This is a genomic window from Niallia sp. XMNu-256, assembly GCF_036670015.1.
GTDB lineage: Bacteria > Bacillota > Bacilli > Bacillales > Cytobacillaceae > Bacillus_BD.
The window spans coordinates 1,366,045-1,422,780 of record NZ_CP137636.1; the positions used below are offsets into that span (position 1 = coordinate 1,366,045).

Annotated in this window: 65 protein-coding genes and 1 pseudogene (1 of these 66 only partly in view); 49 read left to right on the forward strand and 17 right to left on the reverse strand. The window is 36.9% G+C overall.

The annotated features are described in order from the left end of the window. Nucleotides 1-419: 419 nt before the first annotated feature. Nucleotides 420-1,385, reverse strand: coding sequence for a cation diffusion facilitator family transporter (locus R4Z10_RS07010; protein WP_338472484.1), 966 nt, complete (start codon nt 1,383-1,385; stop codon nt 420-422). A 212-nt stretch (nt 1,386-1,597) separates the two neighbouring features. Between R4Z10_RS07010 and ric the strand changes: the two genes are divergently transcribed. The 3 genes from ric to R4Z10_RS07025 all read left to right on the forward strand — a co-directional run bounded on the left by ric (nt 1,598) and on the right by R4Z10_RS07025 (nt 3,920). Beyond that, complete coding sequence (gene ric / locus R4Z10_RS07015; protein WP_338472485.1) at nt 1,598-2,290, forward strand: iron-sulfur cluster repair di-iron protein; 693 nt, start codon at nt 1,598-1,600, stop codon at nt 2,288-2,290. Nucleotides 2,291-2,483: 193 nt separating this feature from the next. Beyond that, complete coding sequence (locus R4Z10_RS07020; protein ID WP_338472486.1) at nt 2,484-3,188, forward strand: YetF domain-containing protein; 705 nt, start codon at nt 2,484-2,486, stop codon at nt 3,186-3,188. Between the two features lie 327 nt (nt 3,189-3,515). Beyond that, on the forward strand, nt 3,516-3,920 hold the full coding sequence (locus R4Z10_RS07025; RefSeq protein ID WP_338472487.1) for a RidA family protein: 405 nt from the start codon (nt 3,516-3,518) through the stop codon (nt 3,918-3,920). A 152-nt stretch (nt 3,921-4,072) separates the two neighbouring features. On the opposite strand, the gene R4Z10_RS07030 is transcribed toward R4Z10_RS07025, so the two are convergent. The 3 genes and pseudogenes from R4Z10_RS07030 to R4Z10_RS07040 form a co-directional block, all read right to left on the reverse strand. After that, nucleotides 4,073-4,345 (reverse strand): hypothetical protein, encoded by a 273-nt coding sequence (locus R4Z10_RS07030; protein ID WP_338472488.1) that lies wholly within the window; start codon nt 4,343-4,345, stop codon nt 4,073-4,075. Then, a pseudogene (locus R4Z10_RS07035) lies at nt 4,321-4,620 on the reverse strand (hypothetical protein); the annotation flags it as partial. The gene R4Z10_RS07030 and the pseudogene R4Z10_RS07035, both read right to left, overlap by 25 nt. A gap of 73 nt (nt 4,621-4,693) precedes the next feature. After that, nucleotides 4,694-4,993 (reverse strand): hypothetical protein, encoded by a 300-nt coding sequence (locus R4Z10_RS07040; protein ID WP_338472489.1) that lies wholly within the window; start codon nt 4,991-4,993, stop codon nt 4,694-4,696. A 906-nt stretch (nt 4,994-5,899) separates the two neighbouring features. Here R4Z10_RS07040 and R4Z10_RS07045 point away from each other — a divergent pair. The 3 genes from R4Z10_RS07045 to R4Z10_RS07055 all read left to right on the forward strand — a co-directional run bounded on the left by R4Z10_RS07045 (nt 5,900) and on the right by R4Z10_RS07055 (nt 7,340). Further along, a complete protein-coding gene (locus R4Z10_RS07045; protein ID WP_338472490.1) occupies nt 5,900-6,676 on the forward strand; it encodes a TraR/DksA C4-type zinc finger protein in 777 nt (258 codons plus the stop codon). A gap of 266 nt (nt 6,677-6,942) precedes the next feature. After that, nucleotides 6,943-7,191: a hypothetical protein gene (locus R4Z10_RS07050; RefSeq protein WP_338472491.1), complete on the forward strand. Its 249-nt coding sequence runs from the start codon at nt 6,943-6,945 to the stop codon at nt 7,189-7,191. A gap of 11 nt (nt 7,192-7,202) precedes the next feature. Next, nucleotides 7,203-7,340: a hypothetical protein gene (locus R4Z10_RS07055; protein ID WP_338472492.1), complete on the forward strand. Its 138-nt coding sequence runs from the start codon at nt 7,203-7,205 to the stop codon at nt 7,338-7,340. Between the two features lie 199 nt (nt 7,341-7,539). On the opposite strand, the gene R4Z10_RS07060 is transcribed toward R4Z10_RS07055, so the two are convergent. The 4 genes from R4Z10_RS07060 to R4Z10_RS07075 all read right to left on the reverse strand — a co-directional run bounded on the left by R4Z10_RS07060 (nt 7,540) and on the right by R4Z10_RS07075 (nt 9,779). Further along, nucleotides 7,540-7,734 (reverse strand): YwbE family protein, encoded by a 195-nt coding sequence (locus tag R4Z10_RS07060; RefSeq protein WP_338472493.1) that lies wholly within the window; start codon nt 7,732-7,734, stop codon nt 7,540-7,542. 161 nt (nt 7,735-7,895) lie between these two features. Continuing rightward, a complete protein-coding gene (locus tag R4Z10_RS07065; RefSeq protein ID WP_338472494.1) occupies nt 7,896-8,060 on the reverse strand; it encodes a hypothetical protein in 165 nt (54 codons plus the stop codon). Nucleotides 8,061-8,430: 370 nt separating this feature from the next. Beyond that, nucleotides 8,431-8,754 carry a hypothetical protein gene (locus tag R4Z10_RS07070; RefSeq protein WP_338472495.1) on the reverse strand — a complete coding sequence of 108 codons (324 nt, stop codon included), beginning with the start codon at nt 8,752-8,754 and terminating at the stop codon, nt 8,431-8,433. Nucleotides 8,755-8,930: 176 nt separating this feature from the next. Then, nucleotides 8,931-9,779 carry a mechanosensitive ion channel domain-containing protein gene (locus R4Z10_RS07075; RefSeq protein ID WP_338472496.1) on the reverse strand — a complete coding sequence of 283 codons (849 nt, stop codon included), beginning with the start codon at nt 9,777-9,779 and terminating at the stop codon, nt 8,931-8,933. Nucleotides 9,780-10,602: 823 nt separating this feature from the next. On the opposite strand from R4Z10_RS07075, the gene R4Z10_RS07080 reads away from it, so the two are divergent. From R4Z10_RS07080 to R4Z10_RS07125, 10 genes are all read left to right on the forward strand, one after another. Continuing rightward, a complete protein-coding gene (locus R4Z10_RS07080) occupies nt 10,603-11,799 on the forward strand; it encodes an exonuclease SbcCD subunit D (protein ID WP_338472497.1) in 1,197 nt (398 codons plus the stop codon). 21 nt (nt 11,800-11,820) lie between these two features. After that, nucleotides 11,821-14,913, forward strand: a complete 3,093-nt coding sequence (locus R4Z10_RS07085; RefSeq protein ID WP_338472498.1) for an SMC family ATPase — start codon at nt 11,821-11,823, stop codon at nt 14,911-14,913. A 273-nt stretch (nt 14,914-15,186) separates the two neighbouring features. After that, nucleotides 15,187-15,531, forward strand: a complete 345-nt coding sequence (locus tag R4Z10_RS07090) for a metalloregulator ArsR/SmtB family transcription factor (RefSeq protein ID WP_338472499.1) — start codon at nt 15,187-15,189, stop codon at nt 15,529-15,531. A gap of 14 nt (nt 15,532-15,545) precedes the next feature. After that, nucleotides 15,546-16,841 (forward strand): arsenic transporter, encoded by a 1,296-nt coding sequence (locus tag R4Z10_RS07095; RefSeq protein ID WP_338472500.1) that lies wholly within the window; start codon nt 15,546-15,548, stop codon nt 16,839-16,841. Nucleotides 16,842-16,856: 15 nt separating this feature from the next. Continuing rightward, nucleotides 16,857-17,276, forward strand: a complete 420-nt coding sequence (arsC, locus tag R4Z10_RS07100; RefSeq protein WP_338472501.1) for an arsenate reductase (thioredoxin) — start codon at nt 16,857-16,859, stop codon at nt 17,274-17,276. Between the two features lie 94 nt (nt 17,277-17,370). After that, nucleotides 17,371-17,736, forward strand: a complete 366-nt coding sequence (gene arsD, locus R4Z10_RS07105; RefSeq protein ID WP_338472502.1) for an arsenite efflux transporter metallochaperone ArsD — start codon at nt 17,371-17,373, stop codon at nt 17,734-17,736. Nucleotides 17,737-17,756: 20 nt separating this feature from the next. Next, the gene (gene arsA, locus R4Z10_RS07110) at nt 17,757-19,523 is read left to right on the forward strand and encodes an arsenical pump-driving ATPase (RefSeq protein WP_338472503.1); all 1,767 of its coding nucleotides are present in this window, start codon (nt 17,757-17,759) and stop codon (nt 19,521-19,523) included. A gap of 16 nt (nt 19,524-19,539) precedes the next feature. Continuing rightward, nucleotides 19,540-19,815, forward strand: coding sequence for an adhesin (locus R4Z10_RS07115; protein WP_338472504.1), 276 nt, complete (start codon nt 19,540-19,542; stop codon nt 19,813-19,815). A gap of 583 nt (nt 19,816-20,398) precedes the next feature. Next, nucleotides 20,399-21,058, forward strand: a complete 660-nt coding sequence (locus R4Z10_RS07120; protein ID WP_338472505.1) for a hypothetical protein — start codon at nt 20,399-20,401, stop codon at nt 21,056-21,058. Between the two features lie 59 nt (nt 21,059-21,117). Next, nucleotides 21,118-22,056 (forward strand): alpha/beta hydrolase, encoded by a 939-nt coding sequence (locus R4Z10_RS07125; protein WP_338472506.1) that lies wholly within the window; start codon nt 21,118-21,120, stop codon nt 22,054-22,056. Between the two features lie 104 nt (nt 22,057-22,160). Here the strand turns inward: R4Z10_RS07125 and R4Z10_RS07130 are convergent, their stop codons facing one another. After that, nucleotides 22,161-22,901, reverse strand: coding sequence for an SDR family oxidoreductase (locus R4Z10_RS07130; protein WP_338472507.1), 741 nt, complete (start codon nt 22,899-22,901; stop codon nt 22,161-22,163). A gap of 366 nt (nt 22,902-23,267) precedes the next feature. Here R4Z10_RS07130 and R4Z10_RS07135 point away from each other — a divergent pair, with 366 nt between their 5' ends. Beyond that, nucleotides 23,268-23,552: a hypothetical protein gene (locus R4Z10_RS07135; RefSeq protein ID WP_338472508.1), complete on the forward strand. Its 285-nt coding sequence runs from the start codon at nt 23,268-23,270 to the stop codon at nt 23,550-23,552. Nucleotides 23,553-23,700: 148 nt separating this feature from the next. Beyond that, the gene (locus R4Z10_RS07140; protein WP_338472509.1) at nt 23,701-24,123 is read left to right on the forward strand and encodes a hypothetical protein; all 423 of its coding nucleotides are present in this window, start codon (nt 23,701-23,703) and stop codon (nt 24,121-24,123) included. 82 nt (nt 24,124-24,205) lie between these two features. On the opposite strand, the gene R4Z10_RS07145 is transcribed toward R4Z10_RS07140, so the two are convergent. Continuing rightward, nucleotides 24,206-24,385 carry a hypothetical protein gene (locus R4Z10_RS07145; RefSeq protein WP_338472510.1) on the reverse strand — a complete coding sequence of 60 codons (180 nt, stop codon included), beginning with the start codon at nt 24,383-24,385 and terminating at the stop codon, nt 24,206-24,208. Between the two features lie 111 nt (nt 24,386-24,496). On the opposite strand from R4Z10_RS07145, the gene R4Z10_RS07150 reads away from it, so the two are divergent. From R4Z10_RS07150 to R4Z10_RS07160, 3 genes are all read left to right on the forward strand, one after another. Further along, a complete protein-coding gene (locus R4Z10_RS07150) occupies nt 24,497-24,901 on the forward strand; it encodes a hypothetical protein (protein WP_338472511.1) in 405 nt (134 codons plus the stop codon). A 110-nt stretch (nt 24,902-25,011) separates the two neighbouring features. Beyond that, complete coding sequence (locus R4Z10_RS07155) at nt 25,012-25,353, forward strand: hypothetical protein (RefSeq protein ID WP_338472512.1); 342 nt, start codon at nt 25,012-25,014, stop codon at nt 25,351-25,353. A gap of 139 nt (nt 25,354-25,492) precedes the next feature. Further along, nucleotides 25,493-25,747: a hypothetical protein gene (locus R4Z10_RS07160; protein WP_338472513.1), complete on the forward strand. Its 255-nt coding sequence runs from the start codon at nt 25,493-25,495 to the stop codon at nt 25,745-25,747. A 97-nt stretch (nt 25,748-25,844) separates the two neighbouring features. Here R4Z10_RS07160 and R4Z10_RS07165 read toward each other — a convergent pair whose 3' ends face one another. The 3 genes from R4Z10_RS07165 to R4Z10_RS07175 form a co-directional block, all read right to left on the reverse strand. Continuing rightward, nucleotides 25,845-25,982, reverse strand: a complete 138-nt coding sequence (locus R4Z10_RS07165; RefSeq protein WP_338472514.1) for a YvrJ family protein — start codon at nt 25,980-25,982, stop codon at nt 25,845-25,847. 65 nt (nt 25,983-26,047) lie between these two features. Next, nucleotides 26,048-26,266 (reverse strand): DUF2922 domain-containing protein, encoded by a 219-nt coding sequence (locus R4Z10_RS07170; protein WP_338472515.1) that lies wholly within the window; start codon nt 26,264-26,266, stop codon nt 26,048-26,050. Between the two features lie 54 nt (nt 26,267-26,320). Beyond that, complete coding sequence (locus R4Z10_RS07175; RefSeq protein WP_338472516.1) at nt 26,321-26,536, reverse strand: DUF1659 domain-containing protein; 216 nt, start codon at nt 26,534-26,536, stop codon at nt 26,321-26,323. Between the two features lie 140 nt (nt 26,537-26,676). Here R4Z10_RS07175 and R4Z10_RS07180 point away from each other — a divergent pair, with 140 nt between their 5' ends. The 10 genes from R4Z10_RS07180 to R4Z10_RS07225 all read left to right on the forward strand — a co-directional run bounded on the left by R4Z10_RS07180 (nt 26,677) and on the right by R4Z10_RS07225 (nt 35,239). Then, nucleotides 26,677-26,940: a helix-turn-helix transcriptional regulator gene (locus R4Z10_RS07180; RefSeq protein WP_338472517.1), complete on the forward strand. Its 264-nt coding sequence runs from the start codon at nt 26,677-26,679 to the stop codon at nt 26,938-26,940. A 367-nt stretch (nt 26,941-27,307) separates the two neighbouring features. Further along, on the forward strand, nt 27,308-27,685 hold the full coding sequence (locus R4Z10_RS07185) for a hypothetical protein (RefSeq protein WP_338472518.1): 378 nt from the start codon (nt 27,308-27,310) through the stop codon (nt 27,683-27,685). 443 nt (nt 27,686-28,128) lie between these two features. Next, the gene (locus R4Z10_RS07190) at nt 28,129-28,878 is read left to right on the forward strand and encodes an ATP-binding cassette domain-containing protein (RefSeq protein WP_338472519.1); all 750 of its coding nucleotides are present in this window, start codon (nt 28,129-28,131) and stop codon (nt 28,876-28,878) included. Further along, nucleotides 28,871-29,533: a methionine ABC transporter permease gene (locus R4Z10_RS07195; RefSeq protein WP_338472520.1), complete on the forward strand. Its 663-nt coding sequence runs from the start codon at nt 28,871-28,873 to the stop codon at nt 29,531-29,533. Before R4Z10_RS07190 ends, R4Z10_RS07195 begins: the two co-directional genes overlap by 8 nt. Before the next feature lie 21 nt (nt 29,534-29,554). Next, nucleotides 29,555-30,388: a MetQ/NlpA family ABC transporter substrate-binding protein gene (locus tag R4Z10_RS07200; RefSeq protein ID WP_338472521.1), complete on the forward strand. Its 834-nt coding sequence runs from the start codon at nt 29,555-29,557 to the stop codon at nt 30,386-30,388. A 249-nt stretch (nt 30,389-30,637) separates the two neighbouring features. After that, nucleotides 30,638-31,375, forward strand: a complete 738-nt coding sequence (locus R4Z10_RS07205; protein ID WP_338472522.1) for an AraC family transcriptional regulator — start codon at nt 30,638-30,640, stop codon at nt 31,373-31,375. Nucleotides 31,376-31,703: 328 nt separating this feature from the next. Then, on the forward strand, nt 31,704-32,045 hold the full coding sequence (locus R4Z10_RS07210) for an MFS transporter (protein ID WP_338472523.1): 342 nt from the start codon (nt 31,704-31,706) through the stop codon (nt 32,043-32,045). Next, nucleotides 31,964-33,067 (forward strand): MFS transporter, encoded by a 1,104-nt coding sequence (locus R4Z10_RS07215; RefSeq protein ID WP_338472524.1) that lies wholly within the window; start codon nt 31,964-31,966, stop codon nt 33,065-33,067. Before R4Z10_RS07210 ends, R4Z10_RS07215 begins: the two co-directional genes overlap by 82 nt. Before the next feature lie 76 nt (nt 33,068-33,143). After that, nucleotides 33,144-33,995: a creatininase family protein gene (locus R4Z10_RS07220; protein ID WP_338472525.1), complete on the forward strand. Its 852-nt coding sequence runs from the start codon at nt 33,144-33,146 to the stop codon at nt 33,993-33,995. 191 nt (nt 33,996-34,186) lie between these two features. Further along, on the forward strand, nt 34,187-35,239 hold the full coding sequence (locus tag R4Z10_RS07225) for a sugar kinase (protein ID WP_338472526.1): 1,053 nt from the start codon (nt 34,187-34,189) through the stop codon (nt 35,237-35,239). A gap of 376 nt (nt 35,240-35,615) precedes the next feature. On the opposite strand, the gene R4Z10_RS07230 is transcribed toward R4Z10_RS07225, so the two are convergent. After that, nucleotides 35,616-35,783: a hypothetical protein gene (locus R4Z10_RS07230; RefSeq protein ID WP_338472527.1), complete on the reverse strand. Its 168-nt coding sequence runs from the start codon at nt 35,781-35,783 to the stop codon at nt 35,616-35,618. A gap of 155 nt (nt 35,784-35,938) precedes the next feature. Then, the gene (locus R4Z10_RS07235; RefSeq protein ID WP_338472528.1) at nt 35,939-36,112 is read right to left on the reverse strand and encodes a hypothetical protein; all 174 of its coding nucleotides are present in this window, start codon (nt 36,110-36,112) and stop codon (nt 35,939-35,941) included. A 384-nt stretch (nt 36,113-36,496) separates the two neighbouring features. On the opposite strand from R4Z10_RS07235, the gene R4Z10_RS07240 reads away from it, so the two are divergent. Together R4Z10_RS07240 and rarD are read left to right on the forward strand one after the other, a co-directional pair. Continuing rightward, nucleotides 36,497-37,147, forward strand: a complete 651-nt coding sequence (locus tag R4Z10_RS07240) for a YdeI/OmpD-associated family protein (RefSeq protein WP_338472529.1) — start codon at nt 36,497-36,499, stop codon at nt 37,145-37,147. Nucleotides 37,148-37,498: 351 nt separating this feature from the next. After that, on the forward strand, nt 37,499-38,428 hold the full coding sequence (rarD, locus tag R4Z10_RS07245) for an EamA family transporter RarD (protein ID WP_338472530.1): 930 nt from the start codon (nt 37,499-37,501) through the stop codon (nt 38,426-38,428). 290 nt (nt 38,429-38,718) lie between these two features. Here rarD and R4Z10_RS07250 read toward each other — a convergent pair whose 3' ends face one another. Further along, nucleotides 38,719-39,495 (reverse strand): DeoR/GlpR family DNA-binding transcription regulator, encoded by a 777-nt coding sequence (locus R4Z10_RS07250; protein ID WP_338472531.1) that lies wholly within the window; start codon nt 39,493-39,495, stop codon nt 38,719-38,721. Between the two features lie 191 nt (nt 39,496-39,686). On the opposite strand from R4Z10_RS07250, the gene R4Z10_RS07255 reads away from it, so the two are divergent. The 8 genes from R4Z10_RS07255 (at nt 39,687) to R4Z10_RS07290 (ending at nt 47,104) form a co-directional block, all read left to right on the forward strand. Then, nucleotides 39,687-40,862, forward strand: coding sequence for a phosphonoacetaldehyde reductase (locus R4Z10_RS07255; protein WP_338472532.1), 1,176 nt, complete (start codon nt 39,687-39,689; stop codon nt 40,860-40,862). Between the two features lie 12 nt (nt 40,863-40,874). Further along, complete coding sequence (locus tag R4Z10_RS07260) at nt 40,875-41,909, forward strand: PhnD/SsuA/transferrin family substrate-binding protein (protein WP_338472533.1); 1,035 nt, start codon at nt 40,875-40,877, stop codon at nt 41,907-41,909. A 100-nt stretch (nt 41,910-42,009) separates the two neighbouring features. Further along, entirely contained in the window at nt 42,010-42,774 is a 765-nt protein-coding gene (gene phnC, locus R4Z10_RS07265; protein ID WP_338472534.1) for a phosphonate ABC transporter ATP-binding protein, read from the forward strand. A 12-nt stretch (nt 42,775-42,786) separates the two neighbouring features. Further along, nucleotides 42,787-43,572: a phosphonate ABC transporter, permease protein PhnE gene (gene phnE / locus R4Z10_RS07270; RefSeq protein WP_338472535.1), complete on the forward strand. Its 786-nt coding sequence runs from the start codon at nt 42,787-42,789 to the stop codon at nt 43,570-43,572. Continuing rightward, nucleotides 43,572-44,420, forward strand: coding sequence for an ABC transporter permease subunit (locus R4Z10_RS07275; RefSeq protein ID WP_338472536.1), 849 nt, complete (start codon nt 43,572-43,574; stop codon nt 44,418-44,420). Before phnE ends, R4Z10_RS07275 begins: the two co-directional genes overlap by 1 nt. Nucleotides 44,421-44,441: 21 nt before the next feature. Continuing rightward, entirely contained in the window at nt 44,442-45,536 is a 1,095-nt protein-coding gene (phnW, locus tag R4Z10_RS07280) for a 2-aminoethylphosphonate--pyruvate transaminase (RefSeq protein ID WP_338472537.1), read from the forward strand. Continuing rightward, nucleotides 45,533-46,384, forward strand: coding sequence for a phosphonoacetaldehyde hydrolase (gene phnX, locus R4Z10_RS07285; protein WP_338472538.1), 852 nt, complete (start codon nt 45,533-45,535; stop codon nt 46,382-46,384). Before phnW ends, phnX begins: the two co-directional genes overlap by 4 nt. Before the next feature lie 513 nt (nt 46,385-46,897). Beyond that, entirely contained in the window at nt 46,898-47,104 is a 207-nt protein-coding gene (locus tag R4Z10_RS07290; RefSeq protein WP_338472539.1) for a hypothetical protein, read from the forward strand. Between the two features lie 163 nt (nt 47,105-47,267). Here the strand turns inward: R4Z10_RS07290 and R4Z10_RS07295 are convergent, their stop codons facing one another. Beyond that, nucleotides 47,268-47,720, reverse strand: a complete 453-nt coding sequence (locus R4Z10_RS07295) for an OsmC family protein (protein ID WP_338472540.1) — start codon at nt 47,718-47,720, stop codon at nt 47,268-47,270. 385 nt (nt 47,721-48,105) lie between these two features. Between R4Z10_RS07295 and R4Z10_RS07300 the strand changes: the two genes are divergently transcribed. The 8 genes from R4Z10_RS07300 to R4Z10_RS07335 all read left to right on the forward strand — a co-directional run. After that, complete coding sequence (locus R4Z10_RS07300; protein ID WP_338472541.1) at nt 48,106-49,449, forward strand: cyclic 2,3-diphosphoglycerate synthase; 1,344 nt, start codon at nt 48,106-48,108, stop codon at nt 49,447-49,449. A 761-nt stretch (nt 49,450-50,210) separates the two neighbouring features. Beyond that, nucleotides 50,211-50,855 (forward strand): hypothetical protein, encoded by a 645-nt coding sequence (locus tag R4Z10_RS07305; RefSeq protein WP_338472542.1) that lies wholly within the window; start codon nt 50,211-50,213, stop codon nt 50,853-50,855. 357 nt (nt 50,856-51,212) lie between these two features. After that, entirely contained in the window at nt 51,213-52,352 is a 1,140-nt protein-coding gene (locus R4Z10_RS07310; RefSeq protein ID WP_338472543.1) for a zinc-dependent alcohol dehydrogenase, read from the forward strand. Nucleotides 52,353-52,544: 192 nt separating this feature from the next. Then, a complete protein-coding gene (locus tag R4Z10_RS07315; RefSeq protein ID WP_338472544.1) occupies nt 52,545-53,108 on the forward strand; it encodes a YtxH domain-containing protein in 564 nt (187 codons plus the stop codon). A 189-nt stretch (nt 53,109-53,297) separates the two neighbouring features. Next, entirely contained in the window at nt 53,298-54,515 is a 1,218-nt protein-coding gene (locus tag R4Z10_RS07320; protein WP_338472545.1) for a glycosyltransferase, read from the forward strand. Next, the gene (locus R4Z10_RS07325) at nt 54,490-55,206 is read left to right on the forward strand and encodes an HAD-IIB family hydrolase (RefSeq protein ID WP_338472546.1); all 717 of its coding nucleotides are present in this window, start codon (nt 54,490-54,492) and stop codon (nt 55,204-55,206) included. Before R4Z10_RS07320 ends, R4Z10_RS07325 begins: the two co-directional genes overlap by 26 nt. A 163-nt stretch (nt 55,207-55,369) precedes the next feature. After that, nucleotides 55,370-55,900 carry a DUF2179 domain-containing protein gene (locus tag R4Z10_RS07330; RefSeq protein WP_338472547.1) on the forward strand — a complete coding sequence of 177 codons (531 nt, stop codon included), beginning with the start codon at nt 55,370-55,372 and terminating at the stop codon, nt 55,898-55,900. A gap of 296 nt (nt 55,901-56,196) precedes the next feature. Continuing rightward, nucleotides 56,197-56,736 carry the 5' portion of an NADPH:quinone reductase gene (locus R4Z10_RS07335; RefSeq protein ID WP_338472548.1) on the forward strand. Its footprint extends 438 nt past the window's final position, so 540 of the gene's 978 nt are visible here — the first part of the coding sequence; its start codon is at nt 56,197-56,199; its stop codon lies off the right edge, out of view.

Below are 56,736 nucleotides of genomic sequence, written 5' to 3' on the forward strand. Positions count from 1 at the left end.
AAATTTCACTAACGAGGTTGAATGTCAAAAAAACGAAGATATATGTTTTACAAAAAAGGATAGAGGCTAATTTAGGGGATTTGTACGCGCCCTATTTTTTAGTCAGTGCTGCCTTTTTAGATAACTTTTTATTTAACAGGCTTAACGGGCAGTAAGACCTCGCCTCAAGATTCTAAGTATAGTAAAAGAAGATAGGTGGGGGATGAGCGTCCGTAATGCTTCAATTGATTAAACTACAAACTACCATCAGTGGGGGATGAAAGAAACCCCACAGATGGTAGTTTCACTTTATGATGGCTATCATTGTATGGGCAATCGTAGCAATGAGAGATGACTTATTTCCTTTTTTTATAATAAACTATCTTTTTGTGTCATAGTTTCTTCCATAGATCAAATTAAATGGTTACAATGTTATTTCATTATGAACGGCGGTTTTCAACCCATGTTGGAACGCCATCATCCTCATCGAATTCAATGATGATATGAGTAATCCCTTTTAATTCGAGTAGTTTGCCTCTAATGCGATCTTTTATATCATCTGCTTCGGCGACAGTAAGAGAAGGGTCGATTTCAAGTTTCATTTCAATATGAAAGTCTTCGCCTTCTTTCACGGCAAAGAGAGTTTGTATGTCTTTAATCTCTGGATTTTGGTAGATATATCGGGCAATCTCTGCTTCAAAGTCATCGTCTGCTTCACCTAGCACCCCTCTGGCATTATCCAAAAATACTCTTCCTACTACATAAAACATCATGATTCCAATAATAATCGAAGCAATTCCTTCTGCAGCATGCCAACCAGCAAAATAGGAAATCAATATTCCGATAATTGCAATGATGCCACCTAAGGTAGCGACTAAGTCCTCCATAAAAACAAGTTTTGTCGCTGGTTTTGCCCGATGTAAGCCACTGAAACTTTTTCTCACAATGGCAAAACCTTTAGCCTCGACATGAGTTTCATGGAGAACTTCCTTCATCGCTTTAAACAGAACATATGCCTCCAAAAGGACTGCAGCGGTCAAAACGGACAGATTGATGAAAAGTCCCGTTGATTCTGTTGGATGAATAATATGAAGATAGCCTTCTTTTATCGTCTCATAACTCATAATCCCGACAATAATGACCGCTCCTAGTAAAACTAAATTAACGAGGCGCCCGAATCCGTTGGGAAAACGGTCTGTCGGTGCTTTTTTACTAAGAGCACTTCCTATGAAAACAAAAAATTGATTCGCTGCATCTCCCAAGGAGTGCATAGTTTCAGCAAACATAGCGACATTTCCGGTGAAAAAATAAGCACTCCCTTTTATGATGGCAATAATGGTATTGACAAGCGCTGAGATAAGAGATGATTTATTCCCTTTTTTTAATAAACTACCCTTTTGTTTCATCGTTTCCTCCATAGGTCATATTGAATGATTTCAATTCTTGTTTTCGTAGTATTTACCTTTTTAACTCATTTATGAAACATCCTACAAATAGTCCAGATGACATGTCGAATAAATGATTAGTTTTTTCTTATATGTGATTTACGTCACCATGGACACTAGAAGATTCATATATGATGAAAGCATAGTTAAGAACTTTAGAGGAGGAATACGAAATGACTGTTCCATTTACAACTGATAGTTTAGTGAGAGATATCGTTAATGAAGCACCAAAAACGAGTGATATATTTAAAAAATATAGAATTGATTTTTGCTGTGGAGGCAATACCCCATTATCAACGGCTGTTAATGGCAAACGTGTTGAATTAAATGAATTGATGGAAGAATTAACGACTGTTTATGAAAGTTCAGAGCAAAGCGATGATATGGCTATCTGGACGAACAGTTCTTCCGAAGATATTATTCAACATATTATTGAACGATACCATCGTCCATTAGATGAAGAGCTGCATTCATTGAGTCCCTATGTAACAAAAGTTGCCAGAGTACACGGGGAGAATCATTCGGAACTATTGAATGTCTTCCAATTATTTAATGAACTTAAAAAAGAATTATTAGAGCATACCGAAAAAGAAGAAGCTACAAGCCTTCCGCTGCTTCTGTCATTAGAGGATCCGCAAACGGAGAATAGAGAAGAGATCATTGCAACCATTCGTGAGCTTGAAAAAGAACATGATCATGCGGGAGATATTTTAAAGCAACTTCGTGAAATCACGAACGATTTTACCCCACCAGCAGATGCTTGCGGCACCTATCGTCTTGTTTATAAGCGATTAGAAATGTTAGAAGGGGATACATTTATGCACGTCCATTTGGAAAATAATATATTATTCCCTCGTTATATTTAAATTTAAGCAAAAGTAAATAAGTGCTTGTGATTGTCCAAGGTAAGTTCCCGGTTGAAGTAAAGTGTTACTTGATTGGGGGCTTACCTTTTTTATCATAGCGAATGTTTTGTTAAGAGTGGTAATCAGGCTATTCCTTATTGGGCATATTATCCGTGTCTCTATCATTAATTTATCTGCAAAGGGAGAAGGTAAAATGGAATTTTTTCATGGTCAAGAAACACTTACGGCCATCCAATGGGGTTTAAGGGCAGTAGTGGGCTATTTTTTTATGCTAATTATGGCAAAATTAATGGGACAGCGATCTATTTCGCAGCTAAATTTGCTCGATTTTACGATTGCCGTTGTCATTGGCAACATTGTCGCGCATCCTTTGTCAGACGAAGGTTTAGGCTTAAAAGGATCGATGATTACGATGGGGGTACTCGTTATTTTGTATGTATCAAGTGTTTTCATCGTATTAAAATCAAAATCTTTAAGGAAATTCGTTTTGCCTAATCCACTCCCGCTAGTTAAAAATGGGCAATTTATTTATAAAAATTTATCGAAAGCAAGAATTTCAGTGGATTACATATTGTCAGAGGCTAGAAAAGAAAAGATTGATGATCTAAAAAAACTTTCGTTAGCCTTATGGGAACCGGATGGAACCATTTCGTTTTTTGTCAGCCCTAATTATCAAGCGGTTACCCGAGGTGATTTAAATATGGTGACAGAACCGTTTGATTTTCCAAAAATTGTTGTAAGAGAGGGGGATATAGAAAAGTCCATCCTGCAGCAAGTAGGAAAAGAGGAAAGCTGGCTTCGATCTACCTTAAAAACGTATCATAATGTGGTACTGGAAGACGTATTATTAGCCACAATCGATAAGAGCGATCAGTTAAAAATCTTCTTATATAGATGAAGAAGATTGAACCTTCAATTAAATAGGGGTCCCTCTAAGAAATCGGGGGACAGATATATTTTTTTCTGCTGTCCCTGCTGATAACAGGACAAAATACTTTTCATCACACCCTCAACATACTCTGTATAGAACATCCTCCTATTCAATCCCGTTCCTTACATCGATCCTTATTTTCTGTAAGATAGAGAAGAAGTCATGAGCAGATATCTCGAAGGGCCTTAAGTTTTGATTTGCTACATGAAAATTATATATGATATAAGTGATCGCATACTAGCTTGATAATGGACGAGGGCCATTTAAATGAATTTTTTTGAGGAGGTTTTTTTAATGGAAAGTAAATTCAGAGAAATTATTAATCCTAGTAAGATTCATGATCCGATTGGGTTTTCCCATGTTGTTATTCCTAAAGGGAAAAAGATTGCTTTTCTATCAGGTCAATTAGCATGGGATAAAGACTTCCAAGTTGTCGGGGTCAACGATCTTGCTAAACAGACAAATATGGTCTACCAAAATATTCAACATACGCTGAACGAAATCGGGGCTACCTGGGATCATGTTGTCAAAACCACTATATTTACAACCCGTCCCCATGATTATGGAATCATTGGAGCGGTGACAGCAGAGTTTTTTGGTGATGTTCCTCCTCCAGCGCAAACCTTGATTGGAGTAACAGGCCTGGCTTCACCTGAGTTTTTAATAGAAATTGAAGCAACCGTGGTTATGGATGAATAATGAACAAAAGGAGCATCTGTTTTATGATTAAACAGATGCTCCAAAAAAAATCCGAACTTATCCTTCTATAAGGATGATGGAAGGGAAGGGACAAGTGTTGGACCATTCTAAATGCTAAAAATACGAGATTTCCACTTAATGACCCTTCTTAGTTACTTTACTTTTGCTACACCTAAAGCGAAGTGTTTAAACAAAATGTTCTCAACCACTTCTCCTTGAGACTCCTCACAATCGACAATAACAATAATTTCAGAATGGCAACCTTTTAACCGCCTACGTTTCTTTTTTCCAACTTTTTCAGTCAAAAGGCGAATGACAAGTCCAATGATAAATCCTACAGCTGCACCGATTAACCCCCAATAGATTGGCCCTAATGCCAGCTTAAATCCAATACTCGCTAAACGGGAATATAAATTAATAACCATCTAGTATCCAAAATGTCTTTGGCTTTTTCAATTTCTCCTTGAAATGAATAAATCATGGCTAAATTAACATTTGATTGTAAGTTAATGACGACTTCCCAAATAAACAATACAAAGCCTCGTATATATTTGGATAGGGGGAGGTGTCCAAAACCAGGGAAAGCAGCACTCCACCAAGCAATAATATAGGGATTTCGAAGATGAATTTGGGTGGTCCCAAGGGTGCTAACGTGAGCTCGATACCTTCTTGCTGTATTGTCATTACTATAATTGTTCATTATGTTTCACCTGATAGAAAATCCGTTTTTCGTATCTTTCCTTAATAACCATCTTTTATACTTATTCGGGGCGTCACTGTGACGAGGTCAGGTCATCTAAAGTTACGCCATTTTGCTCTAATAAGTTAGCGAGAATAACGGAGTTTTCTTGATCGGCCTCCCACTGAACGACATCATCATACTCAAACAGGGAGAGATGATCAGGGAATTGTTCTTTCATAAATTGAACGAAGGCCTCTGCACTCCCATTTCTCCCTCGACGAAACTCCATCATGATGGCTCGAAACCTATGTGGAGGCAAGTCGCTTTGAATATGGTATGACTGAGAAAAGCCCATCTGTTCACTACTGTATAAATTATAAATGTAAGGCAATGATTGAACCCTCTTTCCTTTATTGTTCTTCTTATAATTACCATAATGTTATGACGTAAACATGGAATTTATTAAAATCAAAAAACGGTGAAGAGGGGTGTCTTTGAAAGCTCTGAATGTGAGTACAGGCTAAATAAGCCAGTGTGACCAGCATCTATGGCCTTAAGCTTTCCTCAGTGGGGTTGAAGAACTCCTACTGATGGAAGTCTGGCTTTATTGGCTATCATAAACACCCTAAAGGATAGAGGATGGGCGGAGAAAGCTAATGAACCTCATGTCATTTGAGCAGAGGAGAATTTATTGTTTTAAGAGATTTCATTTTGTTTTCCAAAACAGCTAAACGAATTAGTTTTAACTTGATCTCCTTGCTAAGTAAAATCCATTCAGATTTATAAATTCTCATTTTAATCGTCCCCCAATCGATTATTGATTCAAAAATATGCATGTATACACTATTTTCCAAGGTAACTTAATTTAATCTTCTGTAGTTTGTCTTCCCCGTTTATTTTAATTATTAACATAGATTTCATTTCCATTTTATTTAATTTTTCTACATATTTTCCCAAGAGTAATGGAGAAAAAGCTGGAGGATTTAGCTTTCGTTGTCAGAAAATGAATGAATGTTGCATAGAGTTTTTTAGAAAAGGGATTTGATTTATAAAAGACGATATCCAAATTAATTCATTTATTCTTCTAATAAGACAGATCAACCTCATCTTCGTATCAGGTTTTTATATTCCGCAGAAAGGGTATTTACGTAAAAGATTGATTGCCATTCTAACTACTCCACCTTCGTTTCTAAAAAAAGTGAAGATGAAGACCTTGCGAAAACCGAGTTTCCATCCGTTATTTAGCAGGTAGTGGAGAGGATAGATTTGGAAAGATATTAAAAGGATGTGAATAATTATGTTGTCTACAAATCAGCTTGATACATTAAAAAAGAGACTGAAGGAAGATAAACAGGCAATTAAAGGCCAATTAAATCTGAACAGTAAATACAATGATAACGATGAAAGCCTAAGAGAAACAGTCGATGAATTATCGGCATATGACAATCATCCTGCTGACCTTGGAACAGAATTATTTGATCGGGAACGAGAAATTACATTAGATGAACACCAGGATAAAGAGCTTACAAAAATAAATCAGGCATTGGATGCCATTGAAAAGGGAACCTATGGAAAGTGTCAGGTTTGTGAAGAAGAAATTCCTTTTGAACGGCTAGAGGTTCTACCTTCAACTTTGCATTGTGTAAATCACGCTCCACAAACATCAGATGCAGATCTTGGTCCAATTGAGGAAGGTCCTTTAATGGGAACGCAGTCTAATTCCTTTAGGCAGGATTCTCAACATGGGGTTATCGACCCTCATGATAGTTTTGAGGAAGTCGCCAGGTTTGGTACCTCTGAAACTCCATCAGATCTCGTTGGGGATTATGGCAGCTATAATGAACTCTATAATGTAGGCAAAAACGAAGAATCTTATACGGAGGATTATGAAAGTTATTCTGCTACAGACATCACTGGACAGGAAAAGGTCGTTCTGCCGTCCAGAAAAATGGAAGAATACGAGGAATTGCTAGATAACGAAGGGATTGAATCGAAACTTGGAGATATCCCATATAAAAGGAGAGACAGCTATTTAGAAGATAAAGTAGAGGATAAGAATACAAATACTGAATAATTTGGTTAGGGTTCGGATTTTTGTTGCAAAACGGAATTTTTATTAAACATGTAAAATTCATATCAAAAAGCACTGCTATCTGCGGTGCTTTTTGTTTTTAAAAGCTTTTTTTTACGATAAAAAGGATTTTCAAACGGGGAAGAAATATATTCAACCACTAGCAAAATTTTAATATAAAAAACGTTTTGTTGGTTTATTTACAAGAATAATAGGGTATATCAAGACTACAATTCGATTATTTCTATATTTAGAAAAGGAGGATATGAATGGGCTTACATGAATATTGTGGAAGGACGGAATACTCAATTATTCGATTTACCTTTAAGGTTACAGCTGATATTAAAGAAAAAATGATGCAGAATAAGCTGCTCCATAAAGATGATATTGTCCAATACTTACACCGACAAATGGATCGCTATTTCAAAAAGTTTAATATGAAACCGGCTTTGTTGCAAACATACAAAAATGAGGTTTTAAACAGTGTGATGTTTAAACTGAAAGTATCAAGGATTTAAAGAGGAAACGGATGAAAAAGAATGAATGTTTAAATCCGGTAGTAGCTGCAGCAAACATGGAACTAAATGAAAAAAGCCGCCAACAGTTACGATCGCTCTTACAGGTTAATAGTCTAACAAAAGGATATCAATCATTTCTATACGGTTAAATAACACCCGCACACTTATGACTTCAGTCGTGAGTTCGGGTGTTATTTTTCTGAAAAATAAGTTTTATCTATATACGAACACATGTACTATATATTAAAGTATACCTAACGAATAAAGGAGGGATCCTTGTATAGAATCCCGTAACTTTAGTAGCTTGTACTTCATAGGTTCCTAATTGTTAGAAGAGCTTCAAACTAGTTATTTTTCGATTTCTTTTACTCTACCTACGATTCCGTTTTCTAACATGACCTTAATTCCATGATGATGATTAGGCGATTTGGTTAATATTTTTGCTACTGTTCCTTCTGTTAATTTTCCTGTTCGCTGGTCTTGTTTTTGGACGACCTTTACTTTCATACCTAGTTTAATATTCTCTCTAATCGTTCCTGACATTGTATGCGCATCCCTTCAAACTCATTTTGTTTTCTTTGGTAACTGCTTAACATATTCACGATTCTAGCGAATTCCTCTCATGTTTGCAAAGATGAGGAAAAATATTGAGGCTAATTGGGAATAGGTTATAAAGAAGAATAAGAGAGAGTATTGCTAAATAATTAATCATGCTTATTAAAAGGGATTTCATGTTGTTTTTCTGTCCCAATCTTTTCAGTTAAAGGACGGTTTTTCGATGCAGATTTTGCTAGCGAGAAGTCGTCTTTATATAGATTTGGTATTTTGGATAAACTAACAGAACAAATTGAATAGGAGTGATCATCCATGTTGTTAACGGGGAATATTATTTCGGGAGAGTTTGATGAACATATGAACGAATTTTCCTTACAAAAGTAAAATCTTTCACCGCACAATCAACGATAAGTGACAGTCAGTTCAAGAGTCTTTATGATTATTTAATAAAACATCGGGATGACATAGATGGTCAAGTTAACACTTTATATGATCAATTGCTCGTACGGTTGAGTCAAGAGGAAGTTAGCCTCTTACTAAATGACCTTGAAAAAATTCAATTCATGTATTGCCAATAAAGGCAATAAAAATAAGATTTCATATAAAACAACAAATGGATAGAGGAAGTTAGACGCTAAAGGGGAACTTTATAAATTGCAAGAATAAGTTAAGTAGTAAGCACCATTAAGTGCTTACTTTACTAAACTCGTTTAGATATATGAATCTATGCTGTAACTCTTGATTCCAATTTAGAAAACCGATAACAAATTGCTCATCTTCTGTAATTGTCGCATATCTAAAATGTTCATCCTTGTTAATAAGGAATACTGTTTCTTTTCTTGCCTCCATCTTTGCAAAGACGTCTTCTGTGTAATCAAGTGGCAGAACATCATCCAATCCTTCTGTTGGTTGTCCAATCCATTGAAATAGGAAGTCTTTGATTAGATATTGCTCATACATGGATAATTTTTTCTTGAATTTTAGTTTATTTACGGTTACTGTTTTCACTTATTCCACTCCTCAAATTGTGAATATAGTTTATCCTTTAAAATAACGGACTGCAACCGTATTGTTGTTACATAATATTTACATTTTGATTTCATGCAAAAAATTGATAATTTTTTGCCTCTACCTTTCTAAAGATTGGTATATTTTCGAGTTAATAAAGGGATTCGTTGTTCTGCTTACAATGAAAATTGTGGATTACCCGTTTTCTTGAATTCTAATTCTCCGCTCTCAGCCATCATCAAGTTGTTCTTATAGGCAGCCACCGCCAATTCATATCGCACTTTTTTACTTGCTTCCGTGAAGTCCGCTTCCTTCACAAGACCTGTTAATGAATACCGGTGACCCTTAAAGTCCACATTCAGTTCGGTGATTTGGTTGAATTTGAAGCTTTCTACGGGAACGCCTTTCCCATCCTTTAACAGGTATTCCCCATATTTCTCGTTACATGTTTGTGCCACTTCCTCCATTACCTTAAAGGCATCGTCCGGATTTTGCCTATAGTTGAGAACGAGGCTTTCGTTTACCCGGCGCATTCCCCGGTTTCCGTTCTGAAATTCCGTGATGCTACTATAGGAAATCGTATAAAGGTAGCCGTCATATTGACGAATCTTTAGGTGGCGCATGCTGATTTCTTCTATTTTTCCTTGACGGTTTCCATTGATTATGACTTCATCCCCGTGATGGATTTGGCGCTCAAACAAGTAGGTCAGGCCCATAATATAATCCCTAATGATGTGCTGGAAGATTAATGCTAAGGCACCTGCTAACACAACAGAACCAGTAATAAACTTTTCTAGTTCGAAAAAATGGCTAAGCATATAGATCAAAAAGGATGCAAGTCCCAATACCTTTGTCACCTGGTTGGTGAAATGCATCAATGTCTCTTCCCGATTTTCATCCAAGAAGCTCGTTTTATCAAAGAAAATCTTGATGGACTTACGGATCAAATAAACCGTAAGTAAAATCAGTAGTGCTACGGTTAAAATTTTTAAAGGCAACTCCTGAAACATTTCCGAGAAAAACATCTACTATCAACTCCCACTTTTTTCAGATACAATCGGAACGATAAATAAGGAAAAAATCTTCCTTTTACCAACAATCTTAAGGTTCTCTTAAAACAAGAGGCTCTCTCCGTGTTTCTTGAGGTATGCAATTATATTTCAAATCATGTGTTTTTCGCTGCTGAATGAATATTAAAAGATATAAAGAGAAAGGTCAATGAGGAAATTTAGTCACAGCTTCTTGTTGAAAGGCGCCATACTCATACGATTTTTGAATAGGTAATGACTCTAGAAATACAAAACATGCTACTTTATCAGGCTTAACGGGCAGTAAGACCTCCACCTCAAATTTCTATAATTAAAGAAGACAGGTGAGGGATCTAACGGCCCGTAAAGCTCGATTTGTGAAATAAGATTTATCTTTGGGCTTTAGCCCTTAGATAAATCAATCTGGCTCTGCGTGACTAACCATCAGTTGGAGATGAAAGAAAACGCCCACAGTTGGAAGCTTCACTTTATATATATGTCTTGACTGTTTTGGCTTACTTCTATGTTAAAAGGATTTCCCAATTATAAAATGAAATCCGTAGTTTTATCTTTAAAATAAAGCAAGCATCAAACATCACTTCATTTGGAAAGTTTTCACTTAAATGAACGACAAGCTAGTTCAATGATAGATGGTATAATAGAAGAAATGGATTTTTAAAAATAGTAGACATAGAGAAATTGAAACAAAGATAGATCAAAAGGTTAAGATGAGATAATGGAAAAATAAAATGATTTGGCGATAAAAAAATAGATCGATTCACTAAAATAATAAGCGATGAAAAGGAAGTGGAGAAAAGGCATGAAGTTTTTTCATACGGCTGATTGGCATTTAGGTAAATTGGTTCAAGGGATTTATATGACAGAAGATCAACGCTATATTCTTCAGGAATTTATAAAAGCGGTCGAAGAAGAAAAGCCTGATGCTGTTATTATTGCGGGCGATTTATATGATCGCGGAGTCCCGCCAACAGAAGCGGTCAATTTACTAGATGAAGTGCTAGAAACGATCATTCTCAAACTGAAGACACCGGTTTTAGCGATAGCAGGGAACCATGACAGTCCGAGTCGTCTAGATTTTGGCAGCAAGATCATGAAAGCGAATGGGTATCATATCATTGGAAATCTATCAAAAAATCAAAAGCCAGTCGTATTGGAAGATGAGTTTGGAGAAGTTCACTTTCATTTAATCCCGTTTGCTGATCCAAGTGTAGTTCGTCATATATTGGAAGATGAGGAAATTCGAACACATAATGATGCGATGAGAAAAGTGATTGAAAAGATAGAATCTGAAATGGATCCGAATGCTCGACATGTCTTTGTTGGACATGCTTTTGTCACTCCTTATGGAGAAGAACAGGAAAATACAAGTGATTCTGAACGTCCCATCGCGATTGGTGGTTCGGAATATGTGGAAGCCAATGTTTTTAATAAATTCCATTATACGGCACTTGGACACTTGCACCAAGCTCATTTCGTACTAAATGAAACGATCCGGTATGCAGGCTCGCCACTTAAATACTCCATTTCAGAGGAAAAACATAAAAAAGGCTATTATGTCGTGAATTTAGATAAACATGGAACGGCAACGATTGAAAAGAAATTGTTAACTCCTATTCGTGACATGAGAAGAGTGGAGGCAACGATGGATGACCTTTTAAAACATCCGATTAATGAAGATTATGTCTTCGTTCGACTGTTAGATGAAACACCGATTTTGTCTCCGATGGAAAAGGTCCGTACCGTATATCCAAATGCGATGCATGTTGAGAGAAATATCGTGTTACCAACTGAAAACAAAGAAGTCTCCGGAGAAAAAGTAGCTCGGCAAAAAATGGATGATCTATCATTGTTCAGAGCCTTCTATCAAGAAGTCAAAAATACTCCTGTAACCGAAGAAACGGAAATGATCTTTAAAGAAGTGCTTCAGGAATTATTGGTTGATGAACATGAGGAATTAAAAAAGTCAGTTAAAGAAGTAGCAGCAACAAAACAATAGGGCAAAGAAAGGAATGAAAGTATGAGACCGATAAAATTGACGATGACCGCTTTTGGACCATATAAAGATGTTGAAGTCATTGATTTTAGAGAGCTAGAAGATAATACGTTATTTGTGATTTCTGGAAATACTGGTGCCGGAAAAACAACCATTTTTGATGCCATTTGCTTTGCCCTATATGGAACGGCTAGTGGGGAAGACCGCAGTGAGACGAAGGGTTTACGAAGTGACTTTGCGGATGATGATAGACATACTTCAGTCGAGTTAGTGTTTGAACTTCGTAAACACCATTATCGTATTAAGAGGCAGCTTTCTCATGTAAAAAAGGGAAATAAAACGGCAACTGGGGAGCAATATGAGTTTTATGAAATCAAGGATGATTACGAAGTTCCATGTGTAGACAGACAGATTGTGTCAGAAATTAATAAAAAAGTAGAAGAGTTAGTGGGATTAACGAAAGATCAGTTTATTCAGATCGTGATGCTTCCACAAGGGGAGTTCCGCAAACTATTAACCTCACAGACGGAAAATAAAGAAGAGATTCTGCGTAAAATCTTTAAAACGGAGCGCTATACGCTAATTAGTCAGCAATTAAAACAAAAGAAACAACATGCTGAGGACGCCTGTAAAGCAGAAAAAAATGCGCGGGATCGTTATATTGCTGATATTGAAGCAACTCTTCCAACGCGAGAGGATTCTAAGTTATTTAAGACTCTGCTTCAAGAAAACTATAATCCTTATCAAGTTTTAACTGGACTAGAAGAAGAGGCACTTTTTTACGAAAAAGCGATTGAGGATCATAAGAAAAAAGAAGAATCGGCTGGGACAGCTTATAATCAGAAACTTGAAGAATTTCACAAGGCTGAAAGTGTCAATGCAGAATTTAAAAAGCTAGAGGAAAAAGAGAATCTATTAACTGTACTTGCAAACGAGAAAGCATTTTTTAAAGAGAAAGAAATAAAGCTTGAAAATGCGGAACGGGCAAGTAAAATTGAATCATTTGAAATACAGGTGAATGATTGGCGGAAGGATGTCAAAGAGAAGGAAGCGAAGGTAGAAAACGCTAAAACGGCGTATGGTCAATCAGTAACACAACTACAAAATGCAGAAGCCCATTATCAAAAGGAAGAGAGTCGTGGCGTTGAACGGGAAAAGGTTGGGAAACAGCTCGACAAATACCACGAGCTTTTACCACTAGTTCAAGAGTTGGATCAGAAAGAAACCGAACTAAAAAACGAAAGTGTTCAATTGAAAAAACGAGCAAAAGAACTTGAAGGAATTCAAAAAAATAAACAAATACAGAAAGATGCGCTTTTGAAGCTTAACCTAGATATTAAAGAGATTGATAAAAAAGTGGACGAATTGCCATCTAAACAACAGAAACTAATAGAGTTACGGGATCAAGTAAAGGTTTTACAAGATTACTTGAAAACGAATGAAATGCTCGTTCAAATGGAGCAGGATGCCAAAGAGAAAAAAGCGGAATATCTAAAAGTGAAGGAACAGTATGAGGCATTGGAGTCTGCATGGATAAATAGCCAGGCGACTATTCTTGCTGCACACTTGCATGATGGAAAACCGTGTCCGGTTTGTGGGAGCGAGGAACATCCGAATAAAGCTCAAAGTCATGAAACGGTTCCAACGAAAGAAGACCTGGAAACCGCAAAACGTACTTTTAACGAAAAAGAAGATGACTACCGGAAAGTGGCTGCAAAATATGAAACGAATAAAGAACAGCTGGAAATGAAATTAGCAGAAGTGGTTGAACTAGGTGTATCCCAGGAGGAAGCTCCCAATGCCTACCAGCTAATTGTTTCACAAGGGAAACGTTTAAAGAGTGAAGTAGATTCGTTAAATATAGAAAAAGAAAAACTTGCCGAGTTGAAAGGGGATCTTGAAAACAAACAATCCGAACTTGAGCAAGTTGAAAAGCAATATGAGGAAAAAATGAATGACTATCAAAAGCGGAATACAGCTTTTGAAGCAAATAAGGCTGTTTATCTAGCCCAGATTGACCGGATCCCAGAGGAATTAAGAAAGTTAACGATAATCCAAGAAGAGATAAGAGCATTACAAGCGACTAAAGATGCATTGGAAAGGGCTTGGAAAGCAGCTCAAGAACAGTTACAGACTGCCAAAAATGAAGAAACAAAGACAAAAGCAAACTTGGAAAATGCGAAGTCACAGCTTAGTGAAAATAGGACGAAAAAGGACAAAGCTGAGCTACAATTTGTAGATGCTTTGCTACAAGCTCAATTTTCAGATGAGGACAGTTACCGCCAAGCAAAAATGACGGAAGACCTCCAGAGTCAATTAAAGGCGGAAATTGAAGGTTATCATCAACAGGTTGCAACGTTAACCCAACAGATTAAAGAGCTTATAGAAAGTTTGCAGGATAAAAATAAGGTAGATTTGGAAGCATTACAAGCTGAACTTGTTGGTTTGAAAAATGATTATGAAAAAGCTCAAGAAGGATTGAGACAATGCCAACAATGTTTACAGACAATAGCAACATTATTAGAGAAAATAAACGATGCCAATGATCGTGTTACCCAATTGGAAAATCGTCTAAATGTAGTAACCGATTTACATGATGTGATTCGAGGTCAGAACCAGTGTAAAATTTCCTTTGAACGGTATTTACAAATTGAATTTCTCGAGCAAATTATCGTAGCAGCTAATGAAAGACTGAAACGATTATCAAACGGTCAATTTTTACTGCAACGTAGTGAACGTCAAGAGACGAGAGGGAAACAAAGCGGCCTTGGCCTAGATGTGTATGATTCCTACACAGGGCAAACACGTGACGTAAAAACATTATCTGGCGGAGAGAAGTTCAATGCTTCTTTATCCCTTGCGCTAGGAATGGCAGATGTCATTCAAAGTTTCCAAGGGGGAGTATCCATTGAAACGATGTTTATTGATGAAGGATTTGGTTCCTTAGATGAGGAGTCCTTAGCAAAGGCGATCGATACGTTAATCGATTTACAAAAATCTGGGCGGATGATTGGGATTATTTCCCATGTTCAAGAATTAAAGAACGCCATTCCTGCTATTTTAGAAGTGAACAAGATGAAGGAAGGATTTAGTAAATCAAAATTTTTTATTAAATAACGTTATGCCTTCATTTTTACAAAAAAACGAAGTGTAATATAACTTCGTTTTTTTGTTTGCCTTAATTAGTAAGGGTCCGCTTCGTCACAGTGACGCCCCGAATGAATAACTTTATAGAAAAAATTAATGGAATGTTTTTTTTGACATTATTTTTCACTAAACATTCATAAACCAATGCTTGTAATCAGTATATAAGTATAATAATATATAAGCGAATGATTATATAAGCGAGATACGATGTCTAATACTTAGTTGAATCTAGGAGGTGTTTTGGTGCAATTATCGACAATTGAATTGGAAAATGCGGCAACAATCTTAAAATTATTAGGTGAAAAAACAAGATTAACCATGATAAAAATGTTGGACACCAATGATTATTGTGTTTGTGATTTTGTTGGACTCTTTAAAATGAGTCAACCTTCTATTAGTCAACATCTTCGAAAGTTGAAAGATGCTGGATTAGTCCAAGAAACAAAAAAAGGACAATGGGTCATCTATTCATTGAATAGGGATAACGACTACTATCCTTTAGTCCATAGCTTGTTGCAATATATTCCTAACCAAGACTTTAAAGTAAAAGAACTAGAAGAACAGGGATTACGCATCTCGTGTGATTAATGGAGGTTAGTACAGTGACAACCGCAATACTCGCATCAGTTATATTTTTAGCAACACTTATTTTAGTAATCTGGCAGCCGAGGGGATTGAACATTGGTTGGTCCGCAATTGGCGGAGCGGTTCTTGCCCTTATCGTAGGAGTTGTCGGATTTAGTGATGTCATAGAGGTAATCGACATTACGTGGAACGCAACCTTATCGTTTGTTGCGATTATTCTTATTTCCTTAATATTAGATGAGATAGGATTATTCGAGTGGGCTGCCCTCCATATGGCTCGGGCTGCTAAAGGCAATGGGATTAAAATGTTTGTTTATGTAAGTATTTTAGGAGCCATTGTGGCAGCTCTATTTGCCAATGATGGGGCAGCTCTTATTTTGACACCAATTGTACTTGCAATGGTTCGGAACTTAAATTTTAAAGACAAAATGATCTTTCCTTTTATTATGGCAAGTGGATTTATTGCAGATACTACTTCATTACCATTCATAGTAAGTAATTTAGTTAACATTGTATCTGCTGATTTCTTTGGGATTGGATTTGTAGAATATGCTTCGAGAATGATCATCCCAAACCTATTTTCATTGATAGCAACCATTACCGTATTGTTACTATATTTCAATAAGAATATCCCGAAAACATACGATTTATCTAAATTAAAGAAGCCATCAGAAGCCATCAGGGATCTGAAAATGTTTCGTCTTTCATGGTTTGTTCTTGGAATCCTCTTAATCGGTTATTTTACTAGTGAATTCATGAACCTTCCTGTATCAATTGTTGCAGGAACGGTGGCGATCTTCTTTTTAATCATGGCCAAAAAAAGTCATGCTGTTAACACAAAAACAGTGATTAAAGGGGCACCATGGAATATTGTATTTTTCTCAATCGGAATGTATGTAGTGGTATACGGATTAGGAAATGCATGGTTGACACATTCGTTAGCTAGTGTCATCCAAGCAGCTGCCGAACAAGGGTTATTCATTGCAACCATATCAATGGGTTTTATTGCAGCATTTTTATCATCCTTGATGAACAATATGCCTACTGTAATGATAGATGCTTTAGCGATTGCAGAAACGAGTACATCCGGCACGATCCGAGAAGCGCTCATATATGCCAATGTCATTGGATCTGACTTGGGTCCAAAAATTACCCCAATCGGTTCATTGGCTACGTTAGTGTGGCTCCATGTTTTATCTCAAAAAGGGGTTAAAATCTCATGGGGAACCTATTTCAAAACAGGGATTGTTTTAACCATCCCAATTCTATTTATTACATTGCTAGGTCTATACCTAACCTTATTACTATACTAAAAGGAGAAATATCCCATGTCTAAAAAAACAATTTATTTTTTATGTACAGGCAACTCTTGCAGAAGCCAAATGGCAGAAGGTTGGGCAAAGAAATATCTAGGAAATGAATGGGAAGTAAAAAGTGCCGGCATTGAGGCACATGGATTAAATCCGAATGCGGTAAAGGCTATGGAGGAAGCTGGGGTTGATATATCCCATCAAACATCCGATATCATTGATCCTGAGATCTTTAACAATGCCACTTTAGTTGTTACTTTATGCGGGGATGCTGCCGACAAATGTCCGATGACACCACCTCACGTGAAACGTGAACACTGGGGATTCGATGATCCAGCAAAAGCCGAAGGAACAGAAGAAGAAAAGTGGGCATTCTTCCAACGTGTTCGTGATGAAATTGGTGATAGAATTAAACGTTTTGCCGAAACAGGAGAATAAATCAAATTTAATAGCCAAGAGGGTTTCTTCTTGGTTTTCTTTATCCGAAATAAATAAGTGAAAACTTATTTAATAATAAATAGGAGGTTTTAACATGACCAAAGTAGAGATTTTCGATCCTGCAATGTGTTGTTCAACAGGAGTATGTGGACCAAGTGTGGATCCGGAGTTAGTAAGAGTAGCAACTGCTATTTATTCCTTAGAAAAAAAAGGCTTTAATGTTAAACGATATCAACTAACAAGTGAACCTGATAAATTTGCTGAAAGCGATGAAATCACTCGTGTTTTCCAAGAAAAAGGACCTGATGCATTACCCGTTGTTTTATTAAATGAAAAAACAGTAAAAGTAGGAAGCTATCCAACGAATGAAGAATTTGCAGAATGGTTTGGTGTAAAAGTAGAGGAATTAAATGAAAAACCAAAAGCCCGAGTTTCATTCAATTTAAATGAGCTTAAATAATTTGGAAAGAAGGAAAAAGCATGTATCCATCATTCGATCCAACTCATATTAGTACACAATTCTTATTTTTAACAGGTAAAGGCGGGGTAGGAAAAACATCGACAGCTTGTGCAGCAGCGATGGCATTAGCAGATCGTGGGAAAAAAGTTTTGCTGATTAGTACAGACCCTGCCTCCAATCTACAAGATGTATTTGGAATGGAGTTAACAAGTGCGCCAAAAGGGGTTCCGACCGTTGAGAATTTATTTGTAAGTAACATTGACCCTGAAGCTTCCGCAAAAGCCTACCGTGAAAGTGTTGTTGGTCCATACCGGGGGAAGTTTCCAGAAGCAGTAGTAGCCACAATGGAAGAACAATTATCAGGTGCTTGTACAGTCGAAATAGCCGCATTCGATGAATTTACAGGGTTTCTCACAAATCGTGAAATCGTTAATCAATACGACCATATTATTTTTGATACAGCCCCAACTGGGCATACGTTAAGACTGTTACAACTTCCAACGGCTTGGAATGGATTTTTAGAAGAGAGTACGCACGGTGCATCCTGTTTAGGACCTTTATCTGGGCTGGCAGATAAAAAAGAGCTTTATTCTAGTGCGGTATCTGCCCTTTCGGATCCAACTAAAACGACACTCCTATTAGTAACTAGACCAGATACTTCGGCTCTTTTGGAGGCAAATCGTGCTGCAATAGAGCTCAAAGAAATTGGGATAAAAAACCAAATGCTTATTATTAATGGTCTTCTACAAAATCATAATGAAGATGATGAAATTTCATCTGCTTTTTATCAACGTCAGAGAGATGCATTGGAGCGGATTCCTGACCATTTAAGAGAGGCCCTTACGTACTCATTACCGTATGTTTCATACTCTTTAACAGGTGTGGAAAATCTTCGGAATTTGTTTAAACCATGTGAAATTTCAACTAGTGCGTCAGATACGGAAAATCAGCCAGTGAATCTTCCAGGATTAAAGGATGTCATCGAGGATTTCTCGAGCAGTGGTTCAAAGCTAATCTTCACGATGGGGAAAGGTGGGGTAGGAAAGACAACAGTTGCATCTGCTATTGCGGTAGGGCTAGCCGAAAAAGGACATCGTGTTCATTTAACCACAACCGACCCTGCGGCACATTTAGAGTATCAATTTCAAAATGATCAACAGAATCAAAATCTAACCATTAGTAGAATTAATCCAAAGATAGAAGTTGAAAAATATAAAGCTGATGTGATCGCTAAATCAAGCAAAGACTTAGATGAAGCTGGTCTGTCCTACTTGAAAGAGGATTTGGAATCCCCTTGTACAGAGGAAATTGCCATTTTTCAAGCCTTTGCAGAAGTAGTAGCAAAATCAGAAAATGAAATTGTTGTCATTGATACAGCACCGACAGGGCATACCTTACTATTGTTAGATGCATCAGAGTCATATAGTAGAGAAATCGAAAGGTCAACAGGAGAAGTACCTGAGAGTGCTAAAAATCTATTGCCGCAACTTCGTAATCCAAAAGAAACATCTGTAGTGATTGTCACACTTGCAGAAGCTACACCTGTTTTAGAAGCATCGAGATTACAAGATGATTTAAGACGGGCGGCTATAAATCCAAAATGGTGGGTAATTAATCAAAGTTTATCTGCTACAAATACAAACGATCCGATCTTAAAAGGAAAAGCGTTAGCGGAAAAGGAATGGATCCAAGAAGTCAATGAAAACAAGGCTAAGAAGTGTGCGATTATTCCTTGGTTACCGGAAGAAAAGGTCGGATATAACAAGCTAAAAGACTATATTCAATAAAAGGGTGAGAAATTCAATGATCATTACAGACAATGCGAAACAACTTCTAGAAAATTTCTTAAAGGAAAAAGGAAAAGAAGGAATTCGTCTTACTTCTATTGCTGGCTGTTGTGGATCGGAATTTACGATTAATTTAAGTTCACCGATGGAAACGGATAAGATTGAGATTATTAATGGAATTAAAGTGGCATTTGATTCACAAGTGACAGGCACCGAAGAATTAACCTTAGATATAGAAGAAGGCAAAAATGGTTCAAGATTAGTTTTAATTGGTGGAAGTAGCTGTTGTTAAAAACAATAAATAAGATCAAATTCTAGAGGATTAAAAATGATCTTTTACATGTGAAATGGTTCACTTAAATGTCTTTAAGACAACAAATGTAAAGAAAGCTTTGTAAGAGAAATAAAACGAAGCGTTGAATGGCTTCGATTTTATTTTTGCCGATTCGACGCAGTGACGCACCTAAGACATCGTAGCACAAAACAAGGCGGTTTTAGTTCGCTCAAGTTTCACAAATAAAGAAGTCTAATAGGCTTCTTTTCTTTGTTTGACTTTATAATTCAGTGATAAGTCGATTTAGTAGTCTATTATATGTATTTTTTCATCGAAAGAAATATGAATGTTATTGAGATGGAAAACTCTATAGTTTTTCACTTATCCAACATTCACCCATAAACTAAATGGGGGTGATGATTATGTTTCGACGAAGTCAAACAGATAAAACGGCCTATCATCAAAAATATTTCCGTCCATCTTGCTCACTAGCTTTGAATTTAAGGTTCGATACCTGGGAGTTCTTTTCTCCTTATTATGATAAAACGCATGATCGAATCCAAATACCACCGAATTGACTAATTCAGCAGAAGATACCCTTTTGAACTATTTTAGCATTTTGCGAGAAGCCGAAAATCTGAGTGGGCGAAGTTGTGGATCAGTTGGTCAAGCACATATTCCCTTCCCAATTTCCTATAACTTTTTGTCTAAAGACTATCAAAATAAATTAAGCTATGAAGACTATATTCAATCGTTTGCAGGAATCGGACATACGAGTTTGATAAAGCTTTGTCGAGTGCCTAATCGAAAAGGTGAAGTTAGGTTTTTTTATGAAATTGAAACGATTGAAGGATTTGAGGGAAAAAGAGCTGAGTATTTTGGATATTATTTCGGATTTATTCAACTTGTTTACGAAAAAAACGGGTATCGAATATCAAATTTAAGTAAAATGGAAGAGGACTTTCTATGCGCCCCTTACCACGGGTGGAGTCATGATGGTGAAGCGGTTGTAGAGATTAAATATGGAGAATGGTGCAAGTTAATTCAGAAAAGATACCCAACCATAACAAATAGGTATGTAAAAAACATTTATTTTTATGGAAATGATGGGGCTGATTATTGTTTCGTATTTTTTACATTAACAAATGGAACGGATATTGAAATTGCCCAATTTCGGAAAGTAGCAAATGAGAACTGGAAACTAATAAATATAAAGCCTGAAGAAGAGTGTTTAACGGATAATAAAACGCGGTCACAGTGACGCCTCGAATAATGGTAAAATAAGTAGTGAAGAATGGGTTTTGCAGTGGGGTGGGTGTAATGAAGAAGTTAGAAACGGTTGAGATAAATGGTTCTGAACAGTGGATTTATGTTCGAACGAAAAATGAGGATAACCCGATTCTATTATTTTTACATGGAGGGCCGGGAGCAGCACAAATATATTGTGTGGATCGTTATTTTGAGAAATTAGAAGATGATTTCATTGTGGTTGATTGGGACCAAAGAGGTTCAGGAAAAAGCTACAATAAAAAATTCTCGAAAAGGAATTTGACGATCCATCAATATGTTGAAGATATTAAGGTGTTATCTCAACGATTAATCGAACGCTTTAATAAAAAGAAAATCTTCTTAGTTGGCCACTCTTGGGGCACCATTATTGGACTTTTGGCAGTAGAAAAATATCCAGAGCTATTTCAATATTATATGGGAATCGGCCAGGTCGTTCATATGATAGAGGGAGAAATAAGAGGATATGAATTTGCACTTAAACAAGCAAAGTTCCATCATCATCGTTCCAATTATCAAACACTGTTAAGGCTCGGTTCTCCACCTTATTCTTCCCTTTATAAAACAGCCCAGTTTAGAAAGGTCCTTGACCAATATGGCGGATTCCGTTATCAAAAAACGACGAGTGTATGGGATGACATCAAGGAAATGATAGCGTCTGAGCACTATAGAGTGATAGATATTTATCGTTGGCTGAAAGGGATTAATGACTTGACGAAACATTTTAGAAACGAAATAGTAAAAATAAACTTAAAAGAGCAAGTAAAAAAAGTAGAAATCCCTGTTTATTTTGTTATGGGAAAATATGATTACATCACCCCCTGCTCTTTAGCTGAAGAATACATTGACGTAATCGACAGTCCCTATAAAAAATTGATTGTGGTCGAAAACACCGCTCATGACGTTCATTTCGAAAAGCCCGAAACATTTAGGGAAATTTGTATGAACATTAAATTCGGGGCGTCCCTGTGACGACGAATATAAATGGAAGAGGCTGTCTTATTGGATTGTTCCAAGGGACAGCCTCTGTATAAGTGAATGTAAGGAATGGCCTTTTTCAAGGCTAACATTCTAGTCTAAATTTCAGAGCTTGTTGGGCGAATTACTAACTCACTGACCGCTACATCATCGGGTTGTTCAATAGCAAAGGCAATGGCACGGGCGATATTGTCTGCTTCGATTGCACCCTGATAAACTTTTTCAAATATTGCTTTAAGGTTTGTGTCTGTAATGGTTTCCGTTAATTCGGTATCGACAGCTCCCGGGGAAACAATGGTTGTTCGAATGTTATTTCTAAGCTCTTCTTTTCGAAGGCCTTCCATAATTGCACGTACTGCAAATTTAGTCGCACTATAGACTGAACTTGCCGGCCATACACCGTATCCTGCAAGAGATGATAGGGAAATAATGTGGCCTGATTGTTGTTCTCTCATATATGGAAGGACAGCTGCAATTCCGTACAGGACACCCTTAATATTAACATCAATCATTCTGTCCCACTCATCAATTTTTTTCTTATATAGCTTTGATTGCGGCATGATCCCAGCGTTATTAATCAGTACGTCAATTCTTCCGTACTCTTTAAGTGCTGCCTCAGCAAGTTCCTCCATTTGAATCGGAGAAGTCACGTCTGTCATTTTATAAATTGCTTGTCCGTTATTTCTATTAATTTCATTCTGTAATTTTATTAATCGTTCTTCACGCCGGGCAGCCAGCACCACCTTAGCCCCTTTAGATGCAAGATCCTTCGCAACCGCTTCGCCAATTCCACTAGAGGCTCCAGTAATAATTACAACTTTATTTTGAATCGTAGACATTTACACAACCATCCTTATCTGAAATATTTTCTATCACAATAGCCGACTTAAGTTTCATACCTAAGTGACCAAGGGACAAGAAGTTTTGAAAAAAGATATTTTGATTTTGAAAATAGAAAAAATTAACAACCTTTTATATATTACGGTACAAAGAAATGAAGAAAAATGCAAAAGATATGGCATTTGAGAATCATTCGCATGAGGAAACGAGGATGAGTGGATTTCAGATTCGGGTCGTCACTATGAGACACAGGCTTAAGGTTTATATAACTGTTTAATAAATGAAACTATTTATAGTGTTTTTCGTATTTAACTAGAATTATAATTTTAGAAAAATTACATATTTGTTTTAATAGGGGATATAACATGGAAATGGTTACTTCATTAGGGGTATCAGTAATAACGGGACTATTAAGTATTATGGCTTTCTATTATTCATTTTCAAAAAGGGCAGAAGGATATTACGAGGAAACAAATGAAGGGTTAGATTCCACAGGCTATTTTATCGTTGTCGGTTGGATTTTGATGGGGCTTCACAAGCTATATAAAATAACTTTCAGAAGTTATCATATATCAGCTCTAAGAATAACGTTGTTTATCTTTGGAACTTTATTTATGGGGATGTGTATCGGTATTTGGTTTTTAATTTAATATAAAGTTGTAATAAAATGCGAAAATGTACACTTTAAGTAACGGGGCCTTTCACATAAAAATTGAGATCGTCCTGTTGACATCATATTTGACGAATGAACGGTTTAGATAACAAGAATCATTACATAATAATATCGGAGGTGTTGTGATGATTACAGTTAAGAATGCCGAAAGTTATCTTAGAAGCAAAATTGGTGACGATACCGATGATATAAATAAGGTTTGGCAAACATTTAAGGCTTTTTGCAAAGAGCCGGTTGAGGGAGAAGAAGATAGAGAAATCCTATTTCAATGTGGCGTTTATAATTTTACAGGTGAAGAACTATTTCACCTTGATTTTGTACGTCAGTTTACTGTATATGAAGAAAATGGATATTCTCGAATGGAACAACTTCACTGCGAATTTTTATTTAATCCAACAGATGAATTGAGGAAGTTAGAAACTGGAGAATGGTCAATGGATTATGATGATATAGAGGATTTTTTTACTCATATAGAAAACCTTCAGGAGTTTAAAATCCCTTTAACTTCAAAGCCGATAAAATCAGAGGTCTATCAAGAAGAAGTTTAAATCTAATTCGGGTTGTCACTGTGACTCAGACAAAAATAAAAGCCTAAGTTTGTAGGCTTTTATTTAGCTGTCTGGGAATGTTTTATTGATTGGCACGATTCGAATTTGTATCTTCTGTTACATGAGTAGGATCTACTTTTTCAGCATTCTCACGTCTCTCTGCATTATGTTGCACAAGTTCAAAAGCAGCTTGATCATCGTTTTGAATACTGTCTAATATACTTTTTTCACTATGTACGTTTTTATTATCGTCCCTAGCCATAGAATTTCACCTCCTGACCAGCAATAGGATATGTACTCTGTCATTATTTATTCAAACTGTATTCTCTCGCTTACTTTTTCATAATTATCCTTTTAAAAGGAAGTGATTGTAATGAAGTATCAATATAAAGATTTCAATATGGAATTAAAGGAAAAGATTAAAAGGATGGAATCGGTATTAAAAGAACATGTTGAAAGACGATTACAAGAAAATAAATCTGTTTTCGCTGAGAAAAACTTAGATTTGGATGCTGGTTTTGATCAAGAAGGCGATGATCCTTTTAAGCCTGGATACCGTTCTTCTGTTTCAGTAGGGGTTACTGATAAAAGCAGCGGGGAGATGATTGATTTTTATATGATTAAAATATGGGTATGCGAACGTTCCTTATTTGGTATGCCGATTTCAAAACCCATCCCTGGAAGCAAGATTATCGGTGAATTGCTTGATGAATCAGTGGAGGAAGTAAAAGAGGAATTACAGGATTATATTGAAGAAGTCTTAAATGCTGGAATTTGAAAGTTCATCTTTTTACGGGCAATGGTAAAAGTAGGGGCTGTACGGTTTAACTTTTTACAATATAAAAGGAGATTTTGACGAAAAAGCTGTTTCAGGGAGGTACTAATTGAATGCGTTGTTTTTGTGAACAAAAAGAAACCTATAAATTAAAGGTTGAAGGGGATGTTGGGACAGATCCTTTTTGGTGTAATCAATGCAGTTGTAACTTTGAATTAGAAGATATCCCGATTTCAAATGGTTTGAAAAGCGAATTAACGGAATGGGCAAATAAATATGGGCAATGGATCGATTGGGATCAAGATCAATTAATACCAAATGGAATAGAATTGGAAGAAGAACATAATAAACAAGGTGCTAAATTAACAGAAAAAGTACAAAAAGAACTTAGAGGGAAATATACTCTAACATTTTCAACTTCAACAATGGCAAGAATGTATGCAAATAAGAAATAGTTCAACTAGAATAAATGGTGCTCGTGCCGTTGGTGAAACGCATATCTTACCCTCGGACAAATAAGACGCATGTGAGCGTTTTGAAATAGAGCGGACACTTTTTACTCTATTAATCTATGTTTGAAGAGGGGGGAGAAACGTGAAAGGATTAGCTACGATTTTAATGACATTTTATTTATTCGTTACAGTATTTTGGATAGCAAATTCACCGTATTTATTTTCATACGGAGGCATAATGATTTGGATGATCTCGATTGTGTTAGGGTTTATCGTATATAAAAAAATGACAGGAAGAAACATGATTAGGAACCTGATGTTGTACTCCAATTCCTTTATGTTGTTTTTGCTTATCGTAACAGGTTTGATCCACTGGACTGTAACTTCAATGCCATAATCTCATTCTAATTCGGGTTGTCACTGTGACGCGGGCCTAAAAATCTGCCCCTTTATTAGCCAGATTAATCTGTCTAAAGGGGCGAATATACTGTTACTTATTCCTTTATGCGTTCAGGCAAGCTTTGAATCGATTGGACGACCACATCCAGTTTTGCTTCAATCCGATAGAGCAAATAAAGGGTGACGGCAATCGGGAAACCGACTTCGCTGATCACAGGAATTAGTTGATCCAATAAAAACACCTCATTTTTCATGCATTATAGAAAGAGACTGCCAAGGAGCGAGCAGCCTTATAAAGTTAAACTAATTCATATTCAGTCACATTATGCTCAACAAGACGGGCTTCTTTCGGGCTTATTAACGTTCCGGATTGTCCACCAAAGATAGTAGCGGCAATAATTGTTTCCATGACACTCTTCACTTTAACGGGATCAATCGGTTCAATTGGATTATCCACCGTTAATTTCGTTACCTTGCCAAGACTACTATTAAAATGCAATTCAATTGTTTTCGCCATTACATTCATCCTTTCCTATTATAAAGTCAGGTAAATGCGCCTTACTGAATGAAATTAAATCACTTCATGAAGTTCGCTCTGCTGGATCCCGCTTAGTGGATCGTTCGACAAGGAAGCTAAGGCTTGTGCCACTTGCTGCAGCTGATTCGCTGTTACCCCTTCTACGATATTGCCATACGACTTCGCTTTGTAAATCGGTTTTCCACCCTCACCAATCCCTGTTTCATAAACCAACCGTAACTTTGAATCCATCGCCACCAAAATTGCCATTCTTCATCCTCTCCTTTCATGATTGTTATACTGATAAAAGGGAGAATTGTGCACCATCACTTTTTAAAATGGTGAATGGCATGATTAAAAATCGACAGCATAAAATGTCTATGGATAAAATATGGGGAGGAGGATGCAAGATGTCGCGAAATATTGGGCCGAAGAGACTTAAAAAATACCGTATAGAAAAAGGAATTTCTATCTATGATTTAGCAGAAATTGTCAGGGCTGATCCTTCTACTATCTCATACTGGGAAAATGGGAAGAAATATCCTAGACATGAAAAAATCATTGCTCTAGAAGATTACTTCGAAAGACATTATCGTGATTTATTTACAGACCTAACGGATCATGAAATTAAAGTCCTAGAAAATCTTGAAAAACTAAAAAGGCTTAATAAATGAACAGGCAAGGTCAATGGTTTTAGAAAACTCTTTTGGAATAGAAAAGTGGGAAAATAAATAAATATTAAATCAATAGATTAATTTGCAATATTTTAGTCTGTTTTTTGTTGTTTACTAAATACTTTTATATAAATTCGTTTAAATTAGTACAAAATCAGCAAATGAATGAAGTTGGATAATAACTTTGGTCTTTCTCGATTAAAATGCTAATTCTACGGTTAAAAATAATAGATTAAACATCAACGAAATAGTTTAAGATAGTTGAAGGATTCACTTGGAAAATACTGTATAATAATGAAACCATAGGTAATGGAACTAATAGGTTAATTTAGTAAAAGGTAAACGTTATAAAAAAGGGGATTGATCTATGAAGAGCAAGATTGTACTTGTTTTATTAATAATAAGTTTAGGATTAAATATATATTTATTCGGAAAACAAACGATTGAACAAGCTTATGAGCCTTCCGCAGAGGAAAAGGTTATTTTAAGTGAAATGGTCCAAAAAACAGTAGAGAGTGATGATTATAAAAAGCTAGCTAAAAAAGAGAATATCATCGCTATTGATTCAAATATGGATAAAAATAAAGGTGGTGCATTCCCTTACTACTTTGGAGTAAGTGTCCGCACTGATAAGCAGACCTACATTTTTTCTTGTAACAATGACCAATGTTCTCAAATGGAAAATGAAGAATGGACATACTCTATTTATAGAGATGAAAACCCACGGCTTCCATTTGATAAATAGAGAAAAACAAACAGTATTTTAGCTAGAAACGAAGCTCGTTCGTGGGAGAAGATTGTTGAGGAGAATGGTTTAATTCGTAACCAGAATTTAACAATATGATCTAATAGGTATTCATTTAATAATGATAAAGAGCACAAACCATATGCTCTTTATTTGTTATTTTATGGTGCCAGTTTAGATGGTAATTTTGATGCGGCTTTATAAAACTGGTTTCCCTCTAAAACAGAACCTGTGAGTAGTATTTTGTTCTTTATTTTTTAAGGCAAATGATTATAATGGAAAAACGAAGAATTAATAGATAATAGGGAAGATAAAAACAATAATCATAGAGTTGATTTGAATCACAGTTTACATGTATGATTTATAATAAAATACGCATATCAAGGGAAGTCACTCTAATAGAGAGATGTGGTGAATCCCTCTTTGTTAGAAAGGTTTTTTTTATGATCAAATTAACTCGTGTTTCGAAAAGTTTCTCGCAGTTTCAGGCGATTAAATCGGTCACATTGACCATTCATAAGGGAGAAATCCATGGCATTATTGGGGCTAGTGGAGCGGGTAAATCAACCTTGCTGCGGTTAATGAATTTGTTAGAATTCCCTGATGAAGGGAAAGTCGAAGTAAATGGTCAAACATTAACAGCACTAAATAATAAGGCGCTTCGGGAAGCAAGAAAATCAATGGGGATGATTTTTCAACATTTTAATCTCGTAGCGAATAAAACCGTGTATGACAATGTCGTTGTACCGTTAGAACTAACTCATTTTCCAAAGAATGAGCGTAGGGAACGTGTGATGGAGTGTCTTCAATTTGTTGGGTTAGAAAGTTATATAGATAAATATCCTGCGCAATTAAGTGGAGGACAAAAGCAGCGTGTAGCCATCGCAAGGGCATTAGCAAACCAACCGAAAGTTTTGTTATGTGATGAACCGACTTCTTCACTTGATCCTCATACTACGAGTGATATTTTACGGGTTTTGGAAAATATTAATAAAAGTCTTGGCGTTACCATTGTCATGGTTAGTCATGAAATGGACGTGATTTCAAGTATTTGTAATCGAGTTACGGTCATGGCGGATGGAGAAATCTATGACACGGTGTCCATTGATCCGAAAGGGATTACGACTAAAGATCCTCGTCCACAATACTTTATAGAACAACTGACAAAGGCTGGTGAGATGGACCATGCTTGATGTTTTAGTTCAATATGAAGCTGAAATTTGGCGGTCTATTGGAGAAACCTTTGTTATGGTCGGTGTATCGATATTAGCCGCGGTTGTAATTGGAATTCCTGTTGGGACGTTGCTTTATCTTTATCGAAAAGGGAATATGCTCGAGAATCGGTATGTTTTCTCGACACTCAATTTATTAGTCAATATTATCCGTTCTTTCCCGTTCCTATTATTAGTAGTTTTTTTAATCCCATTTACTAGACTCGTCATTGGTACTGCGATTGGTACAACGGCTGCAACTATTCCGATGTCGATCATCGCGATTGCGCATTATTCGCGACTCGTTGAGCAATCGTTATTGGACGTCCCAAAAGGGGTGACAGAGGCGGCGATTTCAATGGGGGCTTCTGTTAAGGAAGTGATGTTCAAATTCGTTTATGTTGAAGCTCGTTCTGGACTCGTCCTCGGGTTAACAACGTCCATCATTAGCTTTATATCGTATTCAACCATCATGGGAGTGGTTGGAGGCGGGGGTATTGGAGATTTTGCCATTCGGTATGGGTATCAACAATTTAAAACAGATTTAATGATCTATGTGATTATCATCATGATCATTCTTGTACAGCTCATTCAATTTATTGGAACCACGGTATCAAGAGTGATTGATAAAAGATAGAACCATCTTAGGAGGAAAATGATGAAGAAAATTTTATTTTTGATTGTAATGTCTTTATTTATTTTAGCGGCATGTGGCCAGAATAATAAGGATACGAATGAAACGAAAGAACAGGAAAATGCTCAAGATCAGGAGAAAGTCACCTTAAAAGTAGCTTCGTTAATTCCGCCTATGACGGAAATTCTGGATCTCGTGAAACCGAGACTTGCTGAAGAAGGGATTAATTTGGAAGTCGTTGTTTTAGGAGATAACGTTCAGCCGAACAGCTCTCTTGCAGCAAAAGAGGTAGATGCAAACTTCTTCCAACATGTGCCGTATATGGAAGAATTTAACCGAAACAAAGGTACCGAGCTTGTTCCAATTGTGCCGATTTATTTTGCGAATTATGGCGTGTATTCAAAAGAATACGATTCAATTGAGGATTTGCCAGATGGATCCGTTGTAGCGATTGCGAATGATATTTCAAATATTGATCGCTCCTTATCCTTGTTAGCCCAACATGATGTTATTACCTTAAAAGAAAAAACAGATATTTATTATACAAAAGCAGATATTGTGGACAATCCGAAAAACCTGAAGTTTGAAGAAGTAGATTTATTAATGCTCGCAAGAATGTACGATGATGCAGATGCAGTCGTGATGACGCCAGCTTATGCAGCCCCACTTGGGTTAACACCAAAAAGTGATGCTCTTCTAACAGAAGGAGTTGACAATGATTTTGCGATTACACTTGTCGCACGTAAAGATAATGCTGAATCTGAACCAATTCAAAAGCTAGCTGAAGCCATGACAAGCCCAGAGGTAAGAGAATTTTTAGAAGAAAATTATGATGAAACAGCGATTCCTGCATTTTAAATGGACAGGGACTCGCGTTCGTTAAATAAGCGGATCTTAACAAACAGGGTCAGTTCCCCATCAATTTGATGGGGGACTGACCCTTCTATTTGTTCGTGTCAAGAAAGAATATTATTGCCACATTGAATGATAGTGGGCTATCTGTAACGTGACACCTCGAAAAGTATCTATATTTTTCCCCTTGGTTGTTTATAATAAAAAGACCGAAATTATGGTCGGAAGCTACTAGGTACGGGACGGGAGAGGCAAATGGAAGATACACCTACTTCAAATCTAGATCAAAATGGGCTTACACCTGAATACATTGAATGGCTTCATCAGTTAAGGGAAAAATTCCTCCATGGAATTCAATTGGGTGACCGGGATTTTATTACGAAAATGGAAAAAGACATGGCACAGAAATTTGGAGATAAACAATTAAAGATTCTGAACAGAGTCCAAAATGATAAAATCAGATCTTATAAAAATATTTTGTTATCGCATAATACCCTCTATAGCTATGTTGCTGAAAAAGGGGGCCTGAGTGCTTGGCAAAGCCATTTCATATCAGAAAAATATGCGATTATGGTCGAGCATGCTGTAACCATTTCTGAGTTAGACAAGATTCATGCAAATATGGTGACAGAGTATTCTGATCCAACTATTCGAAAATCGAAAAGTGGCAACTTATCCATTGTTGAGAAGGCAGTCAACTATATAGAGATGAACTTTACGGAGGATATTTCTGTGGAGGAAATAGCGAGTAATCTACATGTTCATCCTTCACATTTAATGCGTTCGTTTAAGAAGGAAAAAGGGATCACCATTAGCCATTATCGAAATGTAAGAAGGATCAAAGAAGCGAAAGAATTGATCTCATTTTCCAATCTTTCCATGACCGAAATTGCTATTATGGTAGGATTTGGCAATCCGCAATATTTTTCAAAGGTTTTTAAAGAGGAGGAAGGATTCACGCCTGTAGAGTATAAAAAGAAGATCCAAAAATAACAACTAGCGGGCGACAATAATGAAATACGGGTGATTAGAATTAGTTAAGGGTGTATGAGCAATCATGCACCTATTTGTGGCCTCTATAAATATATCCTTTTATTTGGTTAATAAAGGATGCAATTTTATGACAAAAAACATGCAATTATAGTGAAAAATTCTCTTGGTGTTTGGGTGTATACTTGTATTCAAGAACAAGGAAAAACGCTTACAAAATAAGAAATCATTATTAGTCTTTTTGTTAAAAGCTTAAAGAAACACAGGAATATTATATTTTTTTATCCTAAATGTAAGCGTTTAAATGGGTGTATTTGAAGGAGGGTAAATCATGAAAAAGTTTGGAGTCAGAGATCAAGTTGGCTATATGTTAGGAGATGTTGGTGGAAGTTTTGTAAACCTTTACATCGCTAGCTTTTTTATCATTTTCTGTACGTATGTGTTAGGGGTAAGTCCTTATTTCATGGGGACTATGTTTTTAGTAGGGAAGATTTTTGATGCATTTATTACAGCAATTATGGGAACGCTTCCAGACCGTTTTAAAATTGGAAAATCAGGTGATAAGTTCAAACCATGGATTAACTTTTCTAAATGGCTATTAGCGGCATCCTGTTTATTAGCTTTGCTGACGTGTCTAGTTGGCATTCTACAGCGATTCATATTTGGGTTGTAGCGGTTTATTTATTCTTCTGTGTTGCTTATACAGCGGATGCAATTCCTTATGGTTCATTAGCATCGGTTATTACAAATGAGCCGGTTGAACGGACAAAATTATCCCGTGCACGCTCCATTGGTGGCATGATTGTTTCAGTTGGGTTCTTATCGTTTGTCCCTACTTTTATCTATGATAAATCAGGAAATGTTGTTTCAGAGGCATTCTTCTATATTGCAATTGTATTTAGTATTCTCTCACTCGTGTCTTATACGTTGTTATTAAAAATGACAACTGAACGAGTTCGCGATGATCAAGCATTTGGTCAAAAGCCTGAATATAGTTTTAAAGATGCATTTAAAGCAGCCTTTACGAATCGACCGTTAATCGGCATGATGGTTGCTACTCTTGGGTCGATGCTTATTGTATCTGGAGTTGCTACGTTAGCTCCAATCGTGTTTGCTGAGTATTATGATGCACCGAGTGCATTTGCAATCAATCAATTCATTTCGATGGGTGTCATATTGGTATTATTCGTATTTATTCCTAGATTGGTAGCTAAATTTAATAAGCGAAATTTAATTATTGTCTCATCCACATTCAGTTTATTGGCATCCGCGTTTTTGACTTTTACTACCATTGGAAACGTATATGTCTTTGCGACTCTATATAATATTGCAACCATTGGATCATTCGTATTCATTATGCTTGTTTGGGCACTCGTCACAGACTGTATTGATTACACAGAATACAAAACTGGCAAGCACTACGAAGGAACCCTTTATTCTTTATATTCTTTTGTTCGAAAAGTAGGCATGGGAGTAGGAGCGGCATTTGGAAGTTACGCTTTAGGTTGGGTTGGATTCGTATCTGGAGCTAAATCTCAAACACAAGAAGTGGCAGAAGGTGTATTGAAAATGTATACAGCCTTGCCAATTGCTGCATTCATTTTAATCTTGATCGGTGTAGGTTTAATCTTTCATTTAAACACGAAGAGAACGAATGAAATGTACTCCGTTTTAAGAGAAAGAAGAGCCTCTTAATTCGGGTGCAAAGTGATTTAATTGAGGATTTTCTAGCAAAGAGAATCCTCATTCAACATGTTAGGAGATGGTAACGATGACAGACATGCGTACTCGCTTTTTATCTAAATTAACAAATGGTGAAGTGGAAGAATATTTACAAAAAAACGATTTGATTTTTGTTCCTGTAGGAGTAACAGAAACACATGGTGCCTTACCCCTCGATGCTGAAACAGTATTAGCAGAGGCGATTGCATTGAAAATGGCTGAGGCTTCAGATGGGCTTGTTTTGCATAACCTTCCTTATTTCTTTGCAGGCGGAACCATTATGGCAAGAGGAACGGTTCAAATGAGTGTGAAAGATGGAATGACATACTTGTATCAAATTGCCAAGTCACTATTAAACCAAGGATTTAGACGTCAGGTGTATATCACGAGCCATGGTCCAGCTTATATAACTGTAAGTGGAATGGTGAGAGATTTCTTTGATGAAACGAAAGTACCCATTCTCTATATGGATATACTAAAGGCATCAGAAGCAGTCCAATTCAACTTGATGGAGAAGTTCCATGATATGAATATCGGAGCCTATAAAATATTAGGTAGATTAGAAGATGTACCATTGAATGTTCCGGAATCACATTCAGTCACTTATGATGTTCAACATATGTTAGCAGGAATGAGTAAAAATCCAGGTAATTCACTCGGGAAATACGCTTATCAATCTGGGGCAGTAGGTTCCTATTTTTACGAGCCATCTGATCATATGGCAACACCCCTTTTAAAAACATTTGAAGAGAGAGAAGCTCACGCGAATGCAGGAGTTCAAGCAATTAATGAACTTGTAAAGGCATTGGATATGCCAGGAATTGTTGAGAATCTTCGACAAGTAGATTTCTATACAAAAGATACGATTCTTCCGAAATATGGAGAATATTTGCCGAAGTAAAGAACAAATAACAGGATGAGGTGCTAGGTACTTTCCGGAAACTGAGGAGACTTTGCACCTTTTTCCGTTGGAGGTCTAATTTTTTAAAAAATAAACGCACAGACGTCTTCGCTGGGAATGGGAAACTTTGTTGTATTAATTTTTCAGCTAGAACCGCTGCTACAATTATGTTGAAAAAGGGGATATGATCGATGATAAATGTTTTACACGTAGGAAAAACAGAAAAGAAAAAAGTCGTGACAATGGGTGAAATCATGTTGCGATTGGCACCTCCAAACTATCAAATGATCGAACAAGCACAAAGCATGGAAGTTGTTTATGGCGGGGGAGAAGCCAATGTTGCTGTATCTTTATCTAAACTTGGGTTAAAGAGCTCATTTGTTAGTAAACTGCCAAATAACCCGATAGGATTAAGTGCAGAACATCATTTAAACCAATTCGGAGTTTCAACGGAACATATGATTTATGGCGGAGATCGTCTGGGAATCTATTTTTTAGAGAAAGGCTTTTCGGTTCGACCCTCCAAGATCATTTATGATCGAAACAACTCTTCCTTTGCAATGTCAACCATTGATGAATATGATTTTGAAGAGACTTTTTCCGATGCTGATTGGTTCCATATAAGCGGAATTACACCTGCACTGAATAAGAAATTATTTCAAATTGCAAAACAAGCGCTAATCATTGCAAAAGAAAAAGGATTAACAACAAGTTGTGATTTAAATTATCGTAGTTCATTATGGTCATTTGATAAGGCACGAGAAAAAATGGCTGAATTAATGGAATATGTAGATGTTTGTATCGGCGTTGAACCGCTGCAATTGCTTGGAGAAAATGGAAACGATTTAAAAGATCAATTACCTAAAAATCCAAGTGTAGAAGATTATAAAGAAATTATTTTTGAAATCCAACAACGCTTTGACATTAAATACTTAGCAATGACATTTAGAGAGAGTCTCTCAGTAAATCGGAACCGTTTACAGGCGATTCTTTCGGATGGTAAGACCATTTATCAATCTTCGAAACTCGAAGTAGAAATTGTCGATCGTGTGGGAACTGGAGATTCTTTCTCAGCTGGTTTAATTTATTCATTGATTAATCATTTTGAGCCTGAAGTGGCGATCGAATTTGCTACAGGTTGTTTTGCACTAAAACATACAATTGAAGGAGATATGAATTTACTAACTGCTTCTGAAGTAGAACAATTTATAAAACAGAAAGATTCATTTTCCATTAGAAGATAACCGATGTGAAACGCTGCTATAATTTTAGGATCAGAAGTTACTGCTTCAATATAAGGGTGTAATTCTTCATTGAGGAAATTGCGCTCTATCTATTGTGCTAAAATCGTTGTAATCCCCTTAAAGAACGGAAAGGTTTCTTCGAGGGGATTTTATTATTATTAGAGGCCATTACTTGCTAAATAAATCCTAGATAAAACACATTAAGCAGTTCCATTATATCTTCGTTTAATTTGCTCCTTTATGTAAAAACTTACGGTTTTGTTCTAGAAGCGATCCCGTGATTTAAAAAGCTAAAAAATCTTTGTGTACACCGTATTTAAGGTGAAAGTTCATCCCGTGTCTAAAGTCGGGAATGACCCTAACAGGGGCTCTTTTTTTATTGGGAGATCTTGATTTCTTTAGCGGTCCTTAATTCTCTTAACATTTCTTTGATAAACTCTAATTGTTCTTCTGTAATAGTAAAATCCGTAAGACGATCTTCAAAATGAGAAATACGTTTATTTAACTCCTCTAAAGTAAGATTAAGAGCATTCTTCATATACAAACCCTACAACTCCTTTTGCAATAATTAATCTCTATGTATTGCATCAATGTAGCAGCAATTTTCTAGCTTACTAATTTTGACTGGAACAATCTAACCAGGACGGTATAATAGACTTTATTGTTTACCCGAACATATAAAAAGCGAAAACCATCAAATTAGCAGTATTCAATGATTTTTTCTAAGATTTCAAGCTCATCAACTGACACTAATTCAACTTCTCCTAATCCATCTATCCTCTGAATTTCACAATTTCCATTATCATATAGCCATCTAATCGAATAAATTTTTCCATTAAATATCACGTTTGTACCAATCTTCATTTGTTTCACTCCATCAAGTATATTTAAATATATGAATATGTTAAAACAATTTTGAGAATTAGGTATGTAACATTTGTCACTAAAAACTAAAGAAATCAGATTATTATAAAACTTCATACCTTTAGCGCAGGACGTTGTATCCGTTATTTAAAAAATGCTTTAGTTAGGATAGTTCCATTTACCTAAGAGAATGATGGACTTCAAAACCATAAAGTTTATAAAGTGGACATAACTATTTCGTTTATAGGGACACCCCGAATGATTGAACTATATCTTTGAAAAATGGAAAAAGGAATAATGTGATTGTAAAAGAAGGATTAGTAGTAATTCATTTAAAAAATAAATAAAATGTAACATAACACTAATTTCTATTTGAAATCAAAAGGAGATACTATGACAATTATCAATAAATTAAACCTTACGAAATACAAAAATCTTGCTGTTTTGAATGAGCCTGATGATTACAATTTCTTTCACGGATATCAGACGGAGTTATTAGGGAATCATGATGCAATTTTTATTTTTATCAAGACGGTTGACGATATGGTGAAGTTTACAAAAAAAGTGATTGAAGAACAGTTGTTACTTGAAAAAGGATATTTGTTCTTTGCCTATCCGAAAAAGGGGAATAAAAGGTATGTAAGTTATATCCATCGAGATGAAATCTTTCCCACATTGAAAGTGGGGGAAGAAGGATATGTGGAAGACAGCGATTTAAAGTTTTCAAGAATGGTGGGAATGGATGATGTTTTTACGGTAGTGGGATTAAAGCGGGAAAAAAAGAAGATGAAAAAATCAACGGCTTCAAGCCAATGTGTAGCGGATTACGAAGATCAAATTCAGGATGTCAAGAACTTATTAGCGGATCATCCAAATGAGCTTAAGCTCTATCAAGAGTTGACACCAGGGTATAGGAGAGATTGGGCCCGTTATATCTTTTCCGCAAAGCAACAAGCCACACGGGATAAGCGGCGATCACAAATGGTGGATGTATTGTCACAAGGGTACAAAACCATGGATTTGTATCGTTTAAAGAAAAAATAATGATTATTAAGATATATCTCCTAATAGAACCCTTATAAATAGAAATTGCAAAACATGATTACAACTGTTTTTCAATAAGAAAAACGCTAAAGATTTGAGTTAGTTGAAAAAATTTATTTGAAAGGTAGAGGATCTGCTTCTTTTTTTGTAAAACCATTTAACTGAAATCTCAATGCCTAAAATCAATAAGTCCCTGTAATTTGTCAAATGATCGTTGCCAGAAAAAAGCACTGTAAAAATAGTTTTTGTAGGCAACTTCATACACATAAAAAAGAAAATATATGATATAATATCATATCCACTTTAAGGAACGGGTACAAAAGTCCCGAAAAACAGAAACTGGTGATAAGAATGGAACGTGAAAAGGCAATAGGGATTTCTTCTATAGTAGGTGCCTATATTTTGTGGGGGATTCTACCAATTTATTGGAAATTTTTAGGTGGTGTTCCCGCTCTTGAAATATTAGCTCATCGAGTGATTTGGTCCTTTGTATTTGTATTTATTATCGTTGCTTTTTTTAAAAGAAAACAATTTAAAAATTTCTTCCGGGTTCAAATGAGTAAGAAGAAAGCGTGGATCGGCCTGATTCTAGCCTCTATTTTGATCAGTATTAACTGGCTGACTTACATATTTGCAGTGAATACGAATCACATTGTGGAGGCAAGCTTGGGTTACTATATTAATCCACTTGTATCGGTTTTGTTAGGTGTTTTTGTTTTGCGTGAAAAGATTAATAAGTTGCAGACGTTTTCGTTTATGTTGGCTGGAATCGGAGTAATCTATATGACTCTATCCCTTGGAAAGCTTCCATGGATGTCGCTTGCATTAGCTTTATCTTTTGGTTTTTATGGATTGGCAAAAAAATTAATAAAGGTTGATTCCACTCTAGGTTTGTTGTTGGAAACTTTATTTGTTTTCCCTCTTTCTCTGCTATATTTAACTTATTTAGGGTTAAATGGTCAGAACCATTTTGGGACAGGGTTACTTGAAAATGATCTATTATTAATCGGGTCAGGTATCGCCACAGCGATCCCGCTTCTATTGTTTGGACTTGGGGCGCAAAAGATTCCCCTAAATATGCTTGGCTTCTTACAATATATAGCGCCAACCATTGGTTTAATTCTAGGTGTGCTTATGTATGGGGAGCCTTTTACGAAGGATCATCTTGTGACGTTTGCATGCATCTGGGGAGCCATTGCTCTCTTTAGCTACTCAAATATACAGCAGATGATGAAGAAAAGAACCGTAACAACTATAGAGTCTAAGGTGAAAAGTGGTTAATAAAAGCTAATCGATTGGTCAAAAAAGAGTCACAAGTTTCTTCTAAAACGGAAGACGCTTGGGGCTCTTTTTTATTAAACTATTATTTTAAAAAGTCTAGAAAAGTGTGTCCATTGGTTTGAATATGAAGAGAACCGTTCTGTTGTTCACTTACATGTGAGATAGAGAACGGCCTCAAATGCCTCTTATTTTAATGTACTTCTCCAACAATCCTAGCCCCTCCGGTTTGCTTACCCGTTTGGTAAAAGTGTTATTGACTAACCGACAGTTCACTGTGACTTGTCGATACATTAATGTGGAGATAGAATTCGAATATCCTGTTTGCTGTACTCCTCAACTACATTAGAGGGCAATGAGCTGTCTGTAACAATGAGATCAATGTTCTTTAGTGGACAGACATTAATGTAAGAAGATGTCTCAAACTTTGTTGAATCCGCCACTACTACTTTATATTTGGTCCGTGAAATCATCGCTTGAATCACACCGACTTCATGCATTCGAAAGTCGGTTAAACCATGTTGGAGAGATAATCCGTTCACCGTGATAAAGGCAAAATCAATATTAAAATGGGAAAGGATTTCTTCACATTGTTTCCCGTATAATGTATATTCCTCTGGATTAAAAAAACCACCGGTAAGAATGACATTAAACCCCTTATTCGCTCCAAGAATGGATAAAATTCGAAGATCATTCGTAATAATAGTTAGTCTCTTAAACATATTAACCAATGCTTTCGCTACTTCGATTGTCGTTGTCCCACCATTTAAAGCAATGGCCTGGCCTTCTTCAACTAATTCAACGGCTAATGAAGCAACTTCTTGTTTTTTCTCTAGGTTTTTAACTTCTCTCTCACTAAAAAGCTTGTTAAGCGTATTATCACTGTTTTGAATTAAAACGGCTCCCCCGTGGACTCTCTTCAGGGTTCCTTTTTTCTCTAAAGTCTCTAAATCTCTTCGTACAGTATCAATTGAGATATCTAATAAAGTAGCAAGCTCAGATGCCTTTACAGCTTTTTGCTGTTTTAAAAAGGATTCAATCATTTGATGTCTTTGCTCTTGTAACATCATATTGCTCTCTCCTATTCCTTTAAATAACTAGTATAAAAAGCATAGCATATCTAACAAAAATGCAAAACAAAGCATAAAAACGCAATTTGTAAAGTAAATATTTTATTTAAACTAGGAAAATAGTGTAAATGTTGTGTAATGAATGCGTAAAACCCATTGTAAAACCGCAAAAAACCGATTAATCTTGCATTGTGAAGCAAAACAAAGAAACGAACAAGAAAGGAACGAACATAATGGGGAATTACTTTAATCCAGTCAAAATTAAAATAGATACGATCGATGTCATCGAGGATATATTAAGTACCCTCCATTCTCAACCAAGGAAGATACTCCTTTTGCATCGAGGTGGTGATTTTTCGGAATCTGATGCTGGACAAGGACTTTTTAAAAGTCTTGGAGATTTCGAAGTCAAACCATTAGAAGTGAACATATCCAATCCTGATGTGGAAGACTTGTTTCATTTTTATAAACAAATTGAAAGCTTTGATTACCAATGCATCGTAGGAATTGGGGGTGGCAGTGTTTTAGATCTTTCGAAATCGTTAGCTGCCATAAAGGGCATGGAAATAGATTCTATCTCTACTTTACGCTCTGTAATTAAACAAAAACTATACATAAAAAATAAAAAATTTGTACCATGGATTGGCATTCCTACAACCTCAGGTACGGGTTCTGAAGTTACATGTTGGGCAACGATTTGGGATCGAGCGAACGGAGTGAAAATGTCCGTTGATAGTGAACACTTATATGCGCACACAGCTATTGTTGACCCAGCTCTAACAACATCCTTACCGAAGAGATTAACGGCATCAACTGCTTTAGATGCATTATGTCATGCAACAGAGGCTTACTGGTCAAAAAGCTCCAATGAAATTTCAAGAATCTATTCATTAGAAGCGATCAAACGAATTGTAAAAAACTTTGAAAAGGTATTAAATCAGCCGAATGACATTCTTTTAAGAAAAGAAATTGCTTTAGGGAGCTTGTATGCCGGTCTAGCCTTTAGCAATACAAGGACAACGGCATGCCACTCCATATCCTATCCTCTGACATTGGAGCTTGGAATGGTTCATGGAATCGCAGCAAGCATTACACTGGCAAAGGTAATGGAAATTAATTTTGACTCGATTATTGAAAACGATAAGCTGCTCGATGCATTTGGTGTTAGCAGCTGCAGTGAAATACAAGAACTTATTGAACATTTTCATGAGCAATCAGGCTTCTCTAGCAAACTCAGAGATTACGGAGCTAATGAAGAAATCATCGAAACAATTACGTCGAAAGCTTTTACAAAGGGTCGGATGGATAATAACCCCGTTGCATTAACGAAGGAAGATGTTGTACAAATTTTACGATCAATCTATTAAGGAGAGAAGAAAATGAAAACTAAATGGATGTTGACAATGCTTTTACTATTTTCTGTTTTATTAACAGCATGCGGTGGAGGTACTACTAACGGTGCCGTGAAAGTTGATGATGTAATTAAAATTGTTTGGTATCCGAACGAGTCTGGTCAGGATTTAAAATCCTCCCGTGATGAAATTGGACGACTTATTTCAGAAGCGACAGGTAAAAAGGTGGAACATCAATTAACAACAGACTATGCGATTGCGATCGAAACGCTAGTAAACAACAATGCGGACCTCGCATTTATGGGTGCACAAGGCTATGTTGAAGCAAATAATAGAAATGATGCGATTCAAACAATCGCTGTAAAATCAGGTGAATCTGGAACGTTGGAAGATGCTAAATATTATAGCTGGTTAGCAGTAAATGTAGATGAACAAGATAAATATAAAGAAAACGGTGAATTTTCACTTGATACGATTGCCGATACAAAGTTTTCATTCGTTTCAAACAGCTCAACATCAGGATTTAAAGTTCCTGCAGCTAGTATTATTGAACATTTCTCTCAACAAAAAGAGTATGCAGACTTAACGGAAGAAGATTTAATGGAAAGCGGATCCTTATTCTCGCAAGTATTATTTGGAAACTCTCATCAAGGCTCAGCTGTCAATTTATTGGCGGGAAATGCAGATGTTGCGGCATTTTGTGATACATGTGTGGAAGAATATGTGGAGATTGCCAAAGGAGAAGAAAATACCGTTGGTGCAGTTTATCGTGTAAAAGATGGTGCAGCAGAACCTTTTAATACCGTTCAAGGCAAGGAATTTACAATCATGAGTGCGACACCTGTCTTAAATGAACCATTTGTTGTGAATATCGATACCTTGGGTCAAGAAGATTTTGATACGATTCAAAAACTATTAACTTCAGATGACGTAGCCAATAATGAAAAAATCTTTGCTCCTAAAGATTCAGAACAGAGTGCTTTATTTTCAAAAAGCGATAAAGAAAGGCTAGTGGCTGTGGAAGATGAATGGTATGATCCAATCCGTGAATCTTCAAAGTAGTAAGTGATAAATAATTATTTAGGGAGAAGAGTGTGCATTTACGTCTACTCGTTCATAAGCACTCTTGCCCACTTTTATTAAGAAAAAGGAGATAAAGCCTATGTCATTGTTAAAGGTAAAAGGCCTCGGTAAATCTTATACAGCAGATAAACAAATATTAAAGAATATTGATTTTGAAATTAAAGCAGGCGAATTTGTATCCATCATTGGTCCGTCCGGTGCTGGTAAATCGACGATGCTGCGTTGTATTAATCGAATGGTTGATTTTAATGAGGGAAAAATTATTTTTAACCATCAGGATGTAGGAAGTTTAAATAAAAAAGAATTACGTCAATTACGAACAAATATTGGGATGGTGTTTCAGCATTATAATCTTGTGCCTCGTTTGACGGTGATTGAGAATGTGCTGCATGGCCGATTTGGTTATAAAACAACGCTGCAAGGCTTGTTAGGCAGATACACAGAAGAAGAAAAAGAACGTGCCTTTTATTTACTGGAACAGCTCGGAATTCATGAACATGCTTATAAGCGGTGTGACCAATTAAGTGGTGGCCAGCAACAGCGTGTAGGAATATGCAGAGCACTTATTCAAGAACCGAAACTAATTCTTTGTGATGAACCGATTGCTTCGCTGGATCCAAATTCATCTAAAGTGATTATGGATCATTTAAAATCGATTAGTACGGAAATGGGTATTACTTGTTTAGTAAATTTACACCAGGTAGATGTGGCACAACACTATTCAGATCGCATTATTGGGTTGAATAAAGGTGAAGTAGTATTTAATGGAAAAAGCCGTGATCTTTGTGACGAACAAATTCAAACCATTTACGGGACGAAAATGAAAGATTTAATAACAGCGTAAGGAGAAATGACAGTGAATGAAAAAGAGATGCGAAAAAGCAGATGGCAGACAGGTATTTTTCTTCTTATCATCATCGTTCTTACCCATTTATCATCAGCGCTTACAAGCTTTAACTTTGTAGAGGGAGTCGCGACGATCCCTACAGCGATTGGCTGGATCTTTTCTAATTTATTAGTGACACAGGAATCGCTTGATAAATTGCCAAAGATCCTGGAGAAATTAGCTGAAACCGTCTTTATGTCGATTGCGGCAACAACGATCGCGGCTGTTGTTTCTCTTTTCTTAGGGGTAGTGGGGTCCAAAACAACAAAAGTGAATAACTTTTTTAGTGTATTTGCCCGATTTATCGCTTCGGTTTCAAGAAATATCCCTGTTGTTGCGTGGTCATTGGTTTTGCTTATTTCTTTTGGACAAAATTCGGTAACCGGCTTTCTTGCTCTATTTGTTGGGACGGTAGGGTTTTTAACAAGAGCTTTTATCGAATCGATTGATGAAGCGAGCCAAAGTTCTGTGGAGGCCTTAACGGCAACAGGAGCAACTTATTTCCAAATTGTCGGTAAGGCGGTTATTCCACAATGCTTACCGCAAATGATTAGCTGGGTATTATTTATGGTGGAAACGAATATTAGAAATGCCACCTTGGTAGGAATTTTAACAGGAACGGGAATTGGTTACACCTTTGATATGTATTACAAAATGTTAAATTATGAAGTCGTAGCACTTGTAACCTTATGTATTGTTATTACCGTTATTATGGTGGATCTCATTTCGAATAATGTACGGAGAGTGATTTTATAATGGAAGCAACCGTAACCTATATCAAAAGAAAGAAAGACGGGCGAATTCATATAAAGTCGAGGAACAAAGGGAATTTAGCCGTAAGATGGACGTTAATCGTTCTGACCGTTTTGACCGTTGCTGCTTTTCTATTTTTTAACTATGAAGGGCTGGAATTAGGCTCGGCGATAACAGAAACTGCTTATAACTTGAAAGTGATGTTTTTCCAGCCGGCTTTGACTCATTTTGATTTAGGAGAAGCGGTCTATCAAGTGGGAGTGACAATTGGTTTAGCGTTCTTAGCTACGATTATTGGTGCCGTTATTGCCTTTTTCGTTTCATTGATGGCGGCAACGAATTTAGCTCCCCTATGGGTATCAAGAATCGTTCGTGTTTTTGTTGCCATTATTCGGGCTGTTCCGACCGTACTGTGGGTGTTAATCTTTGCGATTGCCGCTGGGTTGGGAAGTGAAGCGGCCGTTCTTGGGATGTTATTTCATTCAATTGCTTATTTAGTTAAAGCATTTTCTGAGGCATTTGAAGAAGTGGATAAGGGAATCTTTGAAGCACTGCAATCAACGGGGGCAAATTGGTGGCATATTGTCAGAAGCGGTGTTGTACCTTCTACTTTTACTTATTTATTATCATGGGTTTTCTTACGGTTTGAAATTAACTTCGGTGTAGCTGTAGCCATGGGAGCTGCAGCAGGAGCCGGCGGAATTGGATTTGAGCTTTTTATGGCCTCTGGCTTTTACTTTGATCTGCGTGAAGTTGGCTTTATTACGTATGCCATTTTCATTATAGCTTTTCTATTGGAGATCATTTCAACTCGTTTGAAAAAACGTTACTTTCCAGCAACTTCTGACTAAATAAAGGAGAGATAGAGAACGATGAATCACTACAAACTTCTAACCCCTGGGCCTCTGACGACGACAAGCAGTGTGAAAGAGGAAATGCTGATGGACCGTTGCACATGGGACAATGACTATAAAATCATTACGCAAAAAATTCGAAGTCAGCTTCTTGATTTGGCAGGGGCGTCTAAAGAAGAATATACAGCTGTACTCATGCAAGGAAGTGGTACGTTTGCTGTTGAGGCGGTAATGAATTCAACGATTTCGAATCGGGATAAGGCCTTAATTATAACGAACGGTGCCTATGGAGATAGAATTGTAAAAATCGCCCAATCTATTGGACTAGCTTTTTACCAATATGCTGTAGCTTATGATCAATATCCAAATGAGGAAGAAATAAGGAATATTTTAATAGAGGAACCCGACATTACACATATCGTCATGGTTCATTGTGAAACAACAACAGGGATCTTAAATCCCATTGAAATGATTTCAAATCTATCAAAGGAATTTGGGAGAACGTTAATCATTGATGCAATGAGTAGTTTTGGTGGCATAGAGATCGATGTTCCTGGACTAGGGATTGATTATTTAATCAGCAGTGCTAATAAATGTATTCAGGGGGTTCCTGGTTTTGGTTTTGTCATTGCTAAAATCGAGAAACTACTAGCTTGTGAGGGAATTTCTCGCAGTTTGTCACTCGATTTATTTGATCAATGGAAGGAAATGGACAAGGATGGGAAATGGCGTTTCACATCACCAACCCATGTAGTGGCTGCGTTTTCGAAGGCTCTTGATGAATTAGAGGAAGAAGGGGGCATTCCAGCGAGGTTTTCCCGTTATCAAAAGAATAATCATATTTTAAGAGAAAGACTCAAGAAAGTAGGGTTTGAAGCCTATTTACCGGAAGAAAAACAATCTCCGATTATTACAACCTTCCGTTATCCTAGTGACGATTTTCACTTTGAACATTTTTATACCTTTGTGAAGGAGAAAGGCTACGTCCTCTATCCGGGGAAATTGACGAATGAAAGGACCTTTCGGATCGGAAATATTGGGGAGATTTATGAAGAAGATATTGAAGAATTATGCGATATTATCGAAACTTACATAGGAGTGGTGAAAAAATGAACAGAGTAGAAGGTGTTATTTTTGATTGGGCTGGTACAACCGTTGATTTCGGTTGCTTTGCCCCGGTAAAAGTATTTATTGATATTTTTAAACAGGCAGGGATTGAAGTGACGATGGCAGAGGCAAGAGAACCGATGGGCATGTTGAAAATTGACCATATCCGTGCGATGCTATCGATGCCTAGAATCTCGGCATTATGGGAGGAAATCTACAAAAGACCCTTTAATGAACAGGATGTAGAGAAATTATATGCAGAATTTGAACCGGCCCTTATGTCTTCTTTAAGCGAGTATACAGAACCGATTCCAGAAGTTGTTGAGACAGTACAAATATTAAGAGAACAAGGGCTTAAAATTGGTTCCACAACCGGATATACACAAACCATGATGGATGTGGTAGTTCCGAATGCTTTAGAAAAGGGCTATCATCCAGATTTTTATATCACTCCTGATGGAACGAATTCGTTGGGAAGACCGTATCCTTATATGATTTACCGAAATATGGAAGCACTACAATTATCTGCATCATGGAAGGTAGTAAAAGTTGGAGATACCGTATCAGATATAAAAGAGGCAGTGAATGCAGGGGTTTGGGCAGTCGGTGTGGTTATTGGCAGCTCTGAAATGGGATTAAGTCAAGATGATTTTCATGCTCTAACGAAAGAGGAGCAAGAGAAAGTGATTGCTAGAACAGAAGAATCGTTTATCCAAAACGGAGCGGATTTTACAATCAAATCAATGAGCGAACTGCCAGCATTAATCGGAAAAATCAATTTCCTTATTTCAAACGGAAAAGTGAAACACGGGGAGGGTGTTTCTGCGAATATTTATAATTCTTATAAACGGTAAATATTGGGAGTGGTGTGGGGAACAATCCCCATGTTTCACTATTTAACAACTTCAATTAGAACCAGGTTCACGGCAGTATTTATGGTGGTACAAGGCTGAGTAGGACACGTAGCTGTTCACCTTTATCAACACCAAAAAAGACCCAAATTGCGGTAGAAATTGGAGCCGATGTTACTACTTTTCGAGAAGATATTCTATCTTTGCTGAAATCGCTGAAGCACATGAATATGATGGAGCTAATAGAGCAGTTGAAAAAAATAATTTTTATAAATGAAAATAACCATTGCTTAAATTAAATACCACCCGAAATTTGTTATCGGTGGAGAGGCTCTTTTAGTAGAAGTGAAATCCGTTGCACAAGTTATTTTAACAATAACTTCCCACAAGAAAGTATGGTTTTAAAGGATTATAGCCTATAACTATCCCGCATGTTAATGATAATCTAAATTGTGTTATGAAAAGCACATTATTTTGTCTCCTCTGGTTACATTATTGAAGAAAGAGGTGGATTAAGTGGATAAGAATAAAGAAGAAAAAATTAACGTAAAATTGGGCGGAATGGGTCTTTATGGGACAACTTCCAATACTGAAGTCGGCGGTTATGAAGCTTCAGGTGATATTGAGAATGCGGGAAGATTAGATAAAGGATTTCGAAAAGTTGAAGAAGACGATCTCGCGGCTACTGCATCACTAAAAGAAGAGGGTCAAGAGGAGTATTAGAAATCGTATTTTAAAGGATTGTTAGGTTTTATGGTTCGGGTTGTACTCTGACCTAGACTCAGGGCTTGGTGCGTAAAAAAAGTGCGGATCTAACCAACAGGGTTAGTTCCCATCGAGTAAGCATTAACTTGATGGGAACTGACCCTTTTATTCGTTCGATCCCTTAATTTTCAGAAGTGAGAATCGTTGCTTCTAATTCAATTTCCACATTGCCTTGGATGGCGCGGCTGATCATACATGAAGTTTCAGCTTTTTCAGCAAGCCTTTGTACGACTTTTTTATCTCGGTCAGAAGCACTTGGCTTTAATACGATTTTCGGACGGTGGATAATTTTTTTATATGTAATGATCCCATTTGTCTCGTCAACAATTGCCTCAGATTCCATTGTGAGCGCATCTTTCTCGATCTTACTGCGTTCCATCATCGCTGCTAGTGTAATAATATAACATGTTGCAGCTGCCCCGAGCAGCATTTCGTCGGGATTTGTACCGATCCCCGGCCCGTCCATTTCTTTAGGAATAGAGATTTTTGTCACTAAATTTCCAGCATCAATGGTCCCGACATCGTTACGCAATCCAGGCCAATCTGCTTTTAAATGGAAATGATGTTCTGCCATTTTCATTCCTCCTTTTTTCGAATCATTTACTAAGTGTATCACGAAATTTATAAAAAGTAGAAAATCAAAATGAAGGATAAGGGGGAACGAAATTTATCGAATGGGCAGCGACAATGATATTAAGGAGAACCATACGAATGGTTAATAAGGTAATAATAAAAAAGTTTCCATAGAGGATGTCGAATATTTCAATTTTAGACCAATAAATGTGTTTATTTATCACAATCGATTTAAAGATTTAAAACGAATATCGTCTAGGATTATTTCAAATGGAGACTTTAAGATTTAAGGTCATCAATTATTTTTTTAAAAAAATATATTGTATTATTATACATCATTAGTTATAATTATAAATAATCATTCATTGACATATAGGAGAGCAGACATGAAAAGAAAAAATATTATTATTATAGGCGCAGCGGGAAGAGATTTTCACAACTTTAATACGTACTACCGAAACAATGAAGAATATAATGTAGTTGCTTTTACAGCAACACAAATTCCAGATATAGATGGACGTAAATATCCAAGTGAATTAGCCGGTGAACTTTATCCGGAAGGCATACCAATTTTTTCACAAGATCAATTACCTGAATTGATAAAGGAATTACAAGTGGACGAATGTGTTTTTGCATATAGTGATGTGAATTATGAAGATGTTATGAGGGTTAGCGCCATCGTGAATGCAGCGGGAGCTAACTTCAAACTACTAGGGCCAAACAGTACGATGTTAAAAAGTAATAAGCCTGTCATTTCTGTATGTGCGGTACGTACAGGAACAGGGAAAAGTCAAACGTCTCGAAAAGTGATCGAAACACTTCTTGACCAAGGTTTAAAAGTAATTGCGGTGAGACATCCGATGCCTTATGGCGATTTAAATGCACAGCGTGTTCAGCGCTTTGCTACAGTAGAGGATCTTAAGAAACATCATTGTACGATTGAAGAAATGGAAGAATATGAGCCGCATGTGGCCCGTGGAAATATCGTGTATGCCGGTGTAGATTATGCAGATATTTTGGCAGCAGCTGAAAAGGATCCAGATGGATGTGACGTGATTTTATGGGACGGAGGAAATAATGACTTCTCTTTCTTCAAGCCCGATTTAGCGATTACTGTTTTGGATCCACATCGCCCAGGACATGAACTGAAATACTATCCTGGTGAAGTGTGTTTAAGAACAACCGATGTGGCCATCATTAACAAAGTGGATAGTGCAACAGAGGAAAATGTTCAAATTGTAGAAAATAATATAAAATTTGCAAGTCCAAACAGCACGATTATTAAGGCTGAATCAAAGATTACAGTCGAACATCCAGAAAAAATTGCTGGAAAACGCGTGTTAGTTGTAGAAGATGGTCCAACGTTAACACACGGAGAGATGAAACTTGGCGCGGGTACAGTTGCAGCTGAACGTATGGGTGCGAAGGAAATCGTTGATCCACGTCCATTTGCGGTTGGGACACTAACGGAAACATTTAACAAATACCAACATATTGGAAATGTCCTTCCAGCGATGGGATACGGCGAGCAACAATTAAAAGACTTAGAAGCAACGATTAATAATACAGACTGTGATGCAGTCATCATTGGAACACCGATCGACTTAACACGCGTCATCTCAATTAATAAACCATGCACACGTGTACACTATGATCTAGACGAAATCAGCAATCCCAACCTAGTCGATACATTAAAAGACTTTATCCAAGAACATAAACTTGTGAAATAAACCAAATGGAAAAACTAGCAGCAGATCCTGTTGCTAGTTTTTTGTGCAACATGGGGACGGTTCTCGCGTTTCATTTTCAATTTTACTTGTCGTTTCTATCAACTTCGTAAAAAAGCATAAATATGCGTCCCAAACTCGCATGAAAAATCGTTTTTTCTTAGAAACATTCCGTTTATTTTAGAGGACTGTCATTTTTGCAGATAAATTAGATGTTCCTTTTTATAATAGGAAAAGTGTACCTTATTTGAGTTGTTTTAGTTTAGTGCTTAAACAATTCTCTAATAGCGTATACTTTTTAACATGAATCTATCGTCGGTCTAGTTGGTGACTTCGTTCTTCCATCCCTCACTCATTTTAACCTCAGAGGAAATATTCAACACCCATTCCAATGAAAATTTTCCCCCGTATTTTGCTATGTATCATCCTTTCAGGTATCTATTTTCATATCAATCTATTAAAAATAAATGAAAAGTTGCTAGTTTAATGTTTTAAACTTAGAAGTTTGGGGTAGTGTACAAGCAGGTAGGGAAAAGACTTTGGAATAAATGGAAAGGTGGTGCCATTTAAATAAACACGATTAAGAAGGGAAGGTGAAAAAATATAACTTATCTTTAAAAAGATCAATCAATATTTTATCAAAACCTAATAAAATATTTGGAACAGAAATGTTTTTTAAAAAGATTGATCAGCTTAATACATAGGGAGCTAATTTTATTCCATTAAGGAAATTAAGTAACACTTAAATAAGGGAGGAAAATAACATGAAATTAAAAGGATTAATCGTACCAACAGTACTTGTAGGACTTCTAGCAGCGTGTGGATCAGAGGAGACAGCCGAACCTGTAGAGACAGAGGAAACACCGGCTGAACAAGCTGCAGTAGAGACAGAAGAAAAACCAGCTGAAGAAGCAGCAGTAGAGACTGAAGAAGAAAAGTCAGCTGAAGAAGCTGCAAAAGAAACGGAAGAAACAGAAACAGATGCGGTTTCAACAGCATCTATCACAGCTGATCCAGAAGAGTTTAAACAAGCTTTAAGTAAAGAAGGTACTTGGATTGTTGCAGCAACAGATGATATTACTCTTGATGAAGAGTTAGTTGTAGAAGGTGAGTTTCATGATAAAGGGGATGAGGCAAACCCGATCTATCGTAAATTAGGTCTATATACACAAGATGACCAACGTAATGTGACTGATACTTTCACACTTACAGTACCAAGCATGCTTGTACAAAGTGAGAATTTTAAAATTCAAAATGGTACAGTGAAAGGCGATGTCATCGTTGCAGCAAAAGGCTTTACTTTAGCTGAAGACACTACGATTGATGGAAACCTATTATTTGCAAGTGAAGAAGTGAAAGAAAGTGCCCAGATTGATGGGGAAGTGACAGGGAAACAAGAACTACAATAAAGTGAAACTTTACATTAGTGGGGTGTTCTTTTTGCCCCACTAATTTTTGTTGTACTCACAATCTTGAGGTGGAGTCTTATTGCCCGTTAAGTCCGAAATAATAGAGTTTAATATTAAAGTGCCTTAAGCATTATGTAAAGTTACGTAAAAAATTAGGATCCTATTTTTTAAAAAAAGGATTAAAAACAGAGCGAATTTCGTATTCATACGCTCTGTTTTTTTATTTTTGCTGTCGGGATCACAGTGAAAATGAAACGCGAGAACCGTCCCCATGTTTCAAAGTGCGAGAAACACCTCATGTTTTAAATTTTGAGAAACGGGAAGATCTCTATTGAGTTTGAAGGAGGTAGATTGTAGATGAAAGCTGTTACTTATCAAGGGGCAAAAGATGTTAAGGTAAAAGAAGTTGAAAATGCAAAAATTGAAAAGGCCGATGATATTGTTGTTCGGATAACGACGACTGCGATTTGCGGATCGGATTTGCATATTTACCGAGGTGCATTGCCTACGAGAAAAGATTATGTCATTGGTCATGAACCGATGGGAATCGTTGAAGAAGTCGGGCCGGCCGTAACAAAAGTTAAAAAAGGCGACAGGGTCATAATCCCATTCAATATTTCTTGTGGGGAATGTTATTATTGCCAACATGACATGGAAAGTCAATGCGACAATTCCAACCAAAACCCTGATATAGATACGGGCGGATATTTCGGATTTACAGAACGTTATGGCGACCACCCTGGTGGACAAGCAGAATTGATGCGTGTCCCATATGGTAATTTCCTTCCGTTTAAAATCCCGGAATCTTGCGAGTTGGAGGATGAATCCCTATTATTCCTTTCGGATGTTTTGCCAACAGCTTACTGGAGTGTTGAAAATGCGGGTGTTAAAAAAGGCGATACAGTCGCCGTTCTCGGCTCCGGGCCAATCGGTCTGATCACTCAAAAATTTGCATGGATGAAAGGAGCTAGCCGTGTCATTGCGGTTGACCCTGTGGAGTATCGACTTGAGCATGCGAAAAGAACCAATAACGTAGAAATCTACAATCCGGATGAAATTGATAATTTGGGATTATATCTCCGTGAACTTACAAGAGGCGGAGTAGATGTGGTCATTGACTGTGTTGGCATGGATGGAAAGATGAACGTGAGAGAGAAAGTGGAACAAAAACTTAAATTATCCGGTGGTACGACAAGTGCAATCGAAATCGGCATAGATGCTGTGAAAAAGTACGGTACGATTCAATTAACAGGTATATATGGGATGCAATACAATATGTTCCCGCTTGGAAATATGTTCGAACGCAACATTTCAGTGAAAATGGGCCAAGCCCCAGTCGTTCACTATATGCCAATGTTGTATGACATGATTGTGAAAGGAGACATTGACCCGACAGATATCATTACCCATAGAATGTCTCTTGATGATGCAAGCGAAGCTTATAAATTATTCCATGATTTTGAAGATAATAGCATTAAATTTGTCTTAAAACCATAAGAAAACTCTCCCATTACTTAATAAAAAACAGAGCGAATACTGCATTCATTCGCTCTGTTCTTTATTTTTTTAATCATATGCGTCACAGTGAAAATGAAACGCGAGAACCGTCCCCATGTTTCATTTATTGAAAAATGGGGAATTCCATTTACATAGATAAATAAATTCATTTTGGTTAAGGAGGAAGTTATTATGTCACAAAATATTTTGCCTATGGAGTCAACTACTAATGATTATGCTAGAAGTGGAGAAGGTAATTTAACGGAAGGTTCTGTGAGTGGAAGTTTGAATCCTACGATGAGTCGTTCTTCAAGTAGTAATAACAGTAAGCTAATGAAGGGAATGGTTATTGGCGGGATCGTTGGAGGACTTGTTGCGATGCTTGATTCCAATACAAGAAATACAGTCAAAGATAAAGCTTTAACGGTTAAAGATTCCTCAATGAACTTGATTACCGAGGTAAAGAATAACCCTTCTGAAGTTAAAGAACAAATGGTAGAGTCTTTCAAAGAGGCTTCTCAAGTAATGAAGGAAGCAATTAGTCATGCTCAGGATTTATACAATCAGTTAAATGAGAATTTAATTGGCAATGTCAGTGAAGTAAAGGATATAACGAATCAGACATTAAATACAGCCAAGGAAGCAAAAGGGGAGATTGCTGAGATTGGAACGAAGGTCAAAGAGGCAGGCTCCACGGTGATGGACAATCCTGTAGTAAATGCCGCGTCCCCGTCTGGATCAGCTTCAACAAAATAAAGAACCTGACAAGTAATTTTTATTTACAATCTATAAAATTTCTAAAACTGCATCGAATGGGATCCATTTGGTGCAGTTTTTAATTTTATAAACGATGTTTGAAAAAAAGTAGAAAGGGTATAAAACAATTAGATAACTTGTTTAGGAGATTAATAGTAAACAATACATGCGGACAGGAGAGAATGATAAATGAAAAAGAAAGTTCTTTTTATATCTGATCATGGGGATCCACTTGCAGGACTTGGAGGAAAGCAGTCAGGCGGACAAAATAATTATGTAAAACAACTTGCACTAGCCTTAGATGAATTGGGTTTAAGTGTAGATGTAGCGACTCATTGGAGTAATCCAAATGCACCTCAAGTAGAAGTGTTTGGCGAGAGTTGCCGTGTGATTCGAATTGCTGCTGGAAAAAAAGGGTATATGAATAAAAGCGAAATGTACAACATACTACCTGAATTTTATAGAGAAATGCAAAATATTATTCCATTAGATACATACGACGTTGTACACTCTCATTACTGGTTATCAGGCCTGCTTGGGCTTGTAATAAAAAATACTTATGACATTCCTCTCGTTCATACTTCACATTCATTAGCCATTGCTAAATATAGAGGTACAGGTAAAAAAGAAACGAAACGATTACATGCGGAAAAAGATATTCTAAGAAAAGCGGATGTCGTTATCGCTACTACAACAAATGAAAAAGATTTAATTAAAAGCTTTGCTGGCCCGCAAGCGAATGTGGTTGTATCTTCCATTGGGGTGGATCGAGATGTTTTCTATCCAAACAAACGGAAGAAAAATCAAAGTGTACCCGTGTTCTCTTTCGCTGGCCGTTTACAGGAAACAAAGGGAATTTTGACGCTGCTTAACGCTTTTAATAAATTGAATAATCGAATTAATCACGATATTAAATTAATTATCGCTGGTGGCGATAAAGAGGATGTAGACCTTGCTACTTTCAAGCCTAAGAAGAAGGAGTTACAAGAGGCTATACGTGGAATAGAGGATAAAGTGAAGTTTGTTGGACCTAAAACTCAAGAAGAACTTGCCGATCTTTTTAATACCTCCACTGCGGTCGTTGTGCCATCTTATTATGAATCATTCGGTATGGTTGCCGCAGAGGCACAAGCTTGCGGAACACCCGTTATTGCTTCTGGGGTTGGGGGATTGCAAAACGTAGTTTCCGATGGGTTTACAGGAATCCATGTCGAACCGAAAAATTCAGACCACATAGTTAAAGCGATGGCTTTATTAGCAAAGGATATCTATTTGGCAAAAGAGCTAGGCAAACAAGCAGCTGAATATTCCCGCAAAGCTTTTAATTGGGAGAAGATTGCAAAACAAATGAACATGACATATGAAGGGCTGATCACAACAAATGAAAAAGTATATGCTAGCTACTGATTTGGACGGAACTTTAGTAGGGGATGGAGATGCCTTAAAAGAATTACTGGAATTCTTTGAATCACTGCCCTATAAAGTAGACTTAGTTTATATTACAGGAAGACACTATGATTCTGCATTATCTCTTATTGACAGTGAACGATTGCCTATTCCTTCTATTTTAGTAACAGATGTAGGTACGAGTATTTATAGCGGTCGTGAATTATTACGAGACCCGAAGTGGGAGCAAAAGGTTAGGGAAAACTGGAACCCACATAGGATTCGAGAGATCGCGTTACAATTACCTGGAATTAGGCTTCAGACTTTACCGCATGAGCGTAGAGTATCCTTCTTCGTTAACGATAGTGAGGGCGCAAGCAATTTAAGGCAAAAGTTAAAAGAATCCGGTATTCCTCACACCTTCGTTTTTAGTTCAGGAAGAGATGTGGATGTATTGCCAGAAAGTGCAGGAAAAGGGAAAGCACTTCAATATATAGTAGAGGAATATGCTGGTGAAGAGGCAAATATCCTTGTTGCAGGAGATTCTGGCAATGATTTGGACATGCTTACACTTGGCTATCCAGCCGTAATCGTAGGAAATGCTCAAAAGGAACTTCTTGATGTAAAGAGTGATCATATATTCACTGCAACGAAAGCATGTGCAGGTGGGATTCAACAAGCTTGGGATCATTACTATGGAGCTAAGATATAACGATGTAGAAGCAGCACTGTTTCAATGATGAGTGGAAATGGTGCTTCTTCTTTCTTACATAAATGGCAGTCAAAAATACTCTATATCCCGTAGTGGATACAATTATTAGTCTGTCTACATTCAACTGATCAATCAGAAATAACCTCGCAAAAAGGAGTTCATTATGTTAGTAAATATTTTAATCATTTTTACCCTTCAACTTGTGTTTGTCCCTATTATGACACTGCGAACGATTTTTTTAGTCAAGAATATGAGTTTAGCAGCCTCATTACTTGGTGTAGTCGAAACGTTAATCTCGATCTTCAGCTTATCCATTATCTTTTCCGGTGATCAGAGTCTCCTTGAAAAGGTTGTTTATGCGGTGGGATTCGGTGTAGGGCTCTTCATAGGAACTCGCATTGAAAATAAATTAGCCATTGGATACACTACATTATATGTTAATTTATTAGAGGAAAATGAAGAGTTAGTTGAAGCGTTAAGAAACAAAGGTCTAGGCGTCACGATGTATGAAGGGAAAGGTCGTGACAGCAAAAGGTATCGATTAGAGATTTTGACAAGACGAAATGTTGAAACCGAAGTCATGGCTTTCATCGAACAATACGACCCAAAAGCCTTCATCATTTCATACGAACCCCGAAGATTTAAAGGTGGCTTCCTAGTCAAAGCAATGAAAAAGAACATGAGAAACACTTAATGAAACGGCGGGACGGTTCTCGCGTTTCAAAAAAACATTAGGTTCAGTTCGGTATTAGTTTTCCAAATTTCGATTTTTAAACAGTCAATAGCATAATAAAATAATCATGAAAAGTCAGGATCGTCCTGGCTTTTCTTTTGTGCAGAGGAGGACGTAAGAGGGACAGGTTCCATTACCCACTAATCAAATTCATCTGTGTGAACCCCCTTGTGGATTAAGAGGTTTCGGGAAGTGACAGGCGCAATTCCTGTAAATACTACCTATTCAAGTTATAATAATGGCAGGAGGCTGATTACATGAAAGCAATTCAAGTGTCACAGTTTGGCGGACCTGAAAAGTTATTTTATACGGATGTTGAGGATGTAAGACCAGGTAAGGGACAGGTATGTGTTCGTTTATATGCAGCGGGTGTGAATCCGGCTGATGCCTATACCTTAACAGGAACATATTCGACGATCCCACAGTTGCCTTATACGCCAGGGGTAGACGGAGCAGGGACTGTGGAAGCGGTTGGAGAGGAAGTCTCAAATGTACGTGTCGGTGATCGCGTATTTATCGCAACCTTAGATGGAAGTTACAGCACGGGCACATTTGCTCAAAAAGTAGTATGTGACCAAACGAACGTTCATCCATTACCAGATCATGTATCTTATGAACAAGGGGCGGCATTAGGAATACCAGCATTGACTGCCTATCGTGCATTATTTCAACGGGCAAACTTGAAACCTGGTCAAACCGTTCTTATTCATGGAGCGAGTGGCGGGGTTGGATTACAGGCAGTCCAAATGGCAAAAGCCCATGGTGCGAAAGTGATTGGAACAGCAAGTAAACCAGAA

What these genes read in the sequence shown, in the direction of transcription:
- R4Z10_RS07215 (WP_338472524.1), top strand. Translation starts at nt 31,964, where the DNA reads ATGGCTATTAGCGGCATCCTGTTTATTAGCTTTGCTGACGTGTCTAGT.
- R4Z10_RS07300 (WP_338472541.1), top strand. Translation starts at nt 48,106, where the DNA reads ATGAAAAGAAAAAATATTATTATTATAGGCGCAGCGGGAAGAGATTTT.
- phnX (WP_338472538.1), top strand. Translation starts at nt 45,533, where the DNA reads ATGAACAGAGTAGAAGGTGTTATTTTTGATTGGGCTGGTACAACCGTT.
- R4Z10_RS07225 (WP_338472526.1), top strand. Translation starts at nt 34,187, where the DNA reads ATGATAAATGTTTTACACGTAGGAAAAACAGAAAAGAAAAAAGTCGTG.
- R4Z10_RS07210 (WP_338472523.1), top strand. Translation starts at nt 31,704, where the DNA reads ATGAAAAAGTTTGGAGTCAGAGATCAAGTTGGCTATATGTTAGGAGAT.
- R4Z10_RS07085 (WP_338472498.1), top strand. Translation starts at nt 11,821, where the DNA reads ATGAGACCGATAAAATTGACGATGACCGCTTTTGGACCATATAAAGAT.
- R4Z10_RS07150 (WP_338472511.1), top strand. Translation starts at nt 24,497, where the DNA reads ATGAAGTATCAATATAAAGATTTCAATATGGAATTAAAGGAAAAGATT.
- R4Z10_RS07195 (WP_338472520.1), top strand. Translation starts at nt 28,871, where the DNA reads ATGCTTGATGTTTTAGTTCAATATGAAGCTGAAATTTGGCGGTCTATT.
- arsD (WP_338472502.1), top strand. Translation starts at nt 17,371, where the DNA reads ATGACCAAAGTAGAGATTTTCGATCCTGCAATGTGTTGTTCAACAGGA.
- R4Z10_RS07130 (WP_338472507.1), bottom strand. Translation starts at nt 22,901, where the DNA reads ATGTCTACGATTCAAAATAAAGTTGTAATTATTACTGGAGCCTCTAGT.
- R4Z10_RS07025 (WP_338472487.1), top strand. Translation starts at nt 3,516, where the DNA reads ATGGAAAGTAAATTCAGAGAAATTATTAATCCTAGTAAGATTCATGAT.
- rarD (WP_338472530.1), top strand. Translation starts at nt 37,499, where the DNA reads ATGGAACGTGAAAAGGCAATAGGGATTTCTTCTATAGTAGGTGCCTAT.
- R4Z10_RS07330 (WP_338472547.1), top strand. Translation starts at nt 55,370, where the DNA reads ATGTTAGTAAATATTTTAATCATTTTTACCCTTCAACTTGTGTTTGTC.
- arsC (WP_338472501.1), top strand. Translation starts at nt 16,857, where the DNA reads ATGTCTAAAAAAACAATTTATTTTTTATGTACAGGCAACTCTTGCAGA.
- R4Z10_RS07260 (WP_338472533.1), top strand. Translation starts at nt 40,875, where the DNA reads ATGAAAACTAAATGGATGTTGACAATGCTTTTACTATTTTCTGTTTTA.
- R4Z10_RS07065 (WP_338472494.1), bottom strand. Translation starts at nt 8,060, where the DNA reads ATGGATGATCACTCCTATTCAATTTGTTCTGTTAGTTTATCCAAAATA.
- R4Z10_RS07220 (WP_338472525.1), top strand. Translation starts at nt 33,144, where the DNA reads ATGACAGACATGCGTACTCGCTTTTTATCTAAATTAACAAATGGTGAA.
- R4Z10_RS07020 (WP_338472486.1), top strand. Translation starts at nt 2,484, where the DNA reads ATGGAATTTTTTCATGGTCAAGAAACACTTACGGCCATCCAATGGGGT.
- R4Z10_RS07205 (WP_338472522.1), top strand. Translation starts at nt 30,638, where the DNA reads ATGGAAGATACACCTACTTCAAATCTAGATCAAAATGGGCTTACACCT.
- R4Z10_RS07190 (WP_338472519.1), top strand. Translation starts at nt 28,129, where the DNA reads ATGATCAAATTAACTCGTGTTTCGAAAAGTTTCTCGCAGTTTCAGGCG.
- arsA (WP_338472503.1), top strand. Translation starts at nt 17,757, where the DNA reads ATGTATCCATCATTCGATCCAACTCATATTAGTACACAATTCTTATTT.
- R4Z10_RS07250 (WP_338472531.1), bottom strand. Translation starts at nt 39,495, where the DNA reads ATGATGTTACAAGAGCAAAGACATCAAATGATTGAATCCTTTTTAAAA.
- R4Z10_RS07170 (WP_338472515.1), bottom strand. Translation starts at nt 26,266, where the DNA reads ATGGCGAAAACAATTGAATTGCATTTTAATAGTAGTCTTGGCAAGGTA.
- R4Z10_RS07125 (WP_338472506.1), top strand. Translation starts at nt 21,118, where the DNA reads ATGAAGAAGTTAGAAACGGTTGAGATAAATGGTTCTGAACAGTGGATT.
- R4Z10_RS07055 (WP_338472492.1), top strand. Translation starts at nt 7,203, where the DNA reads ATGAAAAAGAATGAATGTTTAAATCCGGTAGTAGCTGCAGCAAACATG.
- R4Z10_RS07145 (WP_338472510.1), bottom strand. Translation starts at nt 24,385, where the DNA reads ATGGCTAGGGACGATAATAAAAACGTACATAGTGAAAAAAGTATATTA.
- R4Z10_RS07060 (WP_338472493.1), bottom strand. Translation starts at nt 7,734, where the DNA reads ATGTCAGGAACGATTAGAGAGAATATTAAACTAGGTATGAAAGTAAAG.
- R4Z10_RS07030 (WP_338472488.1), bottom strand. Translation starts at nt 4,345, where the DNA reads ATGGTTATTAATTTATATTCCCGTTTAGCGAGTATTGGATTTAAGCTG.
- R4Z10_RS07310 (WP_338472543.1), top strand. Translation starts at nt 51,213, where the DNA reads ATGAAAGCTGTTACTTATCAAGGGGCAAAAGATGTTAAGGTAAAAGAA.
- phnC (WP_338472534.1), top strand. Translation starts at nt 42,010, where the DNA reads ATGTCATTGTTAAAGGTAAAAGGCCTCGGTAAATCTTATACAGCAGAT.
- R4Z10_RS07080 (WP_338472497.1), top strand. Translation starts at nt 10,603, where the DNA reads ATGAAGTTTTTTCATACGGCTGATTGGCATTTAGGTAAATTGGTTCAA.
- R4Z10_RS07320 (WP_338472545.1), top strand. Translation starts at nt 53,298, where the DNA reads ATGAAAAAGAAAGTTCTTTTTATATCTGATCATGGGGATCCACTTGCA.
- R4Z10_RS07140 (WP_338472509.1), top strand. Translation starts at nt 23,701, where the DNA reads ATGATTACAGTTAAGAATGCCGAAAGTTATCTTAGAAGCAAAATTGGT.
- R4Z10_RS07045 (WP_338472490.1), top strand. Translation starts at nt 5,900, where the DNA reads ATGTTGTCTACAAATCAGCTTGATACATTAAAAAAGAGACTGAAGGAA.
- R4Z10_RS07240 (WP_338472529.1), top strand. Translation starts at nt 36,497, where the DNA reads ATGACAATTATCAATAAATTAAACCTTACGAAATACAAAAATCTTGCT.
- R4Z10_RS07010 (WP_338472484.1), bottom strand. Translation starts at nt 1,385, where the DNA reads ATGAAACAAAAGGGTAGTTTATTAAAAAAAGGGAATAAATCATCTCTT.
- R4Z10_RS07185 (WP_338472518.1), top strand. Translation starts at nt 27,308, where the DNA reads ATGAAGAGCAAGATTGTACTTGTTTTATTAATAATAAGTTTAGGATTA.
- R4Z10_RS07050 (WP_338472491.1), top strand. Translation starts at nt 6,943, where the DNA reads ATGGGCTTACATGAATATTGTGGAAGGACGGAATACTCAATTATTCGA.
- ric (WP_338472485.1), top strand. Translation starts at nt 1,598, where the DNA reads ATGACTGTTCCATTTACAACTGATAGTTTAGTGAGAGATATCGTTAAT.
- R4Z10_RS07305 (WP_338472542.1), top strand. Translation starts at nt 50,211, where the DNA reads ATGAAATTAAAAGGATTAATCGTACCAACAGTACTTGTAGGACTTCTA.
- R4Z10_RS07315 (WP_338472544.1), top strand. Translation starts at nt 52,545, where the DNA reads ATGTCACAAAATATTTTGCCTATGGAGTCAACTACTAATGATTATGCT.
- R4Z10_RS07075 (WP_338472496.1), bottom strand. Translation starts at nt 9,779, where the DNA reads ATGTTTTTCTCGGAAATGTTTCAGGAGTTGCCTTTAAAAATTTTAACC.
- R4Z10_RS07200 (WP_338472521.1), top strand. Translation starts at nt 29,555, where the DNA reads ATGAAGAAAATTTTATTTTTGATTGTAATGTCTTTATTTATTTTAGCG.
- R4Z10_RS07180 (WP_338472517.1), top strand. Translation starts at nt 26,677, where the DNA reads ATGTCGCGAAATATTGGGCCGAAGAGACTTAAAAAATACCGTATAGAA.
- R4Z10_RS07275 (WP_338472536.1), top strand. Translation starts at nt 43,572, where the DNA reads ATGGAAGCAACCGTAACCTATATCAAAAGAAAGAAAGACGGGCGAATT.
- phnW (WP_338472537.1), top strand. Translation starts at nt 44,442, where the DNA reads ATGAATCACTACAAACTTCTAACCCCTGGGCCTCTGACGACGACAAGC.
- R4Z10_RS07175 (WP_338472516.1), bottom strand. Translation starts at nt 26,536, where the DNA reads ATGGCAATTTTGGTGGCGATGGATTCAAAGTTACGGTTGGTTTATGAA.
- R4Z10_RS07115 (WP_338472504.1), top strand. Translation starts at nt 19,540, where the DNA reads ATGATCATTACAGACAATGCGAAACAACTTCTAGAAAATTTCTTAAAG.
- R4Z10_RS07155 (WP_338472512.1), top strand. Translation starts at nt 25,012, where the DNA reads ATGCGTTGTTTTTGTGAACAAAAAGAAACCTATAAATTAAAGGTTGAA.
- R4Z10_RS07325 (WP_338472546.1), top strand. Translation starts at nt 54,490, where the DNA reads ATGAAAAAGTATATGCTAGCTACTGATTTGGACGGAACTTTAGTAGGG.
- R4Z10_RS07295 (WP_338472540.1), bottom strand. Translation starts at nt 47,720, where the DNA reads ATGGCAGAACATCATTTCCATTTAAAAGCAGATTGGCCTGGATTGCGT.
- R4Z10_RS07135 (WP_338472508.1), top strand. Translation starts at nt 23,268, where the DNA reads ATGGAAATGGTTACTTCATTAGGGGTATCAGTAATAACGGGACTATTA.